Here is a 46,386-nt window from a genome sequence, read left to right as displayed (position 1 = left end):
CCCCGCCTACCCCCGCTGCCGCGCGTGATACGACGTCCGTGTGTGCTCGGTGTGCTCGCGCATCAGTTCCGTGGCCCGCCCCTGGTCGCGGTCGGCAATCGCAGCGATCAGAGCGCGGCACCCGGCCGGCCCTCCCCGGCCCACACCCCCGAACGACCGCCCCGCCTACCCCCGCTGCCGCGCGTGATACGACGTCCGTGTGTGCTCGGTGTGCTCGCGCATCAGTTCCGTGGCCCGCCCCTGGTCGCGGTCGGCGATCGCGGCGATCAGGGCGCGGTGCTCGATCCAGGACTGGCGGCCGCGCTGCCGGGCGATCGGGGTGTAGTACCAGCGCACCCTGCGGTCGACCTGCCCCGCCAGCTCCGCGAGGACGGTGTTGCCCGCCAGCTCCATGATCTTCGCGTGGAAGCGGGCGTTCAGAGCTACCGCGCTGTCGACGTCGTCGTTGTCGACGGCCTTCTCCCCCTCCGCGCACAGCCCTTCCAGAGCGGCGATGCCGGCGCTGCCCGCGTTCGCCGCGGCGAGCCGGGCCGCCTCGGCCTCCAACAGTGTGCGCACCGTCAGAAGCTGATCGGCCTCCTCGTCCGTCGGCTCGTGCACGAACGCACCCTGCGCCGGACGCAGATCCACCCACCCCTCGGTGTTCAACCGCTGCAGAGCCTCCCGCACCGGCTGCCGCGACACCCCCAGATGACCCGCCAGCTCACTCTCCACCAGATGCTGACCCGGCTGCAGCGCACGCGTCGTGATGAGCTCCAGCAACGCCTCGTACACACGGTCACGCAGCGGACCCGGACGCTCCAGCTTCGGCACGGACCCCTGCGGCAGACCTGTAGACAACATCCCGGTCCCCCTCCTCGGCGGCGGACACCCCCGGACACCCCTGACTCGTTGCCTTTTGTCTACAGTCTACGGCGCACAGGGGCCAGGTAAACCGCGCGTCGACCTCGTCACATCGCGCGCGCCCCATAAACGAAAGGGCGTCGCAGCCACGTCAGGGACGTCACGGGCGTCACGGGCGTCACGGGCAGCGGACGACCTGCCCGGCGTACGACAGGTTCCCGCCGAAGCCGAAGAGCAGCACCGGGTCCCCCGTCGAGATCGCACCCTGTTCGACCAGCTTGGAGAACGCGAGCGGAATGCTGGCCGCCGACGTGTTCCCGGACTCCGTGACATCGCGGGCCACGACGGCGTTGACCGCGCCGATCTTCTCCGCGAGCGGCTCGATGATCCGCAGGTTCGCCTGGTGCAGCACGACCGCGGCGAGGTCGGCGGGCGTGAGCCCCGCGCGTTCGCAGGCCTGCCGGGCCAGCGCCGGGAGCTTCGTGGTCGCCCAGCGGTAGACGCTCTGCCCCTCCTGGGCGAACCGCGCCGGCTCGCCCTCGATCCGCACGGCGTGCCCCATCTCCGGCACCGACCCCCACAACACCGGCGAGATGCCGGGCACGTCGGACCCCTCGACGACCGCCGCACCGGCCCCGTCCCCGACGAGCACACAGGTGGTGCGGTCGGTCCAGTCGGTGACCGCGGACATCTTGTCGGAGCCGATCACCAGCGCCCGGGTCGCCGCCCCGGCCCGCACGGTGTGGTCGGCGGTGGCGAGCGCGTGCGTGAAGCCGGCGCACACCACGTTGACGTCCATCGCGGCGGGCGAGGGGATGCCCAGCCGGGCCGCGACCCGTGCGGCCATGTTCGGGGAGCGGTCGACGGCGGTCGAGGTGGCGACCAGGACGAGGTCGATGTCGGCGGGGGTGAGCCCGGCCGAGGCCAGCGCCTTGGCGGCGGCGTGCGAGGCGAGCTCGTCGACCGGCTCGTCGGGACCGGCGATGTGGCGGGTCCGGATGCCGACCCGGGACCTGATCCACTCGTCGCTGGTGTCGACCAGACCCGCCAGTTCCTCGTTGGTGAGTACCTTCGCGGGCTGGTAGTGGCCGACTGCGGCGATCCGCGAGCCGTTCATGGAGGGTCCCCCTCGTTGCCTTGGGTAGCGGGATCCACCAGTCTGATCAGTGACTCACGGGTACGAGGGCACGTAAGGCCACAGGAAACGGGCGCCCGAGTTGTCGGCTTCCCTCACCCTCTCGGACGCCCGAACACCTGCCGAACACCTACTTGGTGAACAACTGCGTGGCCTTCTGCACGAGCTCGTAGAGCCCGTAGGCGAGCGGTGCCCCCACCCACACCCAGGCCAGGGCGATCAGCGGGCGCCGGTCAGGCGGACTCTGACTGCTGTCGGGCTGTGACATCGGCGGCCTCCCTCGGTGCGGGAATGTGGTGACGGGCACTGACGGGGCGGACCAGCTCGTTGGCGACGAAGCCGACGACGAGCAGCCCGATCATGATCACGAACGACGTCCCGTAGAGGGCGGAGCCGCTCTTGCCCGCGTCCTCCTGGCGGTCGGCGATCCAGTTCACGATCAGCGGTCCGAGGACCCCGGCCGTGGACCAGGCAGTCAGCAGGCGGCCGTGGATGGCGCCGACCTGGTAGGTCCCGAAGAGGTCCTTCAGATAGGCGGGGATCGTGGCGAAACCGCCGCCGTAGAACGACAGGATCACCAGCGCGCACAGGATGAACAGCGGCTTCGAGGAGTCGCCGAAAAGGGCGATCAGGCCGTACATCGCCGCGCCGACGCCCAGGTAGACGCGGTAGATGTTCTTGCGTCCGATCAGGTCGGACGTCGAGGACCAGCCGATGCGGCCGGCCATGTTGGCCGCCGACAGCAGCGCGACGAAACCGGCCGCGGCCGACACCGAGACCGGGGTCGAGGTGCCCTTGAAGAAGTCGGTGATCATCGGGGCGGCCTTCTCCAGGATGCCGATGCCCGCGGTGACGTTCATGCAGAGCACGATCCACAGGCACCAGAACTGGGGCGTGCGCACCGCGTTGCGCGCGGAGACCTGCGGGCCGTCGAAGGCGCTGGGCGCGCTCTCGACCGGCTTCTCGCTGCGCGGCACGCGCACCAGCAGGACGCCGAGGAGCATGAAGACCGCGTACGACAGCCCGTGCACGAGGAACGCGAGGGCGATCCCGGAGCTGTCGGACCCGAAGGACTCCAGCATTTGGGCCGACCAGGGCGAGGCGATGAGCGCGCCGCCGCCGAAGCCCATGATGGCGATGCCGGTGGCCATGCCGGGCCGGTCGGGGAACCACTTGATCAGGGTGGACACCGGCGAGATGTACCCGATGCCCAGGCCGATGCCGCCGACGAAGCCGTAGCCGAGGACGATCAGCCAGTACTGCTCGGTGGCCGCCCCCAGCGCGGACAGCAGGAAGCCGGACGAGAAGCAGATCAGCGCGACCGTCATCGCCCAGCGCGGCCCGTTGCGCTCCACCAGCGTGCCGCCGAACGCGGCGGACAGGCCGAGCATCACGATGCCGAGCTGGAAGGGCAGGGCGCTCTGGGTGCCGCTGAGGCCGAGTGCGGACTCGAGCGGCGGCTTGAACACGGACCAGGCATACGCCTGTCCGATGGAGAGATGGACCGAGAGAGCGGCCGGGGGGACGAGCCAGCGGCTCCAGCCCGGGGGTGCGACAGGGGGACTCATGATCCCGAACGGTAGGAACAATCAGGTTAGTTGAAAAGGCGGCGCGTCGACCGTATGCGATGAGCGGTATCCCGGACGCGACGAACGGTCGAACCGACCGGTTTCCAGGGCCCGTCGGGGCACGGCTCGCCATAGGCGCCCGTGCGCCGCACCTCCGCTCCGGTCCCTTGCAGACCCTTGCAGACCCTTGCCCGCCGCCTGACCATACTGTAGACAATATTTCGTCGACATCGAACGAGGAGCCGCCATGAGCCGTCAGGACGAGCCCGACGCCCGCCCCCGGCTCACCCACCCGATGATCCGGGACTCCCGCGACGAGCCCCTGCGGCAGGTGGGTTGGGCGCAGGCGCTGGACCACGCAACCCACGGCCTGGAGCGCAACCGCGGCTCCTACGGCATGCTCTCCTCCACCCGGCTGACCAACGAGACGCACTACCTGGCGCAGAAGTTCGCGCGGGTCGTCATGGGCACCCACAGCATCGACTCGCTGGAGCGGGCCCGGCACACCCCGAGCGTCGCGGGACTCGCCGCGGTCTTCGGCTCAGCGGGCGGGACCTCGTCGTACGAGGAGGTCGAGCACACCGACGTCATCGTGGTGTGGGGTTCCGACGCCCGCTCGACGCACCCGGCGTTCTTCCGGCACGTCCTGAAGGGCCTCCGGTCCGGCGCCCGCCTGTACGTCGTCGACCCGCGCCGCACCGCGACCGCCGCGTGGGCGCAGAGCTGGCTCGGCCTCGACGTCGGCACCGACATCCCCCTCGCTCACGCGATCGGCCGCGAGATCATCCGGACGGGCCTGGCCAACGGCACGTTCATCGAGCGGGCCACCTCCGGCTTCGAGGACTACAGGGCGCTGGTCGAGCCCTGGACGCTCGCGCTCGCGGAGCGGGTGACGGGCGTACCGGCCGCCGCCGTCGGGGAGTTGGCGCACGCCCTCGCGCGAGCCGATCGCGCGCAGATCTGCTGGGGTCCGGGTGTCACCGGGCACCGCGACGGCACCGCGGCCGTCCGCGCACTCGTCAACCTCTCCCTGCTGACCGGCCAAGTGGGCCGGTACGGCTGCGGGTTGCTGCCCCTGACCGGCCGGGACAACGTCCAGGGCGCGGTCGACATGGGGCTGCTCCCCCACCGGCTGCCCGGGTTCCGGGACGTCCTGGACCCCCACGCGCGCCGGATGTTCGGGGCGGCCTGGGGTGTCGCCGTCGAGCCGCACTACGGGCTGGACCTGCCCGGGATGTGCGCGGCGACGGCGGAGGGCACGCTCACCGCGCTTCACTGCGTCGGCCAGGACCCGGCCCGGTCGCAGGCGGAGGGCACGGCGGTGCGGGCTCCCGGCGAGCGGCCCGTACCACCCCTGCACCGCCTCGACTTCCTCGTCGTCCAGGACGCGTTCCTCACCCGGACCGCCGAGTCGGCCGACGTCGTCCTCCCCGCGACCGCCGCCTGGACGGAGACCGACGGCACGACCACCGACGGGGAGCGGCGGGTCCGGCGGGTCCGGCCGGCCCTGACGCCGCCCGGTGAGGCACGCGAGCACATCGACATCCTCCGCGACCTGGCGGCGGGACTCGGCCACGAGTGGCGGTACGACGACGCGGAGGCCGTGTGGGACGAGGTCAGGTCGTTGTCGCCGGACCACTCCGGGATGACGTACGCCCGCCTGCACGAGGAGCCGGGGATCCAGTGGCCCTGCCCGGACACCAGTCGCCCCCAACCCGGTTTCCTGCACGGCAGGTTGTGGGAGAAGGACCCGGCGCGGCGGGGCAGACGGGCGGCGTTCGGGATCGTGCAGCACGATCCGCCGGCCGACCCCGTCGACGAGCTGTACCCGATCCGGCTGGGCAGCGGGCGGCACCCGACCTCGCACGGGGACGGCGGGCCACGGGGCATCGAGCTGTCCCCGGAGGACGCCGAACGCCACGACGTCGTGCCGGGTGAGGAGGTGCAGGTGTCCTCACGGCGTGTCTCGGTCGTCGCGGCCGTGCGGATCGACAGCTCCCTCAGACCCGGGCTCGCCTTCATGACCCCGCCGCTTCCCGACGAGTCGGACGCCGGGCGCGCGGCGGTCCGGGTCGAGAAGCTCCCGATCGCGACGATCATCCATTGCTGACCCGAACGGCCCGCCAGGGTCCACCCCACCCATCCGCCGGCCCGGGTCGGCACCACCCACCCGCCGAGCCGGTCCCGCTCCACCCATCCGCCGAGCCGGTCCGCCCGACCCGTCGTTCCCGGCCGGGTCCGCCCGACTGCCAGTCCAGCCACCCGGTACAGCCGACCAGTCCGTTCGGAAGGAGGTGAGACGGCGAGGTGGACCTGCACTTCGGCGCCGACGAGCCGACGGACGACGAACGAGCCGCCGTGGACACCCTGTTGGGCCCTCCGGAGTCGTACGGGGAGGGCGCCGACCGTTCCGCGGCGGATCTCAGGCGCGCCTCGCGGCCGACGGCCCGCCGCCACCTGCTGCTGCCCGGCCTGCACGCGATCAACGACCGTGTCGGCTGGATCAGCGACGGCGCCCTCTCCTACCTGTGCCGCCGGCTGGCCGTCCCACCGGCGGAGGCGTACGGCGTCGCCACCTCCTACCCCGCGTTCTCGGTCCGGCCCCGCCCCGCCACCGTGCTCCGAGTCTGCACGGACCTCGCCTGCGCGACCGCCGGGGCCGACGCCCTGTGCGCCGGTGTCGGGCAACGGCTGGGCGACGACGTCCACTTGGAGCGCAGCCCGTGTCTCGGCCTGTGCGAACGCGCTCCGGCCGCACTCGTGACCAAGGCGGGCGATCCGGTGCGTACGGCGGTCGCGGCACCGGCGAGCGTCGAAGAAACCGTCCGCGCCGCGAACGCCCCGGGCTCCGCGCCCGAGGAACCGCCGGCGGCGACGGCCGTACCGCAGGCGGGTCAGGACGGACTGGTGCTCCTGAGGCGGGTCGGCGTCGTGGACCCGTCGTCCCTGGACGACTACCGCGCCCACGGCGGTGGTGCCGCCCTGCGCCGGGCCTTCGCGCTCGGTCCCGCCGGAGTCGTCCGCGAGGTCGTCGACTCCGGCCTGGTCGGGCGCGGTGGCGCCGCCTTCCCCGCCGGCCGTGACTGGCAGGCCGTGGCGTCCCGGCCCGACCACCCGCACCACCTGGTCTGTGACGCGGGCGCGTCCGGGCCGGGCGCCTTCGCGGACCGCGTGCTCTTGGAGGGCGACCCCTTCGCGCTGGTCGAGGCGATGACGATCGCCGGGTTCGCGATCGGCGCCCGGCGCGGTTACCTGTGTCTGCGCGGCGACAGTCCGCGGGCGGCCGACCGGATGCGGTACGCCGTCGACCGGGCGCGGGCCCGCGGGCTGCTCGGTGACGACGTCCTGGGCCGGGGCCACGCCTTCGACATCGAGATCCGGCGCGGCGCGGGCGCGTACCTGTGCGGCGAGGAGACCGCCCTGTTCCACTCCGTCGAGGGCCGTCGGGGCGAACCGCGCTTCCAGCCGTCCCTCGCGGCGGACCGGGGCCTGTTCGGCGGGCCGACGCTGGTGCAGGACGTCGAGACCCTGCTCGGCGTGCTCCCCGTCCTGTCCGCGGGCGCCCCGGCCGACACCGGCACCGGCGCATCGGGCGGCGGGCGAAAGCTGTTCTGCGTGTCGGGATCCGTGGACCGGCCCGGCCTCTACGAGCTGCCGTCCGGCACCACGCCGGGCGCGCTGCTGACGGCGGCCGGGGCCCGCGAGAACCTGCGCGCGGTGCTGCTCGGCGGGGTCACCGGCGGTTTCGTACGGCCGGACGAACTGGACGTGCCTCGCACCGGCGGAGGCGGGGCCGGCTCGGGGGTCGTCCTGGCCTTCGACGACACGGTGCCCCTTCCGCGGCTCCTGCTCCGCGTGGCCGAGTTCTTCCGGGACGAGTCGTGCGGGGGCTGCGTGCCGTGCCGGGTCGGGACCGTGCGCCAGGAGGAAGCGCTGCGCCGGATCGTCGGGCGCGGGGGCGCGGCCGCGGCCGCGGCGGACGACATCGCCCTGCTCCGCGAACTCGGCCGCGCGATGCGGGACGCCTCGGTGTGCGGTCTCGGGCGGGGCGCGTGGAACGCCGTGGAGTCGGCCGTCGACCGTCTGGGGGCGTACGGATGACCGCCGTACCGCTGGGGATCCCGCGCCGCGTGGTGGAGTTCACCCTCGACGGTGAGCCCGTGCGGGCACCGGAGGGTTCGACGGTCCTGGACGCCTGTATGGCGGCCGGGAAGGACGTCCCGGCGCTGTGCGCGGGCGGCGCGCTCCCCCCGCGCGGGACCTGCCGGCTCTGTGTCGTCGAGGTGGCGGGGGCCCCGGCACTGGTCCCGGCCTGCGCCCGCCGGGCCGAGCCCGGCCTGGAGGTCAGGACCGGCAGCGAGCGGGTCCGGCACAGCCGCAGGATCGTGCTGGAACTGCTCGCCTCCTCGGCCGACCTGTCGACGACCCCGCGGGCGGCGGAGTGGATCGAGGAGTACGGCGCGAGACCGGACCGCTTCGGCCCGGACGCGGCCCGGGTCGAGGAGCCGCCGAGGGTCGACGACGACCTGTACGTGCGCGACCTCGGCAAGTGCGTGCTGTGCCGCCGGTGTGTGGACGTCTGCGGTGACGAGGGGCGCGGCACCTTCGCCGTCGCCGTGTCCGGCCGCGGGCTCGGTGCCCGGATCGCCGTGGAGCACGACGGGCCGCTGACCGCTTCGGCCTGTGTGTACTGCGGGGACTGCGTCGACGTGTGCCCGACGGGGGCCCTGTCGTTCAGGTCGGAGTTCGACATGCGGGCGGCGGGTACGTGGGACGAGGGGGCGCAGACCCGTACCGACACCGTGTGCACGCGGTGCGGAGCGGGCTGCGGGCTCACGCTCCACGTGCAGGACAATGAGATCGTGAAGGTCACCGCCCCGTCCGACGGGTCGGGGGCGCACGGCAGCCTCTGCAGCAAGGGCCGTTTCGGCTACCAGCTCGTACAGAACCGGGACTGAGACACACATGGGACGAGTCACGGAACGACGCAAGGTGATCCGCATCCGCGACGGGGCCATCTCCTCCCGCCCCGACACCCTCGTCACCGAGGAACCACTGGAGATCCGCCTCAACGGCAAACCCCTCGCCATCACCATGCGCACCCCCGGCGACGACTTCGCCCTCGCCGTCGGCTTCCTCGTCAGCGAAGGCGTCCTCGCCCACCAGGACGACCTGCGCAACATCGTCTACTGCGCCGGCGCCACCGCCGACGGCACCAACACCTACAACGTCGTCGACGTCACCACCCGCCCCGACCTCCCCGTCCCCGACATCACCCTCGAACGCAACGTCTACACCACCTCCTCCTGCGGCCTGTGCGGCAAAGCCAGCCTCGACGCCGTCCGCACCACCACCCACCACCCCCTCACCCACACTCCCCCGGTCCAGGTCCATCCCGACCTGCTCACGAGCCTCCCCGACCGGCTCCGCGCAGCCCAACGGGTCTTCGACCGGACCGGGGGCCTGCACGCCGCCGCCCTCTTCACGCCCACCGGCGACCTCCTCGACATACGTGAAGACGTCGGCCGCCACAACGCCGTCGACAAACTCATCGGCCGCGCCCTCCAACACGGCCACCTCCCCCTCAGCCGCACGATCCTCCTCGTCTCCGGCCGCGCCTCCTTCGAACTCGCCCAGAAGGCCGTCATGGCCGGCATCCCCGTCCTCGCCGCCGTCTCCGCACCCTCCTCCCTCGCCGTCGACCTCGCCACCGAAACCGGCCTCACCCTCATCGGCTTCCTCCGCGGCCCCTCCATGAACGTGTACGCGGGAGAACACCGGCTCGCGCTGGAGGCGACGGCAGCACAGAACTGACCGGCTTCCCGTCCCCGACCGTCCGCCGAGCGGTGACTCGCGGTCCGCCTCGCGAACCGGGAACAGCAGGAACGCCGGGAGCACCGGGAACACCAGGCAGACCGGGAGCACCAAGAAGACCGGGAGCACCGAAAGGGAACGCTCCCGGCACCCGAGCGATCACCCCGCCACGAACCGCACCTGATCAGCCGTCACCACCGTGCCGAGCCGCGGGAAGTCGAGCCGGGTCGAGGCGTCGTGCTCGGCGGCGGTGAAGGCCGCCATGGTGTCCTCCACGAAGACGAGGTCGTAGCCGAGGTCGAGGGCGGCGCGGGCGGTGGACTCGACGCCGAGGTTGGTGGCGATGCCGCCGAACACCAGCGTGGTGACGCCGAGTTGCCGCAGCCGTGCGTCGAGGTCCGTGCCCTGGAAGGCGCCGATGGTCCGCTTCACGATCTCGATGTCGCCCCGGCGGGCGAGGCCGGCGGTCAGCCCGCTGCCGGGCGGCTGGTCGGCGACGCCGGGCCGTTCGACGCGCACGAGGACCACGGGCGCGCCGGCCGCGCGGAAGGCGTTCGCCAACTCCTGGGCGGCGCCGAGGACTTCGGTGCCTTTGCGGGGTTCCAGGGGCAGCGCGACGATCCGGTCCATCAGATCGACGAGTACGAGGGCGCTGCGTGCGGGATCGAGCGCGAGGGGTCCGGTCATGACGGAACGTTATCCGCCATCAGCCCTCCGTGCCGGAGATCCGGATCAACAGGTCCGTGAACTGGGCGCGTTCGGCCGGGGTCAGGGGGGCGAGCAGGTCGTCGTTGGCCCGGCGGGCGACCTTCTCGCAGCGCTTCAGCAGTCGTGAGCCCTCGTCCGTGAGGGACACCGCGTTCTTGCGGCGGTCCGCGGGGTCGGGGGCGCGCAGGACGAGTCCGGCGGACTGGAGGTCGTTGAGGATGCCGACCAGGTCCTTGGGGTCGAGGCCCACCGCTCGGCCGAGGTCGGCCTGGGCGACGGGGGCGAGGTCGCGGACGGCGGAGAGCACCACGTGGTGCCACATCCTCATGCCCTCGGCGGCCAGCGCCGCGGCCACCAGGGACCGTCCCCGGGCGGCGGCACGGCCGAGGAGCCAACTGGGGAGGGAGCGGATCGCGGGCAGGGGTGCTTCGGCCATGCGGTCAGCCTAGCCACTGTTCGTTGGACTTCCCAACGACCGAGCGATTATCGTTGGGAACCCCAATGAATCCACGGGAGGCCGGTCGATGCGTCGCGTCCGTTACGAGTCCACGGGTGGACCGCTGTTCCTGGAGGAGGTGCCGGTCCCCGAGCCGGGTCCGGGCGAACTCCTCGTGCGCTGCGAGGCGGTCGGGGTGACGCTTCCCGTGGTGCGCAAGGTGACCGAGGCCGCGGAGCCGGTGCCGCTCGGCGGCGAGCTCGCCGGCGAGGTGGTGTCCGTGGGCGCGGGGGTCACCCGCTTCCGTCCCGGCGAGCGGGTGACGGGGTTGTGCTTCGGCCACGGCTACGCCGACTTCGCGCCGCTCCACGAGGCGATGGCCTCCCCGGTCCCCGACGGCGCCTCGGCGGTCGACGCGGTCACCCTGGTGCGGAGCGGGCTGGTCGCGCTGGGCGCCCTGGAGGCGGCGCGCCCCGAGCCGGGAGAGACGGCACTGATCACCGCGGCGGCGAGCGGGGTCGGCCACCTCGCCGTGCAGCTCGCCCGCATCCGGGGCGCCTCCCGGGTGGTAGGGGCGGTCTCCGACCCGGCCAAGACGGACTTCGTGCGCTCGCTCGGCGCCGACGCCACCGCCCTCTACGGGGACGCCTGTTGGGGGGATCCCGTCGACTACGTGCTCGACGCGGTAGGCGGCGAGCTGCTCACCCCGGCACTGGCCGCCCTGGTCCCGGGCGGGCGGCTGGTGGCGTACAGCTCGGGCGGCGGGACGATCCGGGCGTACGACCTCCTCGTCGGCGCCAAGTCCGTGACGGGCTTCCAGATGGCGCGGATCGCCCGGGAGCGGCCGGAGTTGTACGAGCGGTGGCGGCAGGAGCTGTGGCGTCTGTTCCTGGCCGGCGCCCTTCGGCCCGCCGTGCACGGGCAGTTCGCCCTGGAGGACGCGGCGAAGGCGCACGAGGCGATCGAGTCGCGGCGCAACCTGGGCAAGGTCGTACTCCATCCGTGACGGACACGCGCGGGGTTCTTGTGGGGCGCGGGGTGCACAACTACCCTCCGTGATCGGAACGTCACATTTCCGGATGTTCGGACGACTGACCCGGATGTACGGACACCACTGAAAGGGCGCCCGTGCCGTCGAGCCGCGCACGTCTGAGATCCCCCCTGACCGCCCTTCCCGCCGCCGGCGCCCTGCTCGCCCTCCTCGCCCTGCCGGGCCCCGCACACGCCCAACCCCGTTCCGCCGCGGCGGAGTTCGAGCAGCAGATCCTCTTCAAGGCGGACCGGGACCCCGGATACGCCTGCTTCCGCATCCCGGCGATCGTCCGGACCACCGCGGGCACCCTTCTCGCGTTCGCCGAGGGACGGGTCCTCAACTGCGGGGACGCCACCGACATCGACATCGTCCTGAAGCGGTCCACCGACGGCGGCCGCACCTGGGGCCCCCTCCAGGTGGTCGACGAGGGAGCGGGCGACACCCACGGCAACCCGGCCCCGGTGGTGGACCGCGGGACGGGCCGCATCCTGCTGGCGGAGACGTACAACACGGGCCGTGACGACAGCGGGAACTGCCGGATGCCCTGCGACCGCACCCCGCACCTCCGTCACAGCGACGACGACGGCCGCACCTGGTCCGCGCCCCGCGATCTGAGCGCCGAGATCCTGCCCCCGGGGCGAAGCTCCTGGTACGCCACCGGTCCCGTGCACGGCATCCAGCTCAGCCGCGGTCCGCACGCCGGGCGGCTGGTGTTCGGGGTCAACTCCGAGACGTGGGACGGCGGCCGGGTCAGCGCCAACCACGCGGCGCTGGCGGTGAGCGACGACGGCGGCGAGCACTGGCGGGTGGGCGCCACCGACTCCTGGCCGGTCGCGGCCGACGGCACCTTCCGGCAGAAACCGTCCGAGGTCACGGTCGCCGAGCGCGCCGACGGCTCGGTCCTCGTCAGCGGCCGCGAACAGGACGGCACCGACCTCGGTCACCGCACCCAGGCCGTCAGCCGCGACGGCGGCGACAGCTTCACCGCCCCCTTCCGGACCCTCCCTGACCTCCCCGCGCCCCAGGTCCAGTGCGCCGGCCTGGACTTCGGCGGGCGTCTGCTGCTGTCCTGCCCGGCCGACCCGGACCGCCGCCGCACGATGACGATCCGCTCCTCCTACGACGGCGGCCGCACCTGGGACACCCCCGACCGGGCCACCGCCGTCACCACGGACTGGTCCGGCTACTCCGACATGGCCCCGGCCGACGAGGACACGGTGGGCCTGCTGTACGAGGCCGGGACCGCCGACGCGCGCGACGAGATCCGCTTCGCCCGCATCCCCGGGGACCGGCTGGCACCGCGCCGCGCCCCCGACCCGACCACCCCGGACCGCGCTCCCCTCGCGCCGCCCGCGGCCGTGCTGGGCGGCGCCCGGGAGACGGCCGGGATCGTCGGCGGCGCGCTGGAGTTCGACGGCGCCGACGACGCCGTACGACTGCCGTACCGCCAGGAACTCCCGCTCGGGGCGGGTGACTTCACCGTGTCCCTGTGGTTCCGGTCCACGGCCGTGTCCGGGGAGCAGCCGCTGTTGTGGATGGGCGGTGTCGGGGAGAGGCAGCCGCAGGTCTGGCTGCGCGGGGAGCCGGCGGGCGGCCTGGTGCGCGGGCTGATCACCGTGCGCGAGGGCGCGACGGCCGTGCGGACGGTGTCGGTGAGCGCCAAGGGCGCGTTCGGCGACGGGCGGTGGCATCACCTGGTCCTGCGCCGGGGCGCCGGCCGGCTCACGCTCGTCGCCGACGGCAGGGCGGTCGGCGCACCGGACGTGCCGGGCTCGGTCAGCCGCAACGCGCCCTTCGGGGTGCACCTCGGGCAGCGCGTGGACGGCCGGGCCCGCCTCTCCGGCGCGCTCGACGAGGTCCGGGTGTGGCGCCGGGCCCTCACCGACGCGGAGATCGCCGGCGGGAACGCCGGGCCGTCGGACACCGTCCTGTGGCTGCCCATGGACCGGGTGGACGACAGCCGCTAACGTCGCGACCCGTGCCCGAGGACGCACGAGCACGACAGCGAACCGGCACCGGCGTCGGCCTGCTGCTGGCGCTGGTGCTCGGAGCCGTGCTGCTCACCGCCCTCCCCGACGGCGGCGGGCGGGACGCCGACTGCACACCGCTCACCGTCGGCTCCTGGTCGGCCGACGACCGTCTCACCGGCGAGTTCGCCCGCTACGGCGACGACGGCGCCCGCGGTGACGACTGGACCGGCGGCGACGGCACCCACTCGGTGCGGCTGCCCGACGGGCGGCTGCTGTGGCTGTTCTCCGACACCTACCTCGGCCAGGTGTACGCCCCGCCCAACCCGCTCGGCGAGTCGCACGCCTGGCGCGACACCACCGCTCCCCTGGTGCGCAACTCGGCGGTGCTGATGCGCGACGGCCGCCTGGAGAGCACCCTCCCGGCGCCCCTGTTCCCCGATCCCGGCCCGAACCAGTGGCGCTGGCCGGTCGCGGCCCGCGTGGAACCCCGGAGCCCCGGCTCGGACGAACAGGTCGTCCGGGTGCTGCTGTGGGTGCGGACGGCGGGCCCGTCCCCCTGGATCTACGGCGTGCCGACCGCCACCGAGGTCGCCACGCTCTCGCTGCCCGGCCTGCGGGTCGAGTCGATCACGCAGGTCCTCGACCAGCAGCGGGTCGAGGACCCGTCCCGGCGGGTGCTGTTCGGCACCACGCTGGTCGAGGACGGTGGGTGGACGTACGTCTTCGGCGGCGACGACGGCCGGGCCGCCTCCCGGGCCGCGTCCTCGGCGTACGTGGCCCGGGTCCCTGAGGGCGGGCTCGCCGAGCCGGGGGCCTGGGAGTACTGGGACGGCTCGGAGTGGACGACCGGTGCCCGGCCGCGCCCGGTGCTCGGGGACGGGCGGCGCACCGGGGTGGGCAGCGCCTTCTCCGTCGTACGGCGGGAGGGGACGTATGTGCTGTTCACCATGGCCGCGGGGGCGAGGGGGCTGGCGGCCGTGACCTCGTACTGGGCCTGCTCCCCCACCGGGCCGTGGCACGGTCCGGAGAAGGACTTCACCCCGTCCCTGCCCTCCGGTCAGGTGGCCGCCTACAACCCGCAGGCGCACCTCGAACTGAGTGGCGGGGGGCGGCTGGTGCTCAGTTACGACGTCAACTGGCTGGCGACGACGGACCTCGCCGCGGCCCAGCTCAACCGGAACGTGTCGCTGTACCGACCGCGGTTCGTGACGCTGCGCCTGACCCGCGCGCGTTGACCTGCCGGGCCTCCTCCGCGACGGGGTCGTGCGAGCGGCGCTTGGCGATCACCGCGCAGACCATCAACTGCATCTGGTGGAAGAGCATGAGCGGCAGCACGGCGAGCGAGGCGTGCGCGCCGAACAGGACGCTGGCCATGGGGAGTCCGGAGGCGAGGGACTTCTTGGAGCCGGCGAACTGGATCGCGATGCGGTCCTCGCGGCCGAAGCGCAGCGCCTTGGCGCCGTACCAGGTCAGGGTGAGCATCAGGGCGAGCAGGACGGCCTCGACGATCATGAGTCCGCCGAGCCTGAGCGGGCTGACCTGGTGCCAGATGCCCTGGACCATGCCCTCGCTGAACGCGGTGTAGACGACCAGCAGGATCGATCCGCGGTCGACGAGGCCGAGGATCTTCTTGTGGCGGGTGATGAAGCCGCCGATCCAGCGGCGCGTCAACTGGCCCGCCACGAACGGCACGAGCAGTTGCAGCACGATTTCCAGGAGCGAGTCCGCCGAGAACCCGCCGCCGCTGCTGCCGAGCAGGGCGGCCGCAAGGAGCGGGGTGATGACGATGCCGACCAGGGAGGAGAAGGAGCCGGCGCAGATCGCCGCGGGGACGTTGCCGCGGGCGATCGAGGTGAAGGCGATCGAGGACTGGATGGTGGAGGGGACCAGGGTGAGGAAGAGCAGGCCCTGGTAGAGCGGGTCGGTCAGGAAGACCGGGACGAGTCCCCGGGCGGCCAGGCCCAGCAGCGGGAAGATCACGAACGTACAGGCGAGGACCGTGACATGGAGCCGCCAGTGCCTGAGGCCGTCCAGCGCCTCGCGGGTGGACAGGCGGGCGCCGTAGAGGAAGAAGAGGAAGGCGATCGCCGCCGTGGAGGCTCCGGAGGCCACGTCCGCGGAGGTCCCGCGCGCCGGTACGAGGGCCGCGAGGCCCACCGTGCCGAGCAGCAACAGGATGTACGGGTCGACCGGCATCCAGGCCGGCCACTTGAGGCGCTTCACGGTGCTCCACTTGCTCGTGTTCGACGGCGGTACGGGGTCATGGCGGACACCTCCCTCAGGTCGGAGGGTCCCCCTCCATCGTCCTCCCTCACCCCTTGATCGGGAATCCCGCATACCACTCTGACTGTCATCACGTTCCGCGATAACGTGAGGCCATGTACGACCCGTCGCAGTTGCGCACCTTCCTGGCGGTGGCTCAGACCCTGAGCTTCACGCAGGCCGCCCGGCGGCTGGGGCTGCGCCAGTCGACCGTGAGCCAGCACGTGCGGCGGCTGGAGGAGGCCGCGGGGCGGCAGCTCTTCAGCAGGGACACCCACTCGGTGGAGCTGACGGAGGACGGCGAGGCGATGCTGGGCTTCGCCCGGCGGATCCTGGAGGTGCACGACCAGGCGACGGCGTTCTTCACGGGTACGCGCCTGCGCGGGCGGCTGCGGTTCGGGGCCTCGGAGGACTTCGTGCTCACCCGGCTGCCGGAGATCCTCGAGGGCTTCCGCTACGACCATCCCGAAGTGGACCTGGAGCTGACGGTCGAACTGTCGGGCACCCTGCACGAGCACCTGGCCGCCGGGAAGCTGGACCTCGTGCTCGCCAAGCGGCGGCCCGAGGACCCCCGCGGGGAGCTGGTGTGGCACGACCGGCTGGTGTGGATCGGTGCGGAGCGGCTCCGCCCAGACGCGGACCGTCCGGTGCCGCTGATCGTCTATCCGCCGCCTGGGATCACCCGGACGCTGGCGCTGGAGGCCCTGGAGCGGCAGGGGCGGGAGTGGCGGATCGTGTGCACCAGCGGGAGCCTGAACGGTCTGATCGCCGCGGCGCGGGCCGGACTGGGGGTGATGGCGCACTCCCGGGGGCTGGTGCCGCCCGGGCTGGTGGAGGTGCCCGACCGGTTCGGGCTGCCGGAGCTCGGGCGGGTGGACTTCGTACTGGTGCACGGACGCCGCCGCACGGCCGCCCAGGGCGCGGCCGACGCCCTCGCCGCCGCGATCCTGACCGGCGGCGACCGCCTCCACCGCCGCTGAGACGCACCCCGGGGCAGAAGTGACGGATTCGGGGCCGCCGACGCTGAGGGAAAAGAGGACGCCACCTCGTGGACAACCGTTTCACCAGGGGGGCGAGCCGTCGTCGGGTCGTACAGATTCGGTGGAGATTACGGCGCGGAAACTTACTCAACCGTCAGTTTTCTGTCCGACCCTTCCCCATGTGAGGGTATTTTCCGGTACTGACCTGGCCATACGTGAGCACCCCTCGGCTTCGACCCCCCTCCCGCCCGATGTCAGGGTGGGGTAGCTTTCACGGCGCTGTGCGGAGCTTCACTGAGCGCCAGGGAGAGCGGGGAGCGGGGTTTGCGCGAGTTCACCAACCCTCCGTTGGCGTTGGCACCCCCCGTGGGCGGACTGGCCGACGTCGTCTTCGAGCATGCCCAGAACGACCCCGTGCACATCGCCCTCGGCCGCAAGGACGAGAACGGCCGGTGGCGGGACGTGACCTCCGCGGAGTTCCGCGACGAGGTCATGGCCCTTGCCAAGGGATTGCTTGCCCAGGGCATCCGCTTCGGTGACCGCGTCGCGCTCATGTCGCGCACCCGCTACGAGTGGACGCTCTTCGACTTCGCCCTGTGGACGATCGGCGCGCAGGTGGTGCCCGTCTACCCGACCTCCTCCGCCGAGCAGTGCTTCTGGGCGCTGTACGACGCCGAGTGCACGGCCGCGATCGTGGAGCACGAGGACCACGCGATGACCATCGCCACGGTCATCGACCGGCTGCCGCGACTGCACCGGCTCTGGCAGCTCGACTCCGGCGCGGTGCAGGAGCTGTACGACGCCGGCGCCGCCATCGAGGACGAGGTCGTGCACCGCCACCGCCAGGCGGTCACCCCGGACTCGGTCGCGACGATCATCTACACCTCGGGCACCACCGGCCGCCCCAAGGGCTGTGTGATCACCCACGGCAACTTCATGTACGAGGCGGACACCGTCATCGAGCGCTGGGAGCCGGTGTTCCACTCCAAGAAGGGCGACGAGGCGGCGACCCTGCTGTTCCTGCCGCTCGCGCACGTCTTCGGCCGGATGGTCCAGGTCGCGGCGATCCGCGGCAGGGTCCGCTTCGGCCACCAGCCGCAGATGAACGCGGCCGCCCTGCTCCCGGACCTCGCCGCGTTCAAGCCGACCTTCTTCCTCGGGGTGCCGTACATCTTCGAGAAGGTGTTCAACGCCTCCCGCCGCAAGGCCGAGAAGGAGGGCAAGGCGGGGCCGTTCGAGAAGGCCGTGGACGTGGCCGTGAAGTACGCGGACGCCATGGAGGCCAAGGACTGGGGCATCGGTCCCGGCCCGTCGGCGGGGCTGCGGATGCAGCACCAGCTCTTCGACAAGCTCGTCTACTCCAAGATGCGGGCGGCGATGGGCGGCCGCATCAGACACGCCATGACCGGCGGTTCGGCCATGGACCGCAAGCTGGGGCTGTTCTTCGCCGGCGCGGGCGTGCACATCTACGAGGGGTACGGCCTCACCGAGTCGACGGCGGCCGCCACCGCCAACCCGCCCGAGCGCACCCGGTACGGCACGGTCGGCCAGCCCATCCCGGGCATGACCGTGCACATCGCGGACGACGGCGAGGTCTGGCTGTACGGCGCCAACGTCTTCCAGGGCTACCTCAACAACGACAAGGCCACCGACGAGACCCTGCACGACGGCTGGCTCGCCACCGGCGACCTCGGCTACCTCGACGAGGACGGCTACCTCACCATCACCGGCCGCAAGAAGGAGATCCTCGTCACCTCCGGCGGCAAGAGCGTCTCCCCCGGTGTGCTGGAGGAGCGGGTGCGCGACCATCCGCTGGTCTCGCAGTGCATCGTCGTGGGCAACGACCGGCCCTACGTCGCCGCTCTCGTCACCCTCGACCAGGAGGCCGTGGAGCACTGGCTGGGGATGCGGGACAAGCCCCGGATGTCCCCGGCCCAGCTCGTGCGCGACGCCGACCTGGAGACCGAGGTGCGGCGCGCGGTGGTCGCCGCCAACACCCTGGTCTCGCAGGCCGAGTCGATCCGCACCTTCCGTATCCTCGCCCAGCCCTTCACCGAGGAGCACGGGCTGCTGACGCCGTCGCTCAAGCTCAAGCGCAAGGCGATCGAGACGGCGTACGCCAACGAGGTCGAGGCGCTGTACCGGGCCTGAGCCGCGTCTCACACGAGCTGGTAGCCGCGCAGGCCGGTCAGCAGGAGATAGGTGTCCTGGAGGGACCCGGAGGTGTCGCCGAGCGAGCGGTAGATGCCCCACTTCGGGCGCACCCGGTCCGCCAGGAAGGTGTCGACCCCGGTCTTCGAGGCGTCGACCACCGTGGCGCCGCCCGACTTGAGGATCCAGCGGACCGAACCCGCCGAGCCGTTGCCCACCTTGATCTGGAAGTCCACGTCGGTCCACCTGTCGTGCAGCGGGTCCAGGGCGGTACGGCCCACCAGGGTGTCGCTGTCGAACAGCTTCAGTTCGATGGTCTGGGCCCCGTTCACCCGGCGCAGGGACTGCACGACGATCGGCGAGGTGCCGGTGCCCGGCTGCTTCATCTGCATGATGTGGGTGAAGCTGGTGGTCGCCTTCAGCGAGCTGGGGATGTACATCGAGTAGGTGAGCCGCCAGGTCTGGCCCTCGGTCCACCGGAGGTAGCTGCTGCCGCTCGTGCGCAGCCCGGTGACCTCCTGGCGCTGGCGGTCGGTCGAGGTGTCGCGGTCGGCCATGTGCATGTTGAAGCGCCAGTTGTTGCCGGTGGCGTAGATGTGGGGCTGTCCGCCGGGGTGCGAGTCGGCGCGGTCGTCCTCGACGGTCTCGAAGGCGCCGAGTCCGTCGCCGCTCGCGGTCGGCGCCCACTTCTGCTGCCAGGAGGCGGCGTGCGCGGCCGTGGCGGTGGGCAGACCGGCCGCCGCTCCCGCTGCGCCGGCGAGGGCGGCGCCCAGCAGAGCCCTTCTGGATGTGCTCATGACAAACATCACCTCACAGATCGGCGTTCACATTCGTGTATGTCGTTCAGCGACACAATCCAGAGTCGCCGCAGGGCAGTTGGCGGTCAATGGTCCGAACCAAAGAGAACCGACGGATTCCTGCGTCAGGAATGCATCACGGCTCGTGATCGTTGACGATGGGAGAATCACCTGACGACAACCGTAAGGATCAAGAGCTCGTGAGCAGCAAGGTCCCCCCGATCATCCTCAACAACGGCGTCGAGATGCCGCAGCTCGGTTTCGGCGTCTGGCAGGTGCCGGACGACGAGGCGGAACGCGCCGTCGCCACCGCGCTCGAGGCCGGGTACCGCAGCATCGACACAGCGGCGATCTACGGCAATGAAGTGGGCACCGGAAAGGCCATCGCCTCCTCCGGAGTGGCCCGTGAGGACATCTTCGTCACCACCAAGCTCTGGAACGGCGACCAGGGCTACGACTCGACCCTGCGCGCCTTCGACACCTCGCTGGACAAGCTCGGCCTGGACTACGTGGACCTGTACCTGATCCACTGGCCCGTGCCCTCGCGCGACCTGTACGTCGACACCTACAAGGCGTTCGAGAAGCTGCACGCGGACGGCCGGATCCGGGCCGTCGGCGTCTCCAACTTCGAACCCGAGCACCTGGAGCGGCTGATCGCCGAGACGTCCGTCGTCCCGGCCGTCGACCAGATCGAGCTGCACCCGCACCTCCAGCAGCAGGCCGCCCGCGAGTACCACGCGGAGCAGGGCATCGCGACCGAGGCCTGGTCGCCGCTCGGCTCCGGCAAGGGCCTCCTTGAGGTCCCGGCCGTCGTCGCCATCGCCCAGAAGCACGACCGCACCCCGGCCCAGGTCGTGCTGCGCTGGCACCTCCAGCTCGGCAACGTGGTCATCCCGAAGTCCGTGACCCCGTCCCGGATCAAGGAGAACATCGAGGTCTTCGACTTCAGCCTGGACGACGAGGACCTGGCGGCGATCAGGGCGCTCAACGAGGACCGGCGCCTCGGCCCGGACCCGAAGACGTTCAACGCCGCCTGACGGCACGGCGTTTCGGCCGGCGGCGGGACCCTGGAAGAGGGTCCCGCCGCCGGCCGGCGTGTGTCCGGCCCCAGCCGGTCGAATCTCCGTAGGCCCCGTACGCCCCGTACGCCCCGCGGGTCAGACGGGTTGCCCGATCGGCCGTACGACCACGGTGTTGATGTCGACGCCCTCCGGCTGCCGTACGGCCCACACGACCGAGTCGGCGATCTGGTCGGCGGTGAGCAGGTGGCCCGGCGGCAGGCTGCCGTAGCTGTCCCAGAACGGCGTCTCCGTCCGGCCGGGGGCGATCAGGGTGACGCCGACGCCGAACTCGGTGACCTCACGGCGGGCGTTCTCGGCGAGCCCGGTCACCGCCCACTTCGTCGCCCCGTAGATGTTGCCGGGCCCGTGGACGAACCCGGCGACGCTGCCGACCAGGACGATCCGGCCCCGGGTCTCCTTGAGCGCGTCGATGGAGGCGCGGATGAGGAGGGCGGGGCCGAGCACGTTGGTCAGCACCATCTCGGACCAGCCGGCCGGGTCTCCCGCGGCCACGGTGTCATGGGTGGCGAAGCCGGCGTTGGCCACCACGGTGTCCAGCCGGCCGAACTCCTTGAGCGTGCCGTCGACGGCGGCCCTGACGTCGCCGTACTCGGCCGCGTTGGCGACGAACGTCAACAGCCCCTCGGGGTGGCCCAGTTCCTCGGCGAAGGCACGCAGCCGCGGCTCACCCCGGCCGGTGACGGCCACCCGGTGCCCCGCGTCGAGCAGTTGCCGCGCGACCGCGGCCCCGATACCACTGCCGCCGCCGGTGATGAGCGCGACCGGTGCGTCGGACATGGCTTCCCCCTGTGTGTTGTGCGTCAACTCCTGGACGCCGGGGAGTACATCAGTTGAAGCGTTCTCGAAGTCAAGTGCCTGCGCGCAAGCCGACGCTGTCCCCTGGTCAGCCGGTCCGTACCGCCGTGTGCACCGTGTGCACCGCCAGCAGGAACACATCCGTCCGCCGGTGCACGCTCGCCGTGTCCTCGGGGTCGAGCAGCCGGTCGAGGGTGGTGCGGTCGTCCGCGTCCAGGTGGTCGCCGAAGACGTCCCGCAACCGCCCCAGCGACGCGGCGACGTAGGCGCGGGCCCGGTCGGTCGTCGGTGCCGGAAGGTCCAGCATGAAGCTGCGTGTCCCGGTGTGCCGCAGCCCGGCGGAGGCCATCAGCGCGGGCCAGTCCTCGACCTCCGACACGGAGTCGGGCAGGTCCGCGCGCATCTGGGCGAACCACTCCTCCTCCAGCGCGTCGAGCCGGGCCTGGAGCCCGGGCCGTCCGATGCCGATGTCCCGGGGCAGGAAGCGGGCCGGGAGTCCGCCCTCCATCAACGCCAGCGTGCCGCCCCGCGCCAGCCGGGAGGCGAAGGCGGTGATTCCGGCGCGCTGGTCGCCCAGGTGGTGCAGGCTCCGGCTGACCCAGAGGAGGTCGACGGGGTAGTCCAAGTCATCGAGAACGCCGGGCAGTTCACCGGTCAGGGTGCCGAAGCGATCGGCGACCCCGAGCCGCCCGGCCCGGGCCCGGGCCCGCTCCAGCAGCGGCTCCGCCCCGTCGACCGCGACCACCCGGGCCCCCGGGAACGCCTCGGCGAGCAGACAGGACAGCACCCCGGGCCCACTGCCCGCGTCGACCACCAGCCCCGGCTCGGTCTGCTTGTGCCCGAGCCAAGCCAGCGCCCGCTCGTAGAGGGGGGTGAACAGTTCGGCCTGGGTCTCCAGGTGTTCGGCCATCCCGGACCAGTCGATGTCGGTGCCGTCGTGGTGATGGTGGCCACCGTGGACGTGACCGTGCTCGTCGTGTTCGTGCGCCATGGTGCCAGCCTCTCCTCGGGATGCGGCCAGCGTGCGCCGACGCACCGCGAGGGCGCCAGCGATGTTGCCACGACAGCAAGAAGCACGGCAAAGCGGACGCAAAGAAAGGGGGATGCGCCCCTGCTCGGCGGTGGAGCGCGCGATCCGCCCGGGGCCTGGCCGAGGAGAACCGACCAGACCCCGGGCGGTGTATCGCTTTCAGGGGCGCGGGGAACCGCGCGACCGGCCACTGCGGACCCGCGGCCGAAGTACCACCGCCCCCGTTCCGGCTAGAGCGCCGGGTACGCGTTCTTCATGAGCTCCTGGAACTGCGCGGAGAACCAGTGCCCGGACAGCGGAGCGTTCGGCAGCGCTCCGGACATGCTGTTGTTGTTCCGCGGGTTGCCGGTGTACGTCGGGTCGCACATCCGGTCGAAGCCCTTGCCCTCGTCGTTCGCGATCGCGGAGCTGGACCCGTCGGACTCACCCGGAGGCTTGATCCAGACGTAGGCGTCGATCCCGGCGGCCGGGCTGGCCTGCGGACGCTCACCGAGGCCGGCTCCCGCCTGGTTGCACCAGTTGCCGACGTGGATGCGCCGGTCGATGCGGCCGCCGTTGACGTACGTGTCGACGTCGGTCGTCGCGCCCGGGCCGGTCGGCCGTGCGGAGCCGCCCCAGCCGTTGCGGGACGTGTCGATCAGCATGCCGACACCCGAGGCGAAGCCCTGGTTCACGGCCTCCTGGCGGAAGGCCTGGGCGAAGGAGAGCTCGTCGGTGTAGCGGTTCCAGTCGACCCACTTCGACTCGCGCACCGACTTGCCGGCCACGGAGTCGTTGATGGTGAAGTACTGCTCCTTCAGCGCGCTGTAGTTGGCGGTGTTGGTGATGAAGCCCTGCACGTCGTTGACCGTGGCGCCCTCGGCGGTGGCCGCCTGCTTGATCATCTGGACGCTGGTCGAGAAGTTGTCGTCCCAGCCGATCCAGCCGTGGTGTCCGGCGTCCACGTAGTTGTAGACGTTGGGAGCGTCACCGAGCTTGTTCAGGGCGTATCCGACGCCCTTGATGTAGTTGCCGTTGGCCTTCATCGTGTCGCAGTTGGCGGTGGCGGTGGCCCGCGGCGTGACGTTGGTGACGAGGTTGGGCAGGGAGTCGATCTCGATCGTGTTGACGATCCGCAGCGACGCGTACTTGGGGTCGGCGAGGATCGCGGCGATCGGGTCGATGTACTGCGTCTTGTACTTGTCGATCTCCGTGGGGCCGAGCTCGCCGTTGGAGGCGAGTGCCGCGCAGTCACGGCCGGGCAGGTTGTAGATGACGAGCTGGACGACGAGCTCGCCGCTGCCCTTCTGCTCCAGCGCCTTGTCGAGGTGGGCGCGCAGGCCCATCCCGCCGTTGACGCCGTTGATCGCCGCGATGCGGTCCAGCCACACACCGGTGGGCTGGTTCGAGATCCGGGTGCCGCCCGGCTCGGCGGCGGCCTTCGCGGACCACTCGGGGTTCACGTACACCTTGGCGCCGGCGTACGGGTTGTCGACCTTGGTGCTGCCCCCGGGGTCCGGCGGATCGGTCGGGCCGCTGCCGCCGTCGTCGACGTTGCAGGTCACCCCGTCGAGGGTGAACGTGGCCGGTACGGCGTTACTGCCGCTGTAGGAGCCCTGGAAGCCGAAGCTGGCCGAACCGCCGGTGGCGAGCGTGCCGTTGTAGCTCTCGTTGCCGGCGGTGACGGCTGTTCCGCTCTGGCTGATCTTGGCGTTCCAGCCGCTGGTGACCTTCTGGTTCCCGGCGTACGACCACTTCAGCGACCAACTCGACTTGGCGGCGCTGTTGTTGGTGATCGTGACAGCGGCGGTGAAGCCGGTGTCCCACTGGTTCTGCACCTTGTAGTCCACGGTGCAGGGGACGGCGGCGATTCCTGCGTCCCCGGGGGTCACGGCGAGCGCGGTCCCGGAGGCACCGGCGACGAGCGCCAGGGCAGCGAGGAGCGCTGTTCTCGTACGACTCATGAGTGCGGGTTTCCTTCTCGTTCGCGGGAGTTGTCCGTTGAGCGGGTGCTTCCGTTGAGCGGGTGTTGTCCATTCAGGGCGCGCAGAGGGTCACGCAGCCCTGTGCCGAACGCTGTGGGTGTGCCGTCGTGGCTGCTGATCACAGACGGCGGCGAGATGGCCCGCCGGTACGTCAGCCATGGCTGAGGTCGTTCGCGCAGCGATGCCGCCGGCCGGGATCAGGTGGGTGGCGCCGGTGCCCCGGACGCTGTCGACCAGGTTCTGCACGCCCGGGCAGGTGGCGCGGTCCGGGTAGGGCTCGGCCCCCGATGCCCGGAAGGAGGGCGCGTACTGCATGTCGGGCATCGGCTTCCGGCAGCTCGCTCGCCACCGGACCGGCGAACCCGAAACAGCCGGTGGCTCCGGTGCGGGCGTGGGTCCGACGCCCGTGGTGCGGGGGGCGCCGTTGAGCCTGAACGAGGTCGGTACGGCGTTGCTCCCTGACCGGGACGCGATGAATCCGGTGCTGACGCTCGACCATCGCGCGTTCCGGCCCTGGATGAGTTCCTGGCCGCCCGCGCAGTCGAAGGTGGACCTCCGACTACGCACGCCGGCCGTGTTGTTGGTGACGCGCACGGAACCCTGGAAGCCGCTGTCCCACTGACCGGTGACGGTGTAATGCACCGAGCAGGCAGGGGCGGCGGCGGACGCCGTGACCACCGGAACCGTCAGGGACCCTACGAGGGCGACCGCGCCGGCGACGGCTAAAAGTACTGAACGCGGGGGGTGTCGCATGAGCGACTCCTTGCAGATCAGCGCGCCGTGACGGACGCGTCGCCTGATGGAATCGCTCCCACTGGTGCCAAGGAAGGTAGCGCCAAGTGACGGCAAAGAACAGAGGGTTCACTTGACTTTTCCGAAGCCCCGTTCGTCGAATCTTTTCGACTCTTCAAGCACCTTGACCCCTTGAACGCACGTCTCCACTATGGGAGCGCTCCCACTGGTTCAAGCCTTGACTTCTCCGAGCCGCACAAGGAGGAACCAGCAATGCCCCCCACCAGGAGACGCCGGTCCGTCCGGCGATTGTGGACCGCTGTCGTGGCGGCCATGGCACTGCCGTTCGCGATGCTGAGTGCGGCTTCAACTCCCGCACAAGCAGCGGCAGTTCAGTGCAGTGTCGACTACAAGACCAACGACTGGGGCTCCGGTTTCACCGCGGATCTCACGATCACCAACCGCGGCACGGACGCCATCAACGGCTGGACCCTGACGTACGGCTACACGGGCAACCAGAAGCTGAGCAACGGCTGGAACGGCACCTGGAGCCAGTCCGGGCAGACGGTCACGGTCAACAGCGCCACGTACAACGCGAACATCGCCGCGGGTGCCGCCGTCTCCACCGGGGCGCAGTTCACCTACAGCGGCAGCAATACCGCCCCCACCAACTTCGCGGTCAACGGCACCAGTTGCACCGGCGCGCACCAGCCGCCGATCACCGTGCTGACCAGCCCGGCCGCGGGCGCGGTCTACACCCAGGGCACCGCGGTGCCGCTCGCCGCGACGGCCGCCGCGGCGGACGGCGCGACGATCAGCAAGGTGGAGTTCTACGACAACACCACCCTGCTCGGCACCGACACGACCTCGCCGTACTCGCTCTCGGCCTCAAGCTTGACCGTGGGCAGTCATTCCCTGCTCGCGAAGGCCTACGACAGCCTGGGCGCGTCCGCCGAGTCCACGCCGGTCGGCATCACGGTCGCCTCGGGTCCGGCCGTCGTCGCCTCGGCCACCCAACTGGCCGTCCAGCAGGGCAGGACGGGCACGTACACCGTGAAGCTGTCGACACAGCCCTCGGCCAACGTGACGGTCACGACCGCCCGCACCAGCGGCAACTCAGGGCTGTCGGTGACCGGTGGGGCCTCACTGACCTTCACCCCGTCGAACTGGAACACCGCGCAGACGGTCACCATCACCGGCAACGCCTCCGGCACCGGCGCGGCGACCTTCGAGTCGACGGCGACCGGCCACGCCAAGGCCTCGGTGAACGTCACCCAGATCGCGGCGACGGGCACGTACAACGCCCGCTTCCTGGATCTGTACGGCAAGATCACCAACCCGGCGAACGGCTACTTCTCCCCCGAGGGCATCCCCTACCACTCGGTGGAGACGCTGATCGTCGAGGCGCCGGACCACGGTCACGAGACCACCTCGGAGGCGTACAGCTACCTCCTGTGGCTCCAGGCCATGTACGGCAAGGTCACCGGCGACTGGTCCAAGTTCAACGGCGCCTGGGACATCATGGAGAAGTACATGATCCCCACGCACGCCGACCAGCCGACCAACTCCTTCTACAACGCCTCCAAGCCGGCCACCTACGCGCCCGAGCTGGACACCCCGAACGAGTACCCGGCGAAGCTGGACTCCTCGGTGCCGGTGGGTTCGGACCCGATCGCGGGCGAGCTGAAGAGCGCGTACGGCACGGACGACATCTACGGCATGCACTGGCTGCAGGACGTCGACAACGTCTACGGCTACGGCAACTCGCCCGGCAAGTGCGAGGCGGGACCGGCGGACACCGGACCGTCGTACATCAACACCTTCCAGCGCGGCGCGCAGGAGTCGGTGTGGGAGACGGTGCCGCAGCCGACCTGCGACCAGTTCAAGTACGGCGGCAAGAACGGCTACCTGGACCTGTTCACCGGTGACGCCTCCTACGCCAAGCAGTGGAAGTTCACCAACGCCCCGGACGCCGACGCGCGTGCCGTGCAGGCCGCGTACTGGGCCGACAAGTGGGCGACGGAGCAGGGCAAGGGCTCCGATGTCTCGGCGACCGTGGGCAAGGCCGCCAAGATGGGCGACTACCTGCGCTACGCCATGTACGACAAGTACTTCAAGAAGATCGGCAACTGTGTCGGTCCGTCCGCCTGCGCGGCCGGCACCGGCAAGGACGCCTCGATGTACCTGCTGTCCTGGTACTACGCCTGGGGCGGCGCCACCGACACCTCGGCGGGCTGGGCCTGGCGCATCGGTTCCAGTCACGCGCACGGCGGCTACCAGAACCCGATGGCCGCGTACGCGCTGAGCTCCTACGCCGACCTGAAGCCCAAGTCGGCCACGGGCGCGGCGGACTGGAACACCTCGCTCACCCGCCAGCTCGAGTTCTACCGCTGGCTCCAGTCCGACGAGGGCGCCATCGCGGGCGGTGCGACGAACAGTTGGGCGGGCCGTTACGCGACTCCCCCGGCCGGGAAGTCGACGTTCTACGGCATGTACTACGACGAGGCGCCCGTCTACCACGACCCGCCGTCCAACCAGTGGTTCGGCTTCCAGGCGTGGTCGATGGAGCGGGTGGCCGAGTACTACCAGCAGACGGGGAACGCGCAGGCCAAGGCGGTCCTCGACAAGTGGGTCAAGTGGGCGCTGTCCAAGACCACGATCAACCCGGACGGCACCTACCGCATCCCCTCGACCCTCCAGTGGTCGGGTCAGCCCGACACCTGGAGCGCCTCAAGTCCGGGCGCCAACAGCGGACTTCACGTCACCGTCGCCGACTACACCAACGACGTCGGCGTGGCCGCCGCGTACGCCAAGACCCTGACGTACTACGCGGACCGCAGCGGTGACACCCAGGCGGCCGCCACGGCCAAGTCCCTGCTGGACGGCATGTGGAACAACTACCAGGACGCGCTGGGCATCGCCGTCCCCGAGAACCGGGCGGACTACAACCGGTTCGACGACGCGGTGTACGTCCCGAGCGGCTGGACCGGGACCATGCCGAACGGCGACGCCATCAACTCCTCGTCCACCTTCGAGTCGATCCGGTCGTTCTACGAGGACGACCCGGCCTGGTCGAAGATCGAGGCGTACCTGGCGGGCGGCGCGGTGCCGTCGTTCACGTACCACCGGTTCTGGGCCCAGGCGGACATCGCCCTGGCCATGGGTTCGTACGCGGAGCTTCTGGAATAGCCCCCGCCGGGCGCTCCGCGGGCCGGACGGTTGTCGACTGCGGGTCCATTGTGGCTGGTCGCGCCCGCGCGGCGGAGCCGCAAATGAACGCAGCCCCGCGCCCCTGAAGGGGGCACCGGGCACCGTTCCTCCTGCGGAGCCGCTCGAAGGCTCCGTGCACAGGCCCCGTCACCTGACGGCGGGGCCGACCGGCCGGGCGGCCCCCTCCCGCACTGGGGGTCGCCCGGCACCTCTCGCACCAGACGGAAAGCGCTTACCCCCCCCCCGCGACCCCCTTTCCGGAAAGGACCCCCCGTGCGAAGAACCCGCATCCTCACGGCCGTGCTCGCACTCGCGGCCGGGCTGCTCGCCGGCACCCCGCCCGCACTGGCGGCCGACGGCACCGCGAAGGTCTCGCTCGCCGCCGACACGTACACCTGGAAGAACGCCCGGATCGACGGCGGCGGCTTCGTGCCGGGCATCGTCTTCAACCGCAAGGAGAAGAACCTCGCGTACGCCCGCACGGACATCGGCGGCGCCTACCGCTGGCAGGAGTCCTCCCGGACCTGGACGCCGCTGCTCGACTCGGTCGGCTGGGACGACTGGGGGCACACGGGCGTGGTGAGCCTGGCCTCCGACTCCGTGGACCCGGACAAGGTGTACGCGGCCGTGGGGACGTACACCAACGACTGGGACCCGGGGAACGGCGCGGTCATGCGGTCCTCGAACCGGGGCACGAGCTGGCAGAGGACCGCCCTGCCCTTCAAGCTCGGCGGCAACATGCCGGGGCGGGGCATGGGCGAGCGGCTGGCGGTCGACCCGAACAGGAACAGCGTGCTGTACCTCGGGGCGCCGAGCGGCAAGGGGCTGTGGCGGTCCACGGACTCGGGCGTGAGCTGGTCGCAGGTGGCCGACTTCCCCAACGTCGGCAACTACCGGCAGGATCCGAGCGACACCAGCGGGTACGCCAGTGACAACCAGGGCGTCGTGTGGGTCACCTTCGACGAGCGGACGGGCTCGTCCGGGAGCGCGACGCAGTCGATCTACGTCGGGGTGGCGGACCTGCAGAACTCGGTGTACCGGTCGACGGACGGCGGCGCGACCTGGAGCCGGCTCGCCGGGCAGCCGACCGGATACCTGGCCCACAAGGGCGTCCTGGACGCGGTGAACGGATACCTGTATCTCACGTACAGCGACAAGGGCGGGCCGTACGACGGCGGCAAGGGCCAGGTGTGGCGGTACGCGACGGCGACCGGCACCTGGACGAACATCAGCCCGGTGGCGGAGGCCGACACCTACTACGGCTTCAGCGGTCTCACCGTGGACCGGCAGAAGCCCGGCACGGTCATGGCCACCGCCTACAGCTCCTGGTGGCCGGACACCCAGATCTTCCGCTCCACGGACAGCGGCGCGACCTGGACCAGGGCGTGGGACTACACGTCGTACCCCGACCGCGCGAACCGCTACACCATGGACGTGTCGTCGTCGCCCTGGCTGACCTGGGGCGCCAACCCGTCGCCGCCCGAGCAGTCGCCCAAACTCGGTTGGATGACCGAGTCGTTGGAGATCGACCCGTTCAACTCGAACCGCATGATGTACGGGACGGGGGCGACGGTCTACGGCACCGAGAACCTCACGAACTGGGACTCCGGCGGCCAGTTCACCATCAGGCCGATGGTGCAGGGCCTGGAGGAGACGGCCGTCAACGACCTGGCGTCGCCGCCCTCGGGCGCCCCGCTGCTGAGCGCGCTCGGTGACGTGGGCGGCTTCCGGCACACGGACCTCACCAAGGTCCCGTCGATGATGTTCACCTCGCCGAACTTCACCACGACCACCAGCCTGGACTTCGCCGAGACGAACCCGAACACGGTGGTGCGGGTCGGCAATCTGGACTCGGGGCCGCACATCGGCTTCTCGACGGACAACGGCGCCAACTGGTTCGCGGGCACCGACCCTTCGGGGGTGAGCGGGGGCGGGACGGTGGCCGCCGGCTCGGACGGCAGCCGGTTCGTGTGGAGCCCGGCCGGCACGGGCGTGCAGTACACGACGGGCTTCGGCTCGTCCTGGTCGGCGTCGAGCGGCATCCCGGCCGGGGCGGTCGTGGAGTCGGACCGGGTGGACGCGAAGACCTTCTACGGCTTCAAGTCCGGGAAGTTCTACGTGAGTACGGACGGCGGGGCCACGTTCACGGCGTCCGCGGCGACCGGGCTGCCCGCCGGGGACAGCGTGCGCTTCAAGGCGGTGCCCGGGGTGAAGGGCGACGTCTGGCTGGCCGGCGGGGCGAGCGACGGGGCGTACGGGCTGTGGCACTCGACGGACGGGGGCACGAGCTGGACGAAGCTCGCGAACGTCGACCAGGCCGACACGATCGGCTTCGGGAAGGCGGCGACGGGGGCGTCGTACCAGACGCTCTACACCAGCGCGAAGATCGGTGGCGTCCGGGGCATCTTCCGCTCCACGGACAAGGGCGCGAGCTGGACCCGGGTCAACGACGACGCCCACCAGTGGGGTTGGACCGGCGCGGCGATCACCGGTGACCCGCGGGTGTACGGCCGGGTGTACGTCTCGACCAACGGCCGGGGCGTGATCTACGGCGACACCTCCGACACGAGCGGTGGGGGCGGAGGCGGCACCGACCCGACGGACCCGACTCCGACGGGTGCCTGCACGGTCACCTACAAGATCACCAACCAGTGGTCGGGGGGCTTCCAGGCGGACGTCCAGATCGGCAACACCGGTACGGGGGCCTGGACCGGCTGGACCCTCAACTGGACCTTCCCCGACGGCCAGACGGTCGCCCAGGCCTGGAACGCCACGACCACCCAGTCGGGCACGACGGTCACCGCGAGAAACGTCGGCTGGAACGGGAGCGTGGCCGCGGGCTCCTCCGTGAGCTTCGGCTTCACGGGGAACTGGTCGGGCACGAACACGAGACCGACCGCCTTCAAACTGGGCGACCAGAACTGCACAGCGCTCTGAGCCGACCCGCGTGACGAGACCCCGCCCGGCAGCACCGGGCGGGGTCTCGTCACGTCCGGGTCAGGGGGTGTACACCGTCGGCCGAGGGGCCGTGGCCATGCCGTTGCCGAGGAAGAAGCTCGGGTGCGGGGGCTGGTTGTACGCGGTATTTTGCCAGGCCAGGCCCGTGCGGTACATCGTGTCGTGGAGCAGGGTCGTGATCTTCGTCGACGTCTCGATCGGGGTCGAGTAGATCCGCAGGGCCTTGTTGTCCGACGTGGGCCACACGACCTCCTCGCGCCAGTCGCCGAGGATGTCGCCGGACAGCGACGGGGTCGCCTTGGTGCCGTTGTTGGAGTGGACCGACGCCCCGGTCAGCAGACGGGTGTCCGAGGAGGTGCCGTACTTGTCGATGTGGGTGCCGTCGAGGAGTTCGCGGACCGTGTCGCCGTCCCACCAGGACAGGAAGTTCACCGAGGACGGCTCGCGGCCCTTGGTGGCACCGGCCTCGTCACGGATCGAGGTGTCGGAGGCCGACCAGACCTCGGCGCCGTCGTTGCCCGCCCAGACGTCCCCGGCCACGCCACGGCCGTTGTCGCAGCAGGCGGCCAGTTTCCAGTTCACCGTGCCGTTGGCCGGGTTGATGTACAGCTCGGCCGGCTGTGCCGTCGACTCGGAGACCTTGAAGTACTCCAGGCCCGCGTGCGAGGGGTCGAGGTCACCGAGGTGCTGGGCGTCGCCGTGGCCCGTCTTCGTGGTCCACAGTCCGTTGCCGTTGTCGTCCACGGCCATCGCCCCGTAGACGATCTCGTCCTTGCCGTCGTTGTCGACGTCCCCGACGGACAGGCTGTGCGAGCCCTGACCGTCGTAGCCCTTGCCGCTGTTGGTCGAGGAGTTGGTGTCGAAGGTCCAGCGGCGGGTGAAGGCACCGCCCCGCCAGTCCCAGGCCGCGATCACCGTACGAGTGTAGTAGCCGCGCGCCATGACGAGCGAGGGGCGCGCCCCGTCCAGGTACGCCGTGCCGGCGAGGAAGCGGTCGACCCGGTTGCCGTACGAGTCGCCCCACGACGACACCGTGCCTCGGCCGGGGACGTAGTCGACGCTCTGCATCGCCTTGCCCGTCTGGCCGTTGAACATCGTCAGGTACTCGGGTCCGGACAGGACGTAGCCGCTGGAGTTGCGGTGGTCGGCCGAGGAGCTGCCGATCACCGCGCCTGTGCCGTCGACCGTGCCGTCCGACGTCTTCACGGCGACCTCGGCCTTGCCGTCGCCGTCGTAGTCGTACGCCTGGAACTGGGTGTAGTGCGCGCCGGAGCGGATGTTGCGGCCCAGGTCGATGCGCCACAGCCGGGTGCCGTCGAGCCTGACCCCGTCGAGGATCGTGTTGCCGGTGTAGCCGGACTGGGAGTTGTCCTTGGCGTTGGTCGGCTGCCACTTGAGGACGAAGTCCAGGGCGCCGTCGCCGTCGAGGTCGGCCACGGACGCGTCGTTGGCCTCGTAGGTGTAGGCGACGCCGTCGGGGCTCGTGCCGCCGGCCGGCGGGCTGAGGGGCACGTCCTTGTAGCCGGCGCGGAACTGGACCGCGTGGACCGAGTCGGCCTGCTCGACACCGCCGACGACCGCGCGGACCGTGTAGTCGGCCTCGGCGGGCGCGCCGGAGTGGAAGTAGTTCGTGGAGCCGGTGACCGGCGTGGAGTTGACCTTGGTGCCGGCGCGGTAGACGTTGAAGGACACGTCGTTCGGGTCGGTGCCGAGCCAGCGCCAGCTCACCAGGTTGCCGCTGCTGGTGTGCACGCTGACGACGCCCCGGTCGAGCTTCTCGACCTGGCGGGCGGTGGCGGCCTCGGCGGAGCCGGGGCTCAGGACGGTGAGTCCCGCGGCCACGAGGGCGGTCGCGCCGGTGACCGCCGAGAGGAGGACGCGGCGTCTGCGGTGCGGGTGGGGGTGCTGCACGGGTGAACCTCCGAAGCAGTGGGGGACGGACGGGTTCCATCCCTCAGTCGCCGCACGGAGGGGCCGGGTTGCCGTATCTTCCGGCCAGTTCGGCGATCGTTCGTGCCATGCGTTCGCGCAGCTCGGGGGGTGCCAGCACCTCGATACCGGTGCCAAGCCGCAGGAACTCGCCCTGCGCGTGCCCGACGGACTCGACGGCGACCCGGGCGACGGTCCAGCCGTCGGGGTCGACGCGCTCGTTAACCGCCCTGGGCAGCCGTACACCCGGCGCCAACCGCACGACCGCCTCCTGCCGGTGCAGCCGCTCGTGGAAGTCCCGCTGGTAGGAGGTCCAGTAGGCCGCCAGATCGAAGCCCTCGGGGCGGGTGAACTCCTCCTCCGAGGAGGTCAGTTCGAGGATCTGGTCGACCCGGAAGGTGCGCGGGCCCGGACCCGCGACGACGTACCAGCGCCCGGCCTTCAGCACCAGTCCGTACGGCTCCAACCGCCGCTCCACGTCGGTCGGTTCGGCCCAGCGGCGGTACACCACCCGCAGCACCCTGCTGCTCCACACCGCCTCCGCCACCCGCGCCAGGTACGGCGCCTTCGCGGTCTGCGCGTACCAGCCGGGCGCGTCGAGGTGGAAGCGTCCGCTGATCCGGTCCGCGTGGGCCCGCAGTTCCGCCGGCAACGCGGCCCGCACCTTCGTCTGGGCGGCGGCGAGGACCGGGCCGAGGCCGAGTTCGGCGGCCGCCCCGGGAGCGCCGGCCAGGAAGAGGGCCTCCGCCTCGTCCCGGGTGAGCCCGGTCAGCCGCGTGCGGTAGCCGTCGAGGAGACGGTAGCCGCCGGCGTGGCCCGCGTCGCCGTAGACCGGGACGCCGGCCGCGCCCAGCGCCTCGACGTCCCGGTAGACGGTGCGCACGGACACCTCCAGCTCCTCGGCGAGCTGGGCGGCGGTCATCCGGCCCCGGGTCTGGAGCAGGAGGAGGATCGAGACGAGTCGGCCGGCCTTCACTGACACAGGATGTCAGTGAAGCGGGTTTAGCGTCCCCGGCATGGCTTTCACCGAGAAGCTGCTGACCGTGCCACCGCCGATCGAGGTCGCCGGCCGGCACGTCAAGCGCTACCACGTCACCGACGATCCGGCCGGCATCGCGCCCGACGTCGAGAAGGCGGCGTACGCGATCCTCCCCGAGCTGCTGCCGGAGCCGGACGGCACCCCGCCCGCGACCTTCGTCGTGCTGCACCGGGGCGGGGACACCGGCGCCTACCTCAACGCCTATAGCTGGGTGTGGGACAACGTGCTGCACTTCCGGGGCGCCGCCGCCGGGCAGCCGGCGCTGCGCTGCCCGGACGCAGATCCCACGCACTTCGTCGTGCCGGACCTGCCCTGGATCGGCTGCGTCTGGGAGCTGCCGCCGATCCTGCACGAACGGGACGCCTGGGTGCGGCATCTGCTCGCACCCGACGTCCCCGACCTCACGGCCTACCTGGCCGACTCCCTGCCCGAAGGAACCACGGGGGACCGCACATGAGCAGCCCGCACGACTTCGACTTCTTCCACGGCGACTGGGAGGTCCGCAACCGCCGCCGCGCCGACTTCCTCGACCCGGACAGCGCCTGGGAGGAGTTCCCCGCCACCAGCCGCTGCTGGCCCCTGTTCGACGGAGCCGCGAACGTCGACGAGATCGACATGCCCCACCTGGCGGCGAAGGGCGCGACCCTGCGGCTCCACGACCGGGAGACCGGGCAGTGGTCGCTGCACTGGGCCGCGAGCCGCAGCGGAACGCTGTTCCCGCCGGTCGTGGGACGGTTCGAGGACGGCCGCGGCGAGTTTTACGGCGACGACACCTACGGCGGGAAGGAGGTGCGGGTGCGGTTCGTGTGGGCCGGTGTGTCCGTGGACGCGGCCCACTGGGAGCAGGCCTTCTCCGTCGACGGCGGTGAGACCTGGGTGACCAACTGGACCATGGACTTCAGCCGGCCTTCCGGAACGCCCGGACGTTGAACACCGGTTCGGGGCGCGGGAGTTCCTGGTCGGGCAGCGCCTCCAGTCGGGCGGCGAACGCCTCCGTGCGCGGGTCGCCGGGCGGCAGCAGCGTGAACCAGCCGCGCCTCAGGTCGGCGGCGGTCCGCCGGGGGCTGCGGCCCTGACCGCGGCCCGGGAAGCGGGCCCGGCCGGCCGGGTGCAGGAGGTGGGCGGCGGCGTACGACTCGACGAGCGGCGCCGCGTCCGGGGCCGGGCGGCGCGGGCGCGGGGCGAGGACGGCGTCGATGTCGCTGCCGACGTCGTGCGCGGCGGCCTTGTCGACGGTGGTGACCCACATCCCGCCCGGTCTCAGCACCCGGGCGCACTCGCCGACCACGGCCCGGACGTCCTCGGGCCGGTCGAGGAGGTGCAGCAGCCACACGCTGGTGACGGCGTCGAACACGCCGTCGGGGAACGGCAGCGCCCGGCTGTCCGCGAGCACGACCGCGCCGGGCAGCCGGGCGGCGGCCGTGCGGGCCATGCCGTACGTCAGGTCGGCGCCGGTGACCCGGGTCGCGGGCCGGGCGGCGGCGAGCCTGCGGGTGACGATCCCGGTGCCGCAGGCCACGTCGAGGAGGCGTCCGGTGTCCGGCGGGATCAGGCCGAGCAGGGCGTCGGCGGCAGCGGCGGCCCTGGGTTCGCCGCCGCGGGTGGCGTCGTAGGCGTCGGCCTCCTTGTCGTAGTCGAGCACCGGCTCACTGGGCCCCGTGACCGGCGGCGAGCGCCTCCACCCGCTGTGCGAGCCCGAAGTCCTTCTCGGTGAGGGCGCCGCCCGCGCTGTGCGTGTGCACGGACAGCGCGACCGTGTTGTAGCCGAGGGTGAGGTCGGAGTGGTGGTCGAGCTCCTCCTGCACCTGGGCGATGTGGACGACCATCGCCGTGGCCGCGAAGTGGGTGCCGAGGCGGTACGAGCGGGTGAGGCGGCCGTCGTCGACGGACCAGCCCGGCAGCTCCGCGAGCCGGTCCTCGATCTCCTTCTGCGACAGGGGTTCGACGGGCATGGCCTCGTTCCTTCCTGGGGGGGTCGGTCTCCTCAGCGTCCCACACCTGTGCCGCCGCGGCCCTGGTCAGGAGGGTGCCCGATGGCCGGCCGGAGCCACCTTCGGCGGTGAGGGTCCTCGGCGGGCGGGACGATCCGGGGCGGCCCCCGGTCTGCCCCGCCCACCCGTCGCAGGCCGCTCGTCCGCGTGCTCCTCGACTACCGTCGTCGTATGACCACCCTCTCCTCCGCCGCTGCCACCCCCTCCGGCCAGGGCGTCGGTCCGCTGCTGCGCGCCTGGCGGGAGCAACGGCGGGTCAGCCAGCTCGAGTTGGCGCTGCGGGCGGACTCCAGCGCCCGGCACATCAGTTTCGTCGAGACGGGGCGCTCCCGCCCGAGCGAGGAGATGGTGCTCCGGCTCGCCGAGCACCTGGAGGTGCCGGTGCGGGAGCGCAACGCCCTGCTGCTCGCGGCCGGTTACGCCCCGCGGTTCCCGGAGACCCCGCTGGACGACCCGGCCCTGGGCGCCGTGCGGGAGGGGATCGAGCGGCTCATCCAGGGCTACGAGCCCTACCCTGCGCTGGTGTTCGACGCCGCGTACCACGTGGTGGCCGCGAACCGGGGGATCATGATGCTCCTCGACGGCGTCCCGGAGTCCCTGCTGCGCCCCCCGCTCAACACCATGCGGCTCACCCTGCACCCGCAGGGCCTCGCCCCGCGCATCCGCAACCTGCGCGAGTGGCGCGGCCATCTGCTGGAACAGATGCGGCGGCAGATCGCCCTGCGCCGCTCGGAGTCGCTGCGGGAGCTGTACGAGGAGGTGGCCGCGTACCCGGTGCCGGACCCCGGACCCGGGGACGGTCCCGAACAGGCGGACGCGGTCCCGTACTTCGCGCTGCCGATGCGGATCGAGCACGAGGGGCGGACGCTGTCGTTCGTGTCGTCCACGTCCACCTTCAACACGCCCATGGACGTGACCGTCGCCGAGCTGGCCATCGAGACGTTCCTGCCGGCCGACCCGGCGACGGCCAAGTACCTGCACGCGCTGCTGCCCTGAAGGGGCGGGTCCCGGACCGGAGTGCGCCGGCCCGGAACCCGTGACCACCACGATCCCGGCCGCCCGGCCTCCCGTCGATGACGCGGGAGGTAAGGAGGGAAACGCCCGTGACCGGTGAGCCCGGCACCGGAACATGGCACACTGCACGCAAGCTTCGACGCGTAGGGGAGGCGTGGCGTGAGTGAGCGGCGACCTGCGCCGACCGTGGGCCAGGTGGTGCTCGGCAGACGGCTGCAGGAACTGCGGGAGGCGGCCGGCCTCAAGCGTGAGGAGGCCGCGCAGGTACTGCGGGTGGCCCCCGCCACCGTGCGCCGGATGGAAATGGCCGAGGTCGCCCTGAAGATCCCTTACGTCCAGGTGCTCCTGGAGACGTACGGGGTGCCCGGGGACCAGGTCGAGGCGTTCGTCCAGTTGGCCGAGGAGGCGAACCGACCGGGCTGGTGGCAGCGGTTCCACGACGTGCTGCCCGAGTGGTTCAGCCTGTACGTGAGCCTGGAGGGCGCGGCCGGGATCATCCGCTCCTACGAGCCGCACTTCGTGCCCGGACTGCTCCAGACCGAGGCGTACGCGCGTGCCGTGATGGAGGCCGGGACCATCGGGCAGGCGGGCTCCGAGGCGCTGGAGCGGCACGTGTCGCTGCGCATGGCCCGCCAGCAGCTCCTGGAGCGCCCGAACGCCCCCCACCTGTGGGCGATCATGGACGAGACGGTGCTGCGCCGCCCGGTCAGCATCCGCTCCGAGGTGATGCGCGAACAGCTCGACAAGCTGCTGGAGTTCGCCGAGCGCGACCGGGTCACGCTCCAGGTGTGCGAGTTCGAGGAGGGTCCGCACCCGGGGACGTACGCGCCCTTCTCGCTGTTCCGCTTCGCCGAGCCGGAGCTGCCCGACCTGGTCTTCACCGAGTACCTGACCGGTGCGCTCTACCTCGACTCGCGCCAGGAGGTCGCCACGCATCTGGAGGTCCTGGACCACATGTCGGCGCGGGCCGCGTCGGCCGAGCGCACGAAGAAGCTGCTGCGGGAGCGCCGCGAGGACTTCTGAGCACAGGCATCACGACACAGGGGAGAAGACCGCGCATGACCGGATCCGACGCGCCCAGAATCGACACCAGCCGACCGCACCCGGCGCGGGTGTACGACTGGTGGCTGGGCGGCAAGGACAACTACCCGGTGGACGAGGCGCTCGCGCGCCGGATCCTGGAGGTGGACGGCACGGTGGTGCGCGGGGCGCGCGCCAACCGCCGCTTCATGACCAGGGCCGTGCGCACCGCCGCGGAGGCCGGGATCCGGCAGTTCCTGGACATCGGCACGGGCATCCCCACCGAGCCCAACCTCCACCAGGTCGCGCAGGGCGTCGCCCCCGAGGCCAAGGTGGTGTACGCGGACAACGACCCGATCGTGCTGCGGCACGCGCAGGCGCTGTTGCACGGGTCCGCCGAGGGCACCACGGACTATATCGAGGCCGACGTCCGTGACATCGACACCCTGCTGGCCCGGGCGCGCGAGTCCCTGGACTTCACCCAGCCGGTCGCCCTGTCCCTGGTCGCCCTCACCCACTACCTGGACGACGACGTGTACGGACTCGTGGCGCGCTACGTCGACACGCTCGCCCCGGGCAGTCACCTGATCATGTCCCAGGTCACACCCGATCTGAGCCCCGCGGCCATCGAGAAGGCGGCCGAGCAGTTCCGGCGCAGCGGCACCCCCTTCTTCCCGCGTTCGCTCACCGAGTTCTCCCGCTTCTTCGACGGTCTGGAGCTGCTCGGCCCCGGGATGATCCCGGTGTCGGGCTGGCGTCCGGGCCCCGAGGACGTGGCGGCGCAGGCGGAGGGCATCGTGCCGGTGTACGCGGGGGTCGCCCGCAAGGCCTGACCCGTACGGGTGCCGAGAACGGGTGCGCTCCCGCGCCCCGCCCTAGGTTCGAGACGAGCCGTGGGCAAGCAAGGGAGCGCACGTGACCGACACGGAGATACCGCCGAGGGAACCCGGCGCGGCGCTGCTGCGGGCCGGGCGGTTCTTCCGGCCCGGCACGGCCTCCCCCGACCTGCACAGCATCGGGCTGGCCGGCGGCCGCGAGGCGGACGCCTTCTACCGTGACCGCTGGAGCCACGACAAGGTCGTGAACTCCACGCACGGCGTGAACTGCACGGGCTCGTGCCGCTGGAAGGTGTACGTCAAGGACGGCATCATCACCTGGGAGACCCAGCAGACGGACTACCCGTCGGTGGGCCCCGACCGCCCCGAGTACGAGCCCCGCGGCTGCCCGCGCGGCGCCGCCTTCTCCTGGTACACCTACTCCCCCACCCGGGTCCGCTACCCGTACGTGAGGGGCGTCCTGCTCGAGCTGTACCGCGAGGCCCTGGGACGGCTCGGCGACCCGGTCCTGGCCTGGGCGGACATCCAGGCCGACCCCGAGCGCCGCCGCCGCTACCAGCAGGCCCGCGGCAAGGGCGGACTGGTCCGGGCGAGCTGGGACGAGGCGGTCGAGATCGTCGCCGCCGCGCACGTCCACACCATCAAGGAGTACGGGCCCGACCGCATCGCCGGTTTCTCCCCCATCCCGGCGATGTCGATGGTGTCGCACGCGGCCGGCGCCCGGTTCCACTCCCTGATCGGCGCCCCGATGCTGTCGTTCTACGACTGGTACGCCGACCTCCCCGTGGCCTCCCCGCAGGTCTTCGGCGACCAGACCGACGTCCCGGAGTCGGGCGACTGGTGGGACGCGGCCTACCTGATGATGTGGGGCTCGAACGTCCCGGTCACCCGCACCCCGGACGCCCACTGGATGGCGGAGGCCCGCTACCGGGGCCAGAAGGTCGTGGTGGTCGCCCCCGACTACGCGGACAACGCCAAGTTCGCCGACGAGTGGCTGCACCCGCACCCGGGGACGGACGGCGCCCTGGCGCTGGCGATGGGCCATGTCGTGCTCAGGGAGTTCTTCGTCGACCGCGAGACGCCGTTCTTCGCGGACTACGTGAGGAAGTTCACCGACCTGCCCTTCCTGGTGACGCTCACCGAGAAGGACGGGGCCCACGTGCCGTCGAAGTTCCTGCGCGCCTCGGACCTGGGCCAGGAGGGCGAGGGCGCCGAGTGGAAGACGGTCGTCCTGGACGCGGCGAGCGGCCGGGCGGTCGTCCCGAACGGCTCCCTCGGTTTCCGCTGGACGGACTCCGGCAAGGGCCGCTGGAACCTCGAACTCGGCGCGGTCGAACCGCGGCTCAGCCTCTACGGTCACGAGGCGTCCGCCGGGGTCGAGGTGCTGCTCCCCCGCTTCGACACGGAGGGCGGCGCACACGGCCAGGGACGCGGCGAGGTGCTGCGACGCGGGGTTCCCGCGACCCGGCTCGGCGGCACCCTGGTCACCACCGTGTTCGACCTGCTGCTCGCCCAGTACGGCGTCGGGCGCCCCGGCCTCCCCGGCACCTGGCCCGCCTCCTACGAGGACGCCGAGCAGCCCGGCACCCCCGCCTGGCAGGAGGCGCACACCTCCGTCCCGGCCGCCAAGTGCGTCAGGATCGCCAGGGAGTTCGCGCGGACCGCCGAGCGTTCCGAGGGCCGCTGCATGATCCTCATGGGCGCCGGCACCAACCACTGGTTCCACTCCGAGACGATCTACCGGACCTTCCTCGCCCTGCTCCAGCTCACCGGCTGCCAGGGCCGCAACGGCGGCGGCTGGGCGCACTACGTGGGCCAAGAGAAGTGCCGCCCGGTGACCGGCTGGGCGACGCTGGCCTCCGCGTCGGACTGGTCGCGGCCGCCCCGCCAGATGATCGGCACCGCGTACTGGTACCTCAACACCGACCAGTGGCGCTACGACCGCTTCACCGCCGACGTGCTCTCCTCCCCCCTCGGTGAGGGCCGCCTCGCGGACATGACCGGCGCGGACTGCCTGGCCCTGTCGGCGCGTGCGGGCTGGATGCCGTCGTACCCCACCTTCGACCGCAACCCGCTGGAGCTGGGCGCGGCCTTCGGCGACCCGGTGGCGCGGACGGTGGCCGAACTCCGGGCCGGATCCCTGAAGTTCGCCTGCGAGGACCCCGACGCCCCGGAGAACTGGCCCCGGGTGCTGAACCTGTGGCGGGCCAACCTGCTGGGGTCCTCGGCGAAGGGCGCGGAGTACTTCACCAGGCACCTGCTGGGCACGCACTCCTCGCTGAACGCCGAGGAGGCCGCCGCCGCCGAACGCCCCCGCGAGGTGACCTGGCGGGACGAGGCACCCGAGGGCAAGCTCGACCTGCTGCTGTCGCTGGACTTCCGGCAGACCTCCTCCACGCTGCTCTCGGACGTCGTCCTGCCGGCGGCGACCTGGTACGAGAAGCACGACCTGTCCTCCACGGACCTGCACCCCTTCGTGCACTCCTTCACCCCGGCCGTGGACCCGCCCTGGCAGGCCCGCACCGACTTCGACACCTTCAAGGCGCTGGCCGACCGGCTCAGCGAGCTGGCGGTGGTCCACCTCGGCGTGTGCAGGGACCTGGTGGCGAGCCCGCTCCAGCACGACACCCCGGGCGAGATCGCCCAGCCGGGCGGGGTGGTCCGGGACTGGAGGCGCGGGGAGTGCGACCCGGTGCCCGGGCGGACCATGCCGAACCTGACCGTGGTGGAGCGGGACTACACGGCCGTCGGCACGAAGTTCCGGACACTCGGACCGCTGGTGGAGCAACTGGGGCTGCCCGCCAAGGGGATCGCGCTGCGCCCGGACGAAGAGGTGGCTCACCTGCGGGAGTTGAACGGTGTCTCGGCGGACGGCCGACCGCTGCTGGACACCGCGGTCAAGGCCGCCAACGCCGTCCTCGCCCTGTCCGGCACCACCAACGGCCGCCTCGCCACCCAGGGCTTCCGCACCCTCCAGGAGCGCACCGGGCAGGAGATGGCCCACCTGGCCGCCGAGCACGAGGGCAAGCGGGTCACGTACGCGGACACCCAGGCGGCGCCCGTGCCGGTGATCACCTCGCCGGAGTGGTCGGGCAGCGAGTCGGGCGGCCGCCGCTACACGGCGTTCACCCTGAACACCGAGCACCTCAAGCCCTGGCACACCCTCACCGGGCGCCAGCACTTCTTCCTCGACCACGACTGGATCCACGAGCTGGGCGAGGCGCTGCCCGTCTACCGGCCGCCGCTCGACATGCACCGCCTGTTCGGCGAACCGCGGCTCGGGCCGGACGGGCAGCGGGAGGTGACGGTCCGTTACCTCACTCCGCACAACAAGTGGTCCATCCACTCCGAGTACCAGGACAACCTGTTCATGCTGGCCCTGTCCCGGGGCGGCCAGAGCATCTGGATGTCCCCGCAGGACGCGCAGGCCATCGGCGTCGAGGACAACGACTGGGTCGAGGCGGTCAACCGCAACGGCGTGGTCGTGGCCCGGGCGATCGTCTCGCACCGGATGCCGGCCGGGACGGTGTACATGCACCACGCGCAGGAGCGCACGGTGAACGTCCCGCTCGCCGAGTCCACCGGCCGGCGCGGCGGCACCCACAACTCGCTCACCCGCCTCATCCTCAAGCCGTCCCATCTCATCGGCGGCTACGCCCAGTTGTCCTGGGCGTTCAACTACCTGGGGCCCACGGGCAACCAGCGCGACGAGGTCACGGTCATCCGCCGCCGCGGCCAGGAGGTGGAGTTCTGACATGCCCCGTGACGAAGGCACCATTGGACGCTGCATGGCCCAGATCGCGATGGTGATGAACCTCGACAAGTGCATCGGCTGCCACACCTGCTCGGTCACCTGCAAGCAGGCGTGGACCAACCGCCGGGGCATGGAGTACGTCTGGTTCAACAACGTGGAGACCCGGCCCGGTCAGGGCTACCCGCGCCGGTACGAGGACCAGGACACGTGGCGCGGCGGCTGGGAGCTCAACCGCCGGGGCGCCCTGAAGCTCAAGGCGGGCGGCCGGCTGCACAAGCTCGCCGGGATCTTCTCCAACCCGAGGCTCCCGGAGATCAAGGACTACTACGAGCCCTGGACCTACGACTACAAGAACCTCACCGACGCCCCGCTCGGCGCCGACTACCCTGTCGCGCAGCCCGTCTCGCAGCTCGACGGCAAGCCGATGAAGATCGAGTGGTCCTCGAACTGGGACGACAACCTCGCGGGCGCCCCGGCCCACGGCGACCTGGACCCGATGGTCGAGCGCACCCGCCGACAGGTGTCCGACAAGGTGCGGTTCGAGTTCGAGCAGACCTTCATGTTCTATCTGCCGCGGATCTGCGAGCACTGCCTCAACCCGGCCTGTGTGGCGTCCTGTCCCTCCGGCGCGATGTACAAGCGGGCCGAGGACGGCATCGTGCTCGTCGACCAGGACCAGTGCCGGGGCTGGCGGATGTGCGTGACGGGATGCCCGTACAAGAAGGTCTACTTCAACCACCGCACCGGCAAGGCCGAGAAGTGCACGATGTGCTACCCGCGGGTGGAGGTCGGGCTGCCGACGGTCTGCTCGGAGACCTGCGTGGGCCGGCTGCGCTATCTGGGGGTCGTCCTCTACGACGCCGACAAGGTGACGGCCGCGGCCTCCGCGGCGGACGAGAAGGACCTGTACGAGGCCCAGTTGAGCGTGTTCCTCGACCCGGACGACCCCGCCGTGCGGCACGCCGCCGAGGAGGCGGGGATCCCGTACGACTGGATGGAGGCGGCCCGCCGCTCCCCCGTGCGCGCGCTGATCAGCACGTACCGGGTGGCGCTGCCGCTGCATCCGGAGTACCGCACCCTGCCGATGGTCTGGTACATCCCGCCTCTCTCGCCGGTCGTGGACGCGCTGTCGGAGACCGGGCACGACGGGGAGGACGCCGGCAATCTCTTCGGTGCGATCGACACGCTGCGGATCCCGCTGGAGTACCTGGCGGAGCTGTTCACGGCGGGCGATGTCGCCCCGGTGCGGGCCGCGTTGGAGAAGCTGGCCGCGATGCGCTCCCACATGCGGGCGGTCAACCTCGGGGACGCGCCGGACCCGGCGGTCGCCTCGGCCGTCGGCATGCGGGCCGAGGAGATCGAGGAGATGTACCGGCTGCTGGCGATCGCCAAGTACGAGGACCGGTACGTGATCCCGACGGCCGCCGTCGGGGACGCCCGGCGCCTGGAGGAGTCGGCGCTGCCGGACGAGTGCAGCCTCGACCACGCGGACGGCCCCGGGATGGGCGGCGACGGGCCGTTCGGGCAGGACTCGGGGCGCAGGCTGCTGCCGCTGGTGTCGGTGGAGAACTTCCACGCGCTGCGCCGGCGGCAGACCACGGACGACGCGGAGGAGGCCTGATGCCCTCGGACGCAGTGCTCTACCAGGCGGCGGCGCTCTGCCTGACGTATCCCGACGACGACTTCCGGGCGCGGCTGCCGCTGCTGCGCGAGGCGGCCCCGCAGCTCAGGGAGTTCGTCGACCACGCGGCGGTGACGCCCGCGCAGGAGCTGGCGGCGCACTACGTGCGGGTCTTCGACTTCAGGAACCGGCACAGCCTGTACCTGAGCTGGTGGCAGGACGGGGACACCCGGCGGCGCGGGATGTCGCTGGTGCGGTTCAAGGAGGTCTACCGGGCCGCCGGACTCGAGTTCACCGGCGAGGAGCTGCCGGACTTCCTGCCCGCGGTGCTGGAGTTCGCGGCCCGCACCGGGGACCTGGCCCTGCTCACCGAGCACCGCGACGGTCTGGAGCAGCTCCGCTCCCGGCTGACCGACTTCGGCACGCCGTACGCGACGGTCCTCGACGCCGTGTGCGCCACGCTGCCGACCGCACCGGCCCGGCAGCGCTCATGACCACACTCCTGTGGGGCGTCCTGCCGTACGTCACCGTCGCCCTGCTGGTCGCCGGCCTGGTCTGGCGCCATCGCTACGACCGGTTCGGCTGGACCACGCGCTCCTCCCAGGTCTACGAGTCAAGGCTGCTGAACATCGCCTCCAACGCCTTCCATTACGGCATCCTCTTCGTGCTCGCGGGCCACCTCGTGGGCCTGTTCGTCCCGATGTCCTGGACACGCTCCGTCGGGATCAGCGAGCACACCTACCACCTGTTCTCGCTGTACGGCGGCACGGCGGCGGGCGCGCTGACGGTCGCCGGGATCGCCCTGCTGATCTACCGCCGCCGCACCAGGGCGCCGGTGTTCCGGGCGACGACGGTCAACGACAAGCTCATGTACGTCGTCCTGCTGGCGGCGATCGTGCTGGGCATGGTGGCGAAGCTGACCCATTCCTCCGGCGACGGCTACAACTACCGTGAGTCGATCGGCCCTTGGGCCCAGGGCCTCCTCCGGCTCCGACCTGACCCGGACCTGATGCAGGGCGTCCCGGTCCTCTACCAGGTCCACGCGGTCGTCGGCATGGCCCTGATCGCCCTGGTGCCGTACACCCGACTGGTCCACATGTTCAGCGCGCCCCTCGGCTACCTGTTCCGCCCGTATGTGGTGTACCGCAGCCGCGACCCCGAGCAGTTGGGGCCGCGGCCGGAGCGGCGGGGGTGGGAGCGGACGGAGATCTGACGGGCTCTCAGGCGGCGCCGCCCTTCTGGTCCTTCTCGTCGTCGACGATCTCCGCGTCGACCACGCCCTCCTCCTCCTGCGGCGAGGAGGGCGGTTCGTCCTGCGGCGACTGCTGCTGCTGCTGCGCCTGGGCGTACATGGCCTGGCCCATCTTCTGGCTGACGGTGGCGAGTTTCTCGACGCCGCCGCGGAGCGTGTTCGTGTCGGCGTTCTCCTCCAGCAACCGCTTCAGTTCGGAGACCGCCGACTCGACCTCCGTCCGGGTGTCGGCGGACACCTTGTCGCCGTTCTCGCGAACGAACTTCTCGGTCTGGTAGACGAGTTGCTCGGCCTGGTTGCGGGTCTCGGCGGCCTCGCGACGACCCCGGTCCTCCTCGGCGTACTGCTCGGCCTCCCGCATCATGCGGTCGATGTCCTCCTTGGGGAGCGCCGATCCGCCCGTCACCGTCATCTTCTGCTCGCGCCCGGTCGCGAGGTCCTTCGCCGACACGTGCATGATCC

General features: G+C 71.5%; 38 protein-coding genes and 1 pseudogene (1 of these 39 running past the window's edge). 21 read left to right on the top strand and 18 right to left on the bottom strand.

Going from position 1 to position 46,386, the window contains the following annotated elements:
- Positions 1-6: 6 nt before the first annotated feature.
- From ACZ66S_RS17335 to ACZ66S_RS17315, 5 genes and pseudogenes are all read right to left on the bottom strand, one after another.
- Positions 7-117 (bottom strand): annotated as a pseudogene (locus tag ACZ66S_RS17335) (GntR family transcriptional regulator); the annotation flags it as partial.
- Positions 118-165: 48 nt separating this feature from the next.
- Positions 166-843: a GntR family transcriptional regulator gene (locus ACZ66S_RS17330; protein ID WP_469902366.1), complete on the bottom strand. Its 678-nt coding sequence runs from the start codon at positions 841-843 to the stop codon at positions 166-168.
- 178 nt (positions 844-1,021) lie between these two features.
- A complete protein-coding gene (locus ACZ66S_RS17325) occupies positions 1,022-1,960 on the bottom strand; it encodes a beta-ketoacyl-ACP synthase III (protein WP_469902365.1) in 939 nt (312 codons plus the stop codon).
- A 148-nt stretch (positions 1,961-2,108) separates the two neighbouring features.
- Entirely contained in the window at positions 2,109-2,246 is a 138-nt protein-coding gene (locus ACZ66S_RS17320; protein ID WP_167364525.1) for an MFS transporter small subunit, read from the bottom strand.
- Complete coding sequence (locus ACZ66S_RS17315) at positions 2,212-3,546, bottom strand: OFA family MFS transporter (RefSeq protein ID WP_469902364.1); 1,335 nt, start codon at positions 3,544-3,546, stop codon at positions 2,212-2,214. The genes ACZ66S_RS17320 and ACZ66S_RS17315 overlap by 35 nt, the downstream gene beginning before the upstream one ends.
- A 247-nt stretch (positions 3,547-3,793) precedes the next feature.
- Here ACZ66S_RS17315 and ACZ66S_RS17310 point away from each other — a divergent pair, with 247 nt between their 5' ends.
- From ACZ66S_RS17310 to fdhD, 4 genes are all read left to right on the top strand, one after another.
- Positions 3,794-5,656 (top strand): molybdopterin oxidoreductase family protein, encoded by a 1,863-nt coding sequence (locus tag ACZ66S_RS17310; RefSeq protein WP_469902363.1) that lies wholly within the window; start codon positions 3,794-3,796, stop codon positions 5,654-5,656.
- A 197-nt stretch (positions 5,657-5,853) separates the two neighbouring features.
- Positions 5,854-7,647, top strand: coding sequence for an NAD(P)H-dependent oxidoreductase subunit E (locus tag ACZ66S_RS17305; protein WP_469902362.1), 1,794 nt, complete (start codon positions 5,854-5,856; stop codon positions 7,645-7,647).
- Positions 7,644-8,504: a 2Fe-2S iron-sulfur cluster-binding protein gene (locus ACZ66S_RS17300; protein WP_469902361.1), complete on the top strand. Its 861-nt coding sequence runs from the start codon at positions 7,644-7,646 to the stop codon at positions 8,502-8,504. The genes ACZ66S_RS17305 and ACZ66S_RS17300 overlap by 4 nt, the downstream gene beginning before the upstream one ends.
- A gap of 7 nt (positions 8,505-8,511) precedes the next feature.
- A complete protein-coding gene (gene fdhD / locus ACZ66S_RS17295; protein ID WP_469902360.1) occupies positions 8,512-9,360 on the top strand; it encodes a formate dehydrogenase accessory sulfurtransferase FdhD in 849 nt (282 codons plus the stop codon).
- Between the two features lie 159 nt (positions 9,361-9,519).
- On the opposite strand, the gene ACZ66S_RS17290 is transcribed toward fdhD, so the two are convergent.
- Positions 9,520-10,047: an isochorismatase family protein gene (locus tag ACZ66S_RS17290; protein ID WP_469902359.1), complete on the bottom strand. Its 528-nt coding sequence runs from the start codon at positions 10,045-10,047 to the stop codon at positions 9,520-9,522.
- A 19-nt stretch (positions 10,048-10,066) separates the two neighbouring features.
- Positions 10,067-10,504, bottom strand: coding sequence for a MarR family winged helix-turn-helix transcriptional regulator (locus tag ACZ66S_RS17285; protein WP_469902358.1), 438 nt, complete (start codon positions 10,502-10,504; stop codon positions 10,067-10,069).
- A gap of 88 nt (positions 10,505-10,592) precedes the next feature.
- Here ACZ66S_RS17285 and ACZ66S_RS17280 point away from each other — a divergent pair, with 88 nt between their 5' ends.
- The 3 genes from ACZ66S_RS17280 to ACZ66S_RS17270 all read left to right on the top strand — a co-directional run bounded on the left by ACZ66S_RS17280 (position 10,593) and on the right by ACZ66S_RS17270 (position 14,742).
- Positions 10,593-11,510, top strand: a complete 918-nt coding sequence (locus ACZ66S_RS17280) for a quinone oxidoreductase family protein (protein WP_469902357.1) — start codon at positions 10,593-10,595, stop codon at positions 11,508-11,510.
- 122 nt (positions 11,511-11,632) lie between these two features.
- Positions 11,633-13,504 carry an exo-alpha-sialidase gene (locus tag ACZ66S_RS17275; RefSeq protein ID WP_469902356.1) on the top strand — a complete coding sequence of 624 codons (1,872 nt, stop codon included), beginning with the start codon at positions 11,633-11,635 and terminating at the stop codon, positions 13,502-13,504.
- A gap of 11 nt (positions 13,505-13,515) precedes the next feature.
- Positions 13,516-14,742, top strand: a complete 1,227-nt coding sequence (locus ACZ66S_RS17270) for a DUF4185 domain-containing protein (protein WP_469902355.1) — start codon at positions 13,516-13,518, stop codon at positions 14,740-14,742.
- Here ACZ66S_RS17270 and ACZ66S_RS17265 read toward each other — a convergent pair.
- Complete coding sequence (locus tag ACZ66S_RS17265) at positions 14,678-15,703, bottom strand: bile acid:sodium symporter family protein (protein WP_469902413.1); 1,026 nt, start codon at positions 15,701-15,703, stop codon at positions 14,678-14,680. The genes ACZ66S_RS17270 and ACZ66S_RS17265 overlap by 65 nt on opposite strands.
- Positions 15,704-15,885: 182 nt before the next feature.
- Here ACZ66S_RS17265 and ACZ66S_RS17260 point away from each other — a divergent pair, with 182 nt between their 5' ends.
- Both ACZ66S_RS17260 and ACZ66S_RS17255 read left to right on the top strand, forming a co-directional pair.
- Positions 15,886-16,749, top strand: a complete 864-nt coding sequence (locus tag ACZ66S_RS17260; RefSeq protein WP_469902354.1) for a LysR substrate-binding domain-containing protein — start codon at positions 15,886-15,888, stop codon at positions 16,747-16,749.
- A 324-nt stretch (positions 16,750-17,073) separates the two neighbouring features.
- A complete protein-coding gene (locus ACZ66S_RS17255; RefSeq protein ID WP_469902353.1) occupies positions 17,074-18,900 on the top strand; it encodes an AMP-dependent synthetase/ligase in 1,827 nt (608 codons plus the stop codon).
- Between the two features lie 8 nt (positions 18,901-18,908).
- Here ACZ66S_RS17255 and ACZ66S_RS17250 read toward each other — a convergent pair whose 3' ends face one another.
- The gene (locus ACZ66S_RS17250; RefSeq protein WP_469902352.1) at positions 18,909-19,697 is read right to left on the bottom strand and encodes a heparin lyase I family protein; all 789 of its coding nucleotides are present in this window, start codon (positions 19,695-19,697) and stop codon (positions 18,909-18,911) included.
- Positions 19,698-19,897: 200 nt separating this feature from the next.
- Between ACZ66S_RS17250 and ACZ66S_RS17245 the strand changes: the two genes are divergently transcribed.
- Entirely contained in the window at positions 19,898-20,734 is an 837-nt protein-coding gene (locus ACZ66S_RS17245) for an aldo/keto reductase (protein ID WP_469902351.1), read from the top strand.
- A 120-nt stretch (positions 20,735-20,854) separates the two neighbouring features.
- On the opposite strand, the gene ACZ66S_RS17240 is transcribed toward ACZ66S_RS17245, so the two are convergent.
- From ACZ66S_RS17240 to ACZ66S_RS17225, 4 genes are all read right to left on the bottom strand, one after another.
- Positions 20,855-21,556, bottom strand: a complete 702-nt coding sequence (locus tag ACZ66S_RS17240; RefSeq protein ID WP_469902350.1) for an SDR family oxidoreductase — start codon at positions 21,554-21,556, stop codon at positions 20,855-20,857.
- Between the two features lie 106 nt (positions 21,557-21,662).
- Complete coding sequence (locus tag ACZ66S_RS17235) at positions 21,663-22,565, bottom strand: class I SAM-dependent methyltransferase (protein WP_469902349.1); 903 nt, start codon at positions 22,563-22,565, stop codon at positions 21,663-21,665.
- A gap of 269 nt (positions 22,566-22,834) precedes the next feature.
- Positions 22,835-24,547, bottom strand: coding sequence for a glycoside hydrolase family 6 protein (locus ACZ66S_RS17230; RefSeq protein ID WP_469902348.1), 1,713 nt, complete (start codon positions 24,545-24,547; stop codon positions 22,835-22,837).
- A 90-nt stretch (positions 24,548-24,637) separates the two neighbouring features.
- Entirely contained in the window at positions 24,638-25,321 is a 684-nt protein-coding gene (locus ACZ66S_RS17225; RefSeq protein ID WP_469902347.1) for a cellulose binding domain-containing protein, read from the bottom strand.
- 252 nt (positions 25,322-25,573) lie between these two features.
- Here ACZ66S_RS17225 and ACZ66S_RS17220 point away from each other — a divergent pair, with 252 nt between their 5' ends.
- Entirely contained in the window at positions 25,574-28,489 is a 2,916-nt protein-coding gene (locus tag ACZ66S_RS17220; RefSeq protein WP_469902346.1) for a glycoside hydrolase family 48 protein, read from the top strand.
- Between the two features lie 294 nt (positions 28,490-28,783).
- Positions 28,784-31,447, top strand: coding sequence for a cellulose binding domain-containing protein (locus ACZ66S_RS17215; RefSeq protein WP_469902345.1), 2,664 nt, complete (start codon positions 28,784-28,786; stop codon positions 31,445-31,447).
- A gap of 60 nt (positions 31,448-31,507) precedes the next feature.
- On the opposite strand, the gene ACZ66S_RS17210 is transcribed toward ACZ66S_RS17215, so the two are convergent.
- Positions 31,508-33,379 carry a rhamnogalacturonan lyase gene (locus ACZ66S_RS17210; RefSeq protein ID WP_469902344.1) on the bottom strand — a complete coding sequence of 624 codons (1,872 nt, stop codon included), beginning with the start codon at positions 33,377-33,379 and terminating at the stop codon, positions 31,508-31,510.
- Positions 33,380-33,422: 43 nt separating this feature from the next.
- Positions 33,423-34,373: a helix-turn-helix transcriptional regulator gene (locus tag ACZ66S_RS17205; RefSeq protein ID WP_469902343.1), complete on the bottom strand. Its 951-nt coding sequence runs from the start codon at positions 34,371-34,373 to the stop codon at positions 33,423-33,425.
- Positions 34,374-34,413: 40 nt separating this feature from the next.
- Between ACZ66S_RS17205 and ACZ66S_RS17200 the strand changes: the two genes are divergently transcribed.
- Both ACZ66S_RS17200 and ACZ66S_RS17195 read left to right on the top strand, forming a co-directional pair.
- Positions 34,414-34,893: a hypothetical protein gene (locus ACZ66S_RS17200; protein ID WP_469902342.1), complete on the top strand. Its 480-nt coding sequence runs from the start codon at positions 34,414-34,416 to the stop codon at positions 34,891-34,893.
- Complete coding sequence (locus ACZ66S_RS17195) at positions 34,890-35,366, top strand: hypothetical protein (protein WP_469902341.1); 477 nt, start codon at positions 34,890-34,892, stop codon at positions 35,364-35,366. The genes ACZ66S_RS17200 and ACZ66S_RS17195 overlap by 4 nt, the downstream gene beginning before the upstream one ends.
- Here ACZ66S_RS17195 and ACZ66S_RS17190 read toward each other — a convergent pair.
- Positions 35,335-36,078 carry a class I SAM-dependent methyltransferase gene (locus ACZ66S_RS17190; protein ID WP_469902340.1) on the bottom strand — a complete coding sequence of 248 codons (744 nt, stop codon included), beginning with the start codon at positions 36,076-36,078 and terminating at the stop codon, positions 35,335-35,337. The genes ACZ66S_RS17195 and ACZ66S_RS17190 overlap by 32 nt on opposite strands.
- A 4-nt stretch (positions 36,079-36,082) precedes the next feature.
- Positions 36,083-36,388, bottom strand: a complete 306-nt coding sequence (locus tag ACZ66S_RS17185; RefSeq protein ID WP_469902339.1) for a 4a-hydroxytetrahydrobiopterin dehydratase — start codon at positions 36,386-36,388, stop codon at positions 36,083-36,085.
- Between the two features lie 210 nt (positions 36,389-36,598).
- Between ACZ66S_RS17185 and ACZ66S_RS17180 the strand changes: the two genes are divergently transcribed.
- From ACZ66S_RS17180 to narI, 7 genes are all read left to right on the top strand, one after another.
- Positions 36,599-37,423, top strand: coding sequence for a helix-turn-helix domain-containing protein (locus ACZ66S_RS17180; protein WP_469902338.1), 825 nt, complete (start codon positions 36,599-36,601; stop codon positions 37,421-37,423).
- Between the two features lie 177 nt (positions 37,424-37,600).
- On the top strand, positions 37,601-38,464 hold the full coding sequence (locus ACZ66S_RS17175) for a helix-turn-helix domain-containing protein (protein ID WP_469902337.1): 864 nt from the start codon (positions 37,601-37,603) through the stop codon (positions 38,462-38,464).
- 35 nt (positions 38,465-38,499) lie between these two features.
- A complete protein-coding gene (locus tag ACZ66S_RS17170) occupies positions 38,500-39,294 on the top strand; it encodes an SAM-dependent methyltransferase (protein WP_469902336.1) in 795 nt (264 codons plus the stop codon).
- 82 nt (positions 39,295-39,376) lie between these two features.
- Positions 39,377-43,051 (top strand): nitrate reductase subunit alpha, encoded by a 3,675-nt coding sequence (locus tag ACZ66S_RS17165; protein WP_469902335.1) that lies wholly within the window; start codon positions 39,377-39,379, stop codon positions 43,049-43,051.
- A 1-nt stretch (position 43,052) separates the two neighbouring features.
- Positions 43,053-44,672 (top strand): nitrate reductase subunit beta, encoded by a 1,620-nt coding sequence (gene narH / locus ACZ66S_RS17160; RefSeq protein ID WP_469902334.1) that lies wholly within the window; start codon positions 43,053-43,055, stop codon positions 44,670-44,672.
- Positions 44,672-45,166 carry a nitrate reductase molybdenum cofactor assembly chaperone gene (narJ, locus tag ACZ66S_RS17155; protein WP_469902333.1) on the top strand — a complete coding sequence of 165 codons (495 nt, stop codon included), beginning with the start codon at positions 44,672-44,674 and terminating at the stop codon, positions 45,164-45,166. Before narH ends, narJ begins: the two co-directional genes overlap by 1 nt.
- Positions 45,163-45,885 (top strand): respiratory nitrate reductase subunit gamma, encoded by a 723-nt coding sequence (narI, locus tag ACZ66S_RS17150; RefSeq protein WP_469902332.1) that lies wholly within the window; start codon positions 45,163-45,165, stop codon positions 45,883-45,885. The genes narJ and narI overlap by 4 nt, the downstream gene beginning before the upstream one ends.
- 7 nt (positions 45,886-45,892) lie before the next feature.
- On the opposite strand, the gene dnaK is transcribed toward narI, so the two are convergent.
- A protein-coding gene (dnaK, locus tag ACZ66S_RS17145; protein WP_469902331.1) for a molecular chaperone DnaK crosses the window boundary here: on the bottom strand, positions 45,893-46,386 show its 3' portion. 1,372 nt of this gene lie beyond the right edge of the window; only the last 494 of its 1,866 coding nucleotides appear in the window; its start codon lies beyond the right edge, outside the window; its stop codon occupies positions 45,893-45,895.

The sequence above is a fragment of the Streptomyces sp. NPDC107471 genome (genome assembly GCF_055582845.1).
The sequence above is the reverse complement of the archived record's forward strand: the minus strand, read 5'-3'. Positions and strand labels throughout refer to the sequence as shown.

Excerpts from the sequence above, each read along its gene's own strand:
- ACZ66S_RS17285 (WP_469902358.1), bottom strand. The coding sequence starts at position 10,504 with ATGGCCGAAGCACCCCTGCCCGCGATCCGCTCCCTCCCCAGTTGGCTC.
- ACZ66S_RS17300 (WP_469902361.1), top strand. The coding sequence starts at position 7,644 with ATGACCGCCGTACCGCTGGGGATCCCGCGCCGCGTGGTGGAGTTCACC.
- ACZ66S_RS17280 (WP_469902357.1), top strand. The coding sequence starts at position 10,593 with ATGCGTCGCGTCCGTTACGAGTCCACGGGTGGACCGCTGTTCCTGGAG.
- ACZ66S_RS17240 (WP_469902350.1), bottom strand. The coding sequence starts at position 21,556 with ATGTCCGACGCACCGGTCGCGCTCATCACCGGCGGCGGCAGTGGTATC.
- narH (WP_469902334.1), top strand. The coding sequence starts at position 43,053 with ATGCCCCGTGACGAAGGCACCATTGGACGCTGCATGGCCCAGATCGCG.
- ACZ66S_RS17185 (WP_469902339.1), bottom strand. The coding sequence starts at position 36,388 with ATGCCCGTCGAACCCCTGTCGCAGAAGGAGATCGAGGACCGGCTCGCG.
- ACZ66S_RS17220 (WP_469902346.1), top strand. The coding sequence starts at position 25,574 with ATGCCCCCCACCAGGAGACGCCGGTCCGTCCGGCGATTGTGGACCGCT.
- ACZ66S_RS17170 (WP_469902336.1), top strand. The coding sequence starts at position 38,500 with ATGACCGGATCCGACGCGCCCAGAATCGACACCAGCCGACCGCACCCG.
- ACZ66S_RS17230 (WP_469902348.1), bottom strand. The coding sequence starts at position 24,547 with ATGAGTCGTACGAGAACAGCGCTCCTCGCTGCCCTGGCGCTCGTCGCC.
- ACZ66S_RS17180 (WP_469902338.1), top strand. The coding sequence starts at position 36,599 with ATGACCACCCTCTCCTCCGCCGCTGCCACCCCCTCCGGCCAGGGCGTC.
- ACZ66S_RS17310 (WP_469902363.1), top strand. The coding sequence starts at position 3,794 with ATGAGCCGTCAGGACGAGCCCGACGCCCGCCCCCGGCTCACCCACCCG.
- ACZ66S_RS17225 (WP_469902347.1), bottom strand. The coding sequence starts at position 25,321 with ATGCGACACCCCCCGCGTTCAGTACTTTTAGCCGTCGCCGGCGCGGTC.
- ACZ66S_RS17265 (WP_469902413.1), bottom strand. The coding sequence starts at position 15,703 with ATGCCGGTCGACCCGTACATCCTGTTGCTGCTCGGCACGGTGGGCCTC.
- ACZ66S_RS17195 (WP_469902341.1), top strand. The coding sequence starts at position 34,890 with ATGAGCAGCCCGCACGACTTCGACTTCTTCCACGGCGACTGGGAGGTC.
- ACZ66S_RS17290 (WP_469902359.1), bottom strand. The coding sequence starts at position 10,047 with ATGACCGGACCCCTCGCGCTCGATCCCGCACGCAGCGCCCTCGTACTC.
- ACZ66S_RS17200 (WP_469902342.1), top strand. The coding sequence starts at position 34,414 with ATGGCTTTCACCGAGAAGCTGCTGACCGTGCCACCGCCGATCGAGGTC.
- narI (WP_469902332.1), top strand. The coding sequence starts at position 45,163 with ATGACCACACTCCTGTGGGGCGTCCTGCCGTACGTCACCGTCGCCCTG.
- ACZ66S_RS17320 (WP_167364525.1), bottom strand. The coding sequence starts at position 2,246 with ATGTCACAGCCCGACAGCAGTCAGAGTCCGCCTGACCGGCGCCCGCTG.
- ACZ66S_RS17315 (WP_469902364.1), bottom strand. The coding sequence starts at position 3,546 with ATGAGTCCCCCTGTCGCACCCCCGGGCTGGAGCCGCTGGCTCGTCCCC.
- ACZ66S_RS17330 (WP_469902366.1), bottom strand. The coding sequence starts at position 843 with ATGTTGTCTACAGGTCTGCCGCAGGGGTCCGTGCCGAAGCTGGAGCGT.
- ACZ66S_RS17250 (WP_469902352.1), bottom strand. The coding sequence starts at position 19,697 with ATGAGCACATCCAGAAGGGCTCTGCTGGGCGCCGCCCTCGCCGGCGCA.
- ACZ66S_RS17235 (WP_469902349.1), bottom strand. The coding sequence starts at position 22,565 with ATGGCGCACGAACACGACGAGCACGGTCACGTCCACGGTGGCCACCAT.
- ACZ66S_RS17260 (WP_469902354.1), top strand. The coding sequence starts at position 15,886 with ATGTACGACCCGTCGCAGTTGCGCACCTTCCTGGCGGTGGCTCAGACC.
- fdhD (WP_469902360.1), top strand. The coding sequence starts at position 8,512 with ATGGGACGAGTCACGGAACGACGCAAGGTGATCCGCATCCGCGACGGG.
- narJ (WP_469902333.1), top strand. The coding sequence starts at position 44,672 with ATGCCCTCGGACGCAGTGCTCTACCAGGCGGCGGCGCTCTGCCTGACG.
- ACZ66S_RS17325 (WP_469902365.1), bottom strand. The coding sequence starts at position 1,960 with ATGAACGGCTCGCGGATCGCCGCAGTCGGCCACTACCAGCCCGCGAAG.